This window comes from Nocardioides kribbensis (genome assembly GCF_015070375.1).
Classification (GTDB): Bacteria; Actinomycetota; Actinomycetes; order Propionibacteriales; family Nocardioidaceae; genus Nocardioides; species Nocardioides kribbensis.
The window spans coordinates 1-57,671 of record NZ_JADCLL010000005.1 but is presented as its reverse complement, the minus strand read 5'-3'; the positions used below and the strand labels follow the sequence as shown (position 1 = coordinate 57,671).

Annotated in this window: 50 protein-coding genes (1 of these 50 running past the window's edge); 49 read left to right on the top strand and 1 reads right to left on the bottom strand. The window is 74.2% G+C overall.

The genetic code is table 11. The features are described 5' to 3' along the window. The 3 genes from secF to IR170_RS11510 form a co-directional block, all read left to right on the top strand. Positions 1 to 324: the 3' portion of a protein translocase subunit SecF gene (gene secF / locus IR170_RS11520; RefSeq protein WP_056862763.1), read on the top strand. The gene continues 939 nt to the left of window position 1, outside the view; only the last 324 of its 1,263 coding nucleotides appear in the window; its start codon lies beyond the left edge, outside the window; its stop codon occupies positions 322 to 324. Next, positions 321 to 881, top strand: coding sequence for an adenine phosphoribosyltransferase (locus IR170_RS11515; protein ID WP_056862764.1), 561 nt, complete (start codon positions 321 to 323; stop codon positions 879 to 881). The genes secF and IR170_RS11515 overlap by 4 nt, the downstream gene beginning before the upstream one ends. 270 nt (positions 882 to 1,151) lie before the next feature. Then, positions 1,152 to 3,401 (top strand): RelA/SpoT family protein, encoded by a 2,250-nt coding sequence (locus IR170_RS11510; protein WP_056862989.1) that lies wholly within the window; start codon positions 1,152 to 1,154, stop codon positions 3,399 to 3,401. Positions 3,402 to 3,532: 131 nt separating this feature from the next. Here the strand turns inward: IR170_RS11510 and IR170_RS11505 are convergent, their stop codons facing one another. Beyond that, complete coding sequence (locus IR170_RS11505; protein ID WP_193664212.1) at positions 3,533 to 4,762, bottom strand: DUF349 domain-containing protein; 1,230 nt, start codon at positions 4,760 to 4,762, stop codon at positions 3,533 to 3,535. Positions 4,763 to 4,903: 141 nt separating this feature from the next. Here IR170_RS11505 and IR170_RS11500 point away from each other — a divergent pair, with 141 nt between their 5' ends. From IR170_RS11500 to fmt, 46 genes are all read left to right on the top strand, one after another. Then, a complete protein-coding gene (locus tag IR170_RS11500; RefSeq protein ID WP_056862766.1) occupies positions 4,904 to 5,632 on the top strand; it encodes an MBL fold metallo-hydrolase in 729 nt (242 codons plus the stop codon). Between the two features lie 5 nt (positions 5,633 to 5,637). Beyond that, positions 5,638 to 6,999, top strand: a complete 1,362-nt coding sequence (hisS, locus tag IR170_RS11495) for a histidine--tRNA ligase (RefSeq protein ID WP_193664210.1) — start codon at positions 5,638 to 5,640, stop codon at positions 6,997 to 6,999. After that, complete coding sequence (gene aspS / locus IR170_RS11490) at positions 6,996 to 8,786, top strand: aspartate--tRNA ligase (protein ID WP_193664208.1); 1,791 nt, start codon at positions 6,996 to 6,998, stop codon at positions 8,784 to 8,786. The genes hisS and aspS overlap by 4 nt, the downstream gene beginning before the upstream one ends. A gap of 158 nt (positions 8,787 to 8,944) precedes the next feature. Then, positions 8,945 to 9,967 (top strand): ABC transporter permease, encoded by a 1,023-nt coding sequence (locus IR170_RS11485; protein ID WP_319805033.1) that lies wholly within the window; start codon positions 8,945 to 8,947, stop codon positions 9,965 to 9,967. Between the two features lie 86 nt (positions 9,968 to 10,053). Next, positions 10,054 to 11,820 (top strand): ABC transporter substrate-binding protein, encoded by a 1,767-nt coding sequence (locus IR170_RS11480; RefSeq protein WP_193664206.1) that lies wholly within the window; start codon positions 10,054 to 10,056, stop codon positions 11,818 to 11,820. A 239-nt stretch (positions 11,821 to 12,059) separates the two neighbouring features. Beyond that, positions 12,060 to 13,082 carry an ABC transporter permease gene (locus IR170_RS11475; protein WP_319805032.1) on the top strand — a complete coding sequence of 341 codons (1,023 nt, stop codon included), beginning with the start codon at positions 12,060 to 12,062 and terminating at the stop codon, positions 13,080 to 13,082. Positions 13,083 to 13,093: 11 nt separating this feature from the next. Further along, positions 13,094 to 14,191, top strand: a complete 1,098-nt coding sequence (locus IR170_RS11470; RefSeq protein ID WP_193664203.1) for an ABC transporter ATP-binding protein — start codon at positions 13,094 to 13,096, stop codon at positions 14,189 to 14,191. After that, positions 14,191 to 15,414, top strand: coding sequence for an ABC transporter ATP-binding protein (locus tag IR170_RS11465; RefSeq protein WP_193664201.1), 1,224 nt, complete (start codon positions 14,191 to 14,193; stop codon positions 15,412 to 15,414). Before IR170_RS11470 ends, IR170_RS11465 begins: the two co-directional genes overlap by 1 nt. Next, positions 15,401 to 16,777 carry a replication-associated recombination protein A gene (locus IR170_RS11460; RefSeq protein WP_406603383.1) on the top strand — a complete coding sequence of 459 codons (1,377 nt, stop codon included), beginning with the start codon at positions 15,401 to 15,403 and terminating at the stop codon, positions 16,775 to 16,777. The genes IR170_RS11465 and IR170_RS11460 overlap by 14 nt, the downstream gene beginning before the upstream one ends. 22 nt (positions 16,778 to 16,799) lie before the next feature. Further along, entirely contained in the window at positions 16,800 to 17,360 is a 561-nt protein-coding gene (locus IR170_RS11455; RefSeq protein WP_193664199.1) for a hypothetical protein, read from the top strand. A gap of 10 nt (positions 17,361 to 17,370) precedes the next feature. Continuing rightward, positions 17,371 to 17,751: a DUF6167 family protein gene (locus IR170_RS11450; RefSeq protein WP_193664197.1), complete on the top strand. Its 381-nt coding sequence runs from the start codon at positions 17,371 to 17,373 to the stop codon at positions 17,749 to 17,751. Then, positions 17,751 to 20,423, top strand: coding sequence for an alanine--tRNA ligase (gene alaS / locus IR170_RS11445; RefSeq protein WP_193664195.1), 2,673 nt, complete (start codon positions 17,751 to 17,753; stop codon positions 20,421 to 20,423). Before IR170_RS11450 ends, alaS begins: the two co-directional genes overlap by 1 nt. A gap of 3 nt (positions 20,424 to 20,426) precedes the next feature. Next, entirely contained in the window at positions 20,427 to 20,921 is a 495-nt protein-coding gene (gene ruvX / locus IR170_RS11440) for a Holliday junction resolvase RuvX (RefSeq protein ID WP_193664193.1), read from the top strand. After that, positions 20,914 to 22,179 (top strand): endolytic transglycosylase MltG, encoded by a 1,266-nt coding sequence (mltG, locus tag IR170_RS11435; protein WP_193664191.1) that lies wholly within the window; start codon positions 20,914 to 20,916, stop codon positions 22,177 to 22,179. The genes ruvX and mltG overlap by 8 nt, the downstream gene beginning before the upstream one ends. A gap of 10 nt (positions 22,180 to 22,189) precedes the next feature. Next, positions 22,190 to 23,029 (top strand): shikimate dehydrogenase, encoded by an 840-nt coding sequence (locus IR170_RS11430; RefSeq protein WP_193664189.1) that lies wholly within the window; start codon positions 22,190 to 22,192, stop codon positions 23,027 to 23,029. Next, a complete protein-coding gene (locus IR170_RS20330; RefSeq protein ID WP_193664187.1) occupies positions 23,026 to 23,895 on the top strand; it encodes a prepilin peptidase in 870 nt (289 codons plus the stop codon). Before IR170_RS11430 ends, IR170_RS20330 begins: the two co-directional genes overlap by 4 nt. Positions 23,896 to 23,973: 78 nt before the next feature. Next, positions 23,974 to 25,152 (top strand): chorismate synthase, encoded by a 1,179-nt coding sequence (gene aroC, locus IR170_RS11420; protein ID WP_200920109.1) that lies wholly within the window; start codon positions 23,974 to 23,976, stop codon positions 25,150 to 25,152. After that, positions 25,149 to 25,670, top strand: coding sequence for a shikimate kinase (locus tag IR170_RS11415; protein WP_308196067.1), 522 nt, complete (start codon positions 25,149 to 25,151; stop codon positions 25,668 to 25,670). The genes aroC and IR170_RS11415 overlap by 4 nt, the downstream gene beginning before the upstream one ends. Continuing rightward, positions 25,667 to 26,839, top strand: a complete 1,173-nt coding sequence (aroB, locus tag IR170_RS11410; RefSeq protein WP_193664185.1) for a 3-dehydroquinate synthase — start codon at positions 25,667 to 25,669, stop codon at positions 26,837 to 26,839. Before IR170_RS11415 ends, aroB begins: the two co-directional genes overlap by 4 nt. Further along, positions 26,836 to 27,273, top strand: coding sequence for a type II 3-dehydroquinate dehydratase (locus IR170_RS11405; RefSeq protein ID WP_193664183.1), 438 nt, complete (start codon positions 26,836 to 26,838; stop codon positions 27,271 to 27,273). Before aroB ends, IR170_RS11405 begins: the two co-directional genes overlap by 4 nt. Positions 27,274 to 27,388: 115 nt before the next feature. Next, a complete protein-coding gene (gene efp, locus IR170_RS11400; protein WP_056862780.1) occupies positions 27,389 to 27,952 on the top strand; it encodes an elongation factor P in 564 nt (187 codons plus the stop codon). Next, positions 27,952 to 28,359, top strand: a complete 408-nt coding sequence (gene nusB / locus IR170_RS11395; protein WP_056862781.1) for a transcription antitermination factor NusB — start codon at positions 27,952 to 27,954, stop codon at positions 28,357 to 28,359. Before efp ends, nusB begins: the two co-directional genes overlap by 1 nt. A gap of 87 nt (positions 28,360 to 28,446) precedes the next feature. Continuing rightward, positions 28,447 to 29,832, top strand: coding sequence for a dihydrolipoyl dehydrogenase family protein (locus tag IR170_RS11390; protein ID WP_193664181.1), 1,386 nt, complete (start codon positions 28,447 to 28,449; stop codon positions 29,830 to 29,832). A gap of 103 nt (positions 29,833 to 29,935) precedes the next feature. After that, positions 29,936 to 30,754: a DUF1206 domain-containing protein gene (locus IR170_RS11385; RefSeq protein WP_193664178.1), complete on the top strand. Its 819-nt coding sequence runs from the start codon at positions 29,936 to 29,938 to the stop codon at positions 30,752 to 30,754. A 58-nt stretch (positions 30,755 to 30,812) separates the two neighbouring features. Continuing rightward, a complete protein-coding gene (locus tag IR170_RS11380; protein WP_193664176.1) occupies positions 30,813 to 31,022 on the top strand; it encodes an I78 family peptidase inhibitor in 210 nt (69 codons plus the stop codon). Between the two features lie 694 nt (positions 31,023 to 31,716). Continuing rightward, positions 31,717 to 32,649 carry a MinD/ParA family ATP-binding protein gene (locus tag IR170_RS11375; RefSeq protein WP_193664174.1) on the top strand — a complete coding sequence of 311 codons (933 nt, stop codon included), beginning with the start codon at positions 31,717 to 31,719 and terminating at the stop codon, positions 32,647 to 32,649. Positions 32,650 to 32,742: 93 nt separating this feature from the next. Beyond that, the gene (locus IR170_RS11370; RefSeq protein ID WP_193664172.1) at positions 32,743 to 33,759 is read left to right on the top strand and encodes an NADPH:quinone reductase; all 1,017 of its coding nucleotides are present in this window, start codon (positions 32,743 to 32,745) and stop codon (positions 33,757 to 33,759) included. A gap of 147 nt (positions 33,760 to 33,906) precedes the next feature. Continuing rightward, positions 33,907 to 34,521: a bifunctional pyr operon transcriptional regulator/uracil phosphoribosyltransferase PyrR gene (gene pyrR / locus IR170_RS11365; RefSeq protein ID WP_193664170.1), complete on the top strand. Its 615-nt coding sequence runs from the start codon at positions 33,907 to 33,909 to the stop codon at positions 34,519 to 34,521. Then, positions 34,518 to 35,498, top strand: coding sequence for an aspartate carbamoyltransferase catalytic subunit (locus tag IR170_RS11360; protein ID WP_193664168.1), 981 nt, complete (start codon positions 34,518 to 34,520; stop codon positions 35,496 to 35,498). The genes pyrR and IR170_RS11360 overlap by 4 nt, the downstream gene beginning before the upstream one ends. Continuing rightward, a complete protein-coding gene (locus tag IR170_RS11355; RefSeq protein WP_193664166.1) occupies positions 35,495 to 36,808 on the top strand; it encodes a dihydroorotase in 1,314 nt (437 codons plus the stop codon). Before IR170_RS11360 ends, IR170_RS11355 begins: the two co-directional genes overlap by 4 nt. 730 nt (positions 36,809 to 37,538) lie before the next feature. Continuing rightward, positions 37,539 to 40,283, top strand: coding sequence for an ATP-dependent helicase HrpB (hrpB, locus tag IR170_RS11350; protein WP_406603382.1), 2,745 nt, complete (start codon positions 37,539 to 37,541; stop codon positions 40,281 to 40,283). A 130-nt stretch (positions 40,284 to 40,413) separates the two neighbouring features. Further along, the gene (gene carA / locus IR170_RS11345) at positions 40,414 to 41,598 is read left to right on the top strand and encodes a glutamine-hydrolyzing carbamoyl-phosphate synthase small subunit (RefSeq protein WP_193664164.1); all 1,185 of its coding nucleotides are present in this window, start codon (positions 40,414 to 40,416) and stop codon (positions 41,596 to 41,598) included. Between the two features lies 1 nt (position 41,599). Continuing rightward, positions 41,600 to 44,941 carry a carbamoyl-phosphate synthase large subunit gene (gene carB, locus IR170_RS11340; protein ID WP_193664153.1) on the top strand — a complete coding sequence of 1,114 codons (3,342 nt, stop codon included), beginning with the start codon at positions 41,600 to 41,602 and terminating at the stop codon, positions 44,939 to 44,941. A gap of 7 nt (positions 44,942 to 44,948) precedes the next feature. Beyond that, the gene (locus tag IR170_RS11335; RefSeq protein ID WP_193664130.1) at positions 44,949 to 46,022 is read left to right on the top strand and encodes a quinone-dependent dihydroorotate dehydrogenase; all 1,074 of its coding nucleotides are present in this window, start codon (positions 44,949 to 44,951) and stop codon (positions 46,020 to 46,022) included. Next, on the top strand, positions 46,019 to 46,951 hold the full coding sequence (locus IR170_RS20325) for an iron-sulfur cluster-binding protein (protein WP_193664129.1): 933 nt from the start codon (positions 46,019 to 46,021) through the stop codon (positions 46,949 to 46,951). Before IR170_RS11335 ends, IR170_RS20325 begins: the two co-directional genes overlap by 4 nt. Next, positions 46,948 to 47,910, top strand: coding sequence for a tRNA-dihydrouridine synthase (locus tag IR170_RS11325; RefSeq protein WP_193664122.1), 963 nt, complete (start codon positions 46,948 to 46,950; stop codon positions 47,908 to 47,910). Before IR170_RS20325 ends, IR170_RS11325 begins: the two co-directional genes overlap by 4 nt. Beyond that, positions 47,907 to 48,779 carry an orotidine-5'-phosphate decarboxylase gene (gene pyrF / locus IR170_RS11320; protein WP_193664119.1) on the top strand — a complete coding sequence of 291 codons (873 nt, stop codon included), beginning with the start codon at positions 47,907 to 47,909 and terminating at the stop codon, positions 48,777 to 48,779. Before IR170_RS11325 ends, pyrF begins: the two co-directional genes overlap by 4 nt. A gap of 46 nt (positions 48,780 to 48,825) precedes the next feature. Next, positions 48,826 to 49,311: a hypothetical protein gene (locus tag IR170_RS11315; protein WP_193664117.1), complete on the top strand. Its 486-nt coding sequence runs from the start codon at positions 48,826 to 48,828 to the stop codon at positions 49,309 to 49,311. A gap of 132 nt (positions 49,312 to 49,443) precedes the next feature. After that, positions 49,444 to 49,770, top strand: a complete 327-nt coding sequence (gene mihF, locus IR170_RS11310) for an integration host factor, actinobacterial type (protein WP_056862998.1) — start codon at positions 49,444 to 49,446, stop codon at positions 49,768 to 49,770. A 65-nt stretch (positions 49,771 to 49,835) separates the two neighbouring features. Next, the gene (gene gmk, locus IR170_RS11305) at positions 49,836 to 50,405 is read left to right on the top strand and encodes a guanylate kinase (protein ID WP_227489157.1); all 570 of its coding nucleotides are present in this window, start codon (positions 49,836 to 49,838) and stop codon (positions 50,403 to 50,405) included. A gap of 28 nt (positions 50,406 to 50,433) precedes the next feature. Further along, entirely contained in the window at positions 50,434 to 50,769 is a 336-nt protein-coding gene (gene rpoZ / locus IR170_RS11300; protein WP_056862795.1) for a DNA-directed RNA polymerase subunit omega, read from the top strand. Positions 50,770 to 50,776: 7 nt separating this feature from the next. Next, positions 50,777 to 52,090, top strand: coding sequence for a bifunctional phosphopantothenoylcysteine decarboxylase/phosphopantothenate--cysteine ligase CoaBC (gene coaBC, locus IR170_RS11295; protein WP_193664687.1), 1,314 nt, complete (start codon positions 50,777 to 50,779; stop codon positions 52,088 to 52,090). Between the two features lie 123 nt (positions 52,091 to 52,213). Next, positions 52,214 to 53,410, top strand: a complete 1,197-nt coding sequence (metK, locus tag IR170_RS11290; RefSeq protein WP_193664112.1) for a methionine adenosyltransferase — start codon at positions 52,214 to 52,216, stop codon at positions 53,408 to 53,410. Between the two features lie 178 nt (positions 53,411 to 53,588). Next, on the top strand, positions 53,589 to 55,688 hold the full coding sequence (locus IR170_RS11285) for a primosomal protein N' (protein ID WP_193664062.1): 2,100 nt from the start codon (positions 53,589 to 53,591) through the stop codon (positions 55,686 to 55,688). Positions 55,689 to 55,817: 129 nt separating this feature from the next. Then, complete coding sequence (gene def / locus IR170_RS11280) at positions 55,818 to 56,363, top strand: peptide deformylase (RefSeq protein WP_193664060.1); 546 nt, start codon at positions 55,818 to 55,820, stop codon at positions 56,361 to 56,363. A 218-nt stretch (positions 56,364 to 56,581) separates the two neighbouring features. Then, positions 56,582 to 57,568 (top strand): methionyl-tRNA formyltransferase, encoded by a 987-nt coding sequence (gene fmt / locus IR170_RS11275; RefSeq protein WP_193664058.1) that lies wholly within the window; start codon positions 56,582 to 56,584, stop codon positions 57,566 to 57,568. The last annotated feature ends 103 nt before the right edge of the window (positions 57,569 to 57,671 follow it).

Below are 57,671 nucleotides of genomic sequence, written 5' to 3'. Positions count from 1 at the left end.
TCGGAGACCGAGGTCAAGCTGGAGGAGAAGCGCGCCAAGGCCCGGGCCCGGGCCATGGCCGACCCCTACGCCACCGTGCCGAGCTTCGCCGAGGACATGCCGGTCGAGGACGAGCCGGGCGCCGACCCGGCCGACCGCCCGGTCGTCGACCGCGACCGGCCGCAGATCGCCGGCAACGCCCCGCGCACCGCACCCCCGCGGGCCTCGGAGGCGGTGGGACGCGGTCGGGTGGTGCCCCCGTCGCGGGGTCCGGTCGCCGACTCCCGCGCCGCCGGTCGGCAGCAGCCCTCGCGCCAGACCCGCTCCAAGCGCGGCAAGAAGTGACCTCGCCCGGCGAGGACCCGCTCGCCCCCGCCCGTGACGCCCTGGCCCGGTTGATCCTCGACGTGGCCGACTACCCCGAGCCGGGCGTGGTGTTCAAGGACATCACCCCGTTGCTCGCCGACCACGACGGCCTCAGCGCCGTGGTGGCCGCGCTGGCCTCGGCCGGGCGCTCGGGCGCCGACAGCGTGGTGGACAAGGTCGTCGGCATGGAGGCGCGGGGCTTCATCCTGGCCGCGCCGGTGGCGCTGTCCCTCGGTGCCGGCTTCGTCCCGGTGCGCAAGGAGGGCAAGCTGCCCCGTGAGACCCACGGCGTCTCCTACTCGCTGGAGTACGGCGAGGCCACGCTGGAGATCCACCGCGACGCCATCGCCCCCGGCGACCGCGTCCTGCTCGTCGACGACGTGCTCGCCACCGGCGGCACGGCGCGCGCGACCCAGCAGCTGGTCGAGCAGTGCGGCGGCAGCGTCGTCGGTGTGGCGGTGCTGATGGACCTGTCCTTCCTGCCGTGGCGCGAGGCGCTCGGCGAGCTGCCGGTGACCACGCTGATGACGGTCTGACCCGGCCCGGCCACGGACTAGACTGACCAGGTGACCGAGGAGCGCACGGCCCCGCAGGCCGGGTCCGGTGCGCCCGGCCCCGCCGACTCCTCCGCGGGCGCCGCGGCGGACGCCGCCTCGTCCCCGTCCTCGTCCGGCCCTGCGCCGCGTGTCGAGCCCGGCACTCCGGTCGACCGCCCGGGCGCGCCGCGCCAGCCGACCCGCACGCCCCCGCGGCGCCCCGACCGCGTCGCCGACCACCGCCAGGTCGAGGCGCCGTCGTCACGCAGCATGCGCTCCCGGCTGGCCCGGATGGGCACGCGCAGCGGCCAGAGCGGCACCAACCCCGTGCTCGACCCGCTGTTCCGCGCCGTACGCGCCAACCACCCGAAGGCCGACCTCGCGCTGCTCGAGCGGGCCTACGCCACCGCCGAGCACCACCACGGCTCGCAGATGCGCAAGAGCGGCGACCCCTACATCACCCACCCGCTCGCGGTGACGACCATCCTGGCGGGCATCGGCATGACCGAGCCGACGCTGGCCGCGGCCCTGCTGCACGACACCGTCGAGGACACCGACTACACCCTCGAGCAGCTGACCAAGGACTTCGGCGAGGAGGTCGCGCTTCTCGTCGACGGGGTGACCAAGCTCGACAAGGTCCGCTACGGCGAGACCGCCGAGGCCGAGACCATCCGCAAGATGATCGTCTCGATGTCGCGCGACATCCGGGTGCTGGTCATCAAGCTCGCCGACCGGCTGCACAACATGCGCACCCTGCGCTTCGTGCGCCAGGAGACCCAGGAGCGCAAGGCCCGCGAGACCCTCGACATCTACGCCCCGCTGGCCCACCGGCTGGGCATGAACACCATCAAGTGGGAGCTGGAGGACCTCGCGTTCGCCACCCTGCACCCCAAGATCTACGACGAGATCGTGCGGATGGTCGCGGAGCGGGCGCCCTCGCGCGACCAGTTCATGGCCGAGGTCATCAACCAGGTCGAGGCCGACCTGCGCGAGGCGAAGGTCAAGGCGAAGGTCACCGGTCGCCCGAAGCACTACTACTCGATCTACCAGAAGATGATCCTGGGCGGTCGGGAGTTCTCCGACATCTACGACCTGGTCGGCATCCGCGTGCTGGTCGAGGAGGACCGCGACTGCTACGCCGTCCTCGGCGTGCTGCACTCCCGGTGGAACCCCGTGCTGGGGCGCTTCAAGGACTACGTCGCGATGCCGAAGTTCAACATGTACCAGTCGCTGCACACCACGGTGATCGGTCCGCAGGGCAAGCCCGTCGAGATGCAGATCCGCACCTTCTCCCAGCACCGCCGCGCCGAGTACGGCGTGGCCGCGCACTGGAAGTACAAGGAGGACGGCCGCGCCGGCCTCGACACCGACCGTCGCGCCGAGCCCGGCCAGACCGGCGGCGACATGACCTGGGTGCGCCAGCTGCTCGACTGGCAGAGCGAGGTCGAGGACCCGGGCGAGTTCCTGGAGTCGCTGCGCTTCGAGATCAATCGCGCCGAGACCTACGTGTTCACCCCGCGCGGTGACGTGATCGCCCTGCCCTCGGGGGCCACCCCCGTCGACTTCGCCTACGCCGTGCACACCGAGGTCGGCCACCACACCATCGGCGCGCGGGTCAACGGCCGGCTGGTGCCGCTGGAGTCGACGCTGGAGAACGGCGACGTCGTGGAGGTCTTCACCTCCAAGTCGGTCAACGCCGGGCCCTCGCGCGACTGGCTGACCTTCGTGAAGTCGCCGCGCGCCCGCTCCAAGATCCGCCAGTGGTTCACCAAGGAGCGGCGCGAGGAGGCGATCGAGCAGGGCAAGGAGCAGATCGCCAAGCTGATGCGCAAGGAGGGGCTGCCCCTCAAGCGGCTGCTGTCCCACGAGTCGCTCACCCTGGCCGCCGAGCACTTCAAGATCAGCGACGTCTCCGCGCTCTACGCCGCGGTCGGCGAGGGCAACCTCTCGGCCCAGGCCGTCGTACGCCGCGTCATCGACCTGCACGGCGGCAGCGAGGGCGCGCAGGAGGACCTCGCCGAGGCCGTGACGATCACGGGCCGGCGCGGTCGCAGCAAGGTCGCCGGGGCTGGCGACGCCGGCGTGGTGGTCAAGGGCGCGCCCGACGTCTGGGTCAAGCTCGCCAAGTGCTGCACGCCGGTGCCGCCCGACGCGATCCTCGGCTTCGTCACCAAGGGCGGGGGAGTCTCGGTCCACCGCCAGGACTGCACCAACGCCAGCTCGCTGCAGTCGCAGCCCGAGCGGCTGCTCGAGGTCGAGTGGGCGCCGGACTCCAAGTCGACCTTCCTGGTCAACATCCAGGTCGAGGCCCTCGACCGGGCCCGGCTGCTCTCCGACATCACGATGGCGCTCTCCGACGCCCACGTGAACATCCTCTCGGCCAACCTCTCCACCACGCGCGACCGCGTGGCCAAGAGCCGGTTCACCTTCGAGATGGCCGAGACCAAGCACCTCGACACGGTGCTGCGCGCCGTGCGCGGCGTCCCCGGCGTCTTCGACGCCTACCGCGTCACCCAGTAGTCCGCGCCGCGGCGCCGGTCGACCTCTTACTGACCGTTGAGACCTCTACCTGACAGTCATGACGGTCAGGTAGAGGTCCCAACGGTCAGTAGGACGCGAGGGCCGCGGCGCTCAGCCGGGGCCGACCGAGGTCAGCCGGAGAAGTCGGCGCTGGCCCGGCGGGCCATGTCGAGGAACTGCCGGCGCGAGGCCAGGTTGTCCTCGAGGTCGGCGACCTTCTTCTGGTCGCCCTTCTCGCGGGCCTTCTCCAGGTCGGCCTCGACCTGGGCGATGGCCGACTCGAGCTTGGCGACCATGTCGGAGGCGCGGGCCGACTTCTCGGGGTCGGAGCGCTTCCACTGGTCGTCCTCGACCCCGCGGATGGCCTGCTCGACCGCGCGCATGCGGCCCTCGAGCTCCTTCATCCGGTCGCGCGGCACCTTGCCGGCGGCGTCCCACCGGTCGGCGAGGTCGCGGAAGGTGCGCTTGGCGGCGTCGAGGTCGGTGACCGGCACGAGCGCCTCGGCCTCGACGAGGATCTGCTCCTTGACGACGGCGTTGCCGGCGAACTCCTGGTCGAGCGCGGCGTTGGCGGCGTCTCGCGCGCCGAAGAAGGTGTCCTGGGCGCCGCGGAAGCGCTTCCACAGCGCGTCGTCGGCATCCTTGGGCGCGGGGCCGGCGGCCTTCCAGTCGCGCATCAGGTCGCGGTAGCGGCCCGACGTCGGGCCCCAGTCGGTGGAGCCGGCGAGCGCCTCGGCCTCGGTGGCCAGCCGCTCCTTGACCACGCGCGCCGACTCGCGCTTCTCGTTCTGCTCGGCGAAGTGGCTCTTGCGGCGGCGGGTGTAGGCCGTGCGGGCGGTGGAGAAGCGGCGCCACAGGGCGTCGTCGGAGGCGCGGTCGATGCGGGGGAGCGCCTTCCACTGCTCGAGCAGGTCGCGCAGGCGGTTGGCGCCGTTGCGCCAGTCGGTGCCCTCGGCGAGCTTCTCGGCCTCCGCGACCAGCTTCTCCTTGGCCGCCTTCGACTCCGCGGAGCGCTGCGCCTTCTCGGCGCGCCGGGCCTCGCGCTGCTGCTCGAGCACCGGGGCGAGCGCGTCGAGCCTGGCCTCGAGGGAGGCGAGGTCGCCGACGGCGTTGGCGTCGGTGACCTGCGCACGCACCTTGCCGAGGGACTCCGTCGCCTCCTCGGGCGACATCACCCCCGACTTGATGCGCTGCTCGAGCAGCTCCACCTCGAAGGCCAGCGCGGCGAAGCGCTCGGTGAAGAAGGTCAGCGCCTCCTCGGGCGTGCCCTCGGGGTACTGCCCCACGGAGCGCTCCCCGTCGGCGGTCTTCACGTAGACGGTGCCGTCGTCGTCGACGCGGCCCCACTGCTCGCTCGTCACTGCGGTTCCCTCGGTCTCGGTGTCACTCGGTGGTCACTCGGTGGACGCGAGGCCCCATGCTAGTCAGACCGTGGCCGCGGGGGCCGAGGCGCCCGCCAAACCGGTGCGACGAGGGCCCGGGAGCCTCGCTAGGGTGAGGGCGTGCTGATCGCCGGATTCCCCGCAGGCCCCTGGGGCACGAACTGCTACGTCGTGGCCACCGGGCCCGGGGCGGAGTGCGTCGTGGTCGACCCCGGCAAGGACGCCGCCGACGGCGTCGCCGAGGTCGTGCGCGAGCACCGCCTCAAGCCGGTCTCGGTCCTCGTCACCCACGGCCACCTCGACCACATGTGGTGCGTGGCCCCGGTGGCCGGGGGCTACGACGCCACGGCCTGGATCCACCCGGCCGACCGCCACCTGCTGAGCGACCCGATGGCCGGCATGTCGCCCGAGACCAGCCGGATGCTGCTCGGGCAGTCCTACGAGTGGGCCGAGCCCGACGACGTGCGCGAGCTCGCCGACGACCAGCACCTCGAGCTCGCGGGCCTGCGCTTCGTCGTCGACCACACCCCGGGCCACACCGCCGGGTCGGTCACCTTCCGCACGCCGTACGCCGCCGCGGCGGGGCAGCCCGACGTCTCCGAGGTGATGTTCTCCGGCGACCTGCTCTTCGCGGGCTCCATCGGTCGCACCGACCTGCCCGGCGGCGACCACCCGACCATGCTGCGCAGCCTCGCCAGCAAGGTGCTGCCCCTGGCCGACGACGTGGTCGTGCTCCCCGGTCACGGCGAGCAGACCTCCATCGGGCGCGAGCGCGCCACCAACCCCTACCTGCTGGACCTGGCCGACGGCGACACCGACGGCCCGGCCCGCGTCACCCGAGGTCTCTAGAGCCGATGAACACCAAGATCCGCCCGCTCAGCGGGTTCCCCGAGCTGCTGCCTGCCCAGCGCGTCGTCGAGCAGCAGGTGGTCGACACCCTGCGCCACGTCTTCGAGCTGCACGGCTTCGCCGGCATCGAGACCCGCGCGGTGGAGCCCCTCGACCAGCTGCTGACCAAGGGCGAGACCTCCAAGGAGGTCTACGTGCTGCGCCGCCTGCAGGAGCAGGAGGGCGGCAAGGACGCCGGCCTGGGCCTCCACTTCGACCTCACCGTGCCGTTCGCGCGCTACGTCGTCGAGAACGCCGGGAGGCTGGAGTTCCCCTTCCGCCGCTACCAGGTGCAGAAGGTGTGGCGCGGCGAGCGCCCCCAGGACGGCCGCTACCGCGAGTTCACGCAGGCCGACATCGACGTGGTCGGGCGCGACACGCTGTCGTTCCACCACGACGTCGAGGTGGCCCGGGTGATGCTCGACGCGCTGCGCCGCATCGACTTCCTGCCCGGCTTCCGGCTCCAGGTCAACAACCGCAAGCTCCTCGAGGGCTACTTCCTCGGCCTGGGCCTCGACGACCCCGCCCCGGCGATGACGGCGGTCGACAAGCTCGACAAGCAGTCGCCCGAGGCCGTGGCCGCCCTGCTCGTCGAGGGCGGGCTCGACGCAGACCTCGCCCGTCGCTGCCTGGCCATCGCCGAGATCTCCAGCACCGACACCTCCTTCGTGCAGCAGGTGCGCGACCTCGGTGTCGAGCACCCGCTGCTGGAGGAGGGTCTCACCGAGCTGGCGGCCGTCGTCGAGGGCTGCGCGGGCCTGGTCGGCCCCCGCGTCGAGGTGGTCGCCGACCTGAGGATCGCGCGCGGCCTCGACTACTACACCGGCACGGTCTTCGAGACCCGCATGCGCGGGCACGAGGCGCTCGGCTCGATCTGCTCCGGCGGTCGCTACGACGCCCTGGCCACCGACGGCCGCACCACCTACCCCGGTGTGGGCATCTCGCTGGGCGTCAGTCGGGTGCTGGTGCCGTTGATCTCGCGCACCGGGCTGGTGGCCGACCGCTCGGTGCCCAGCGCCGTGCTGGTGGCGCTGGTCGACGACGCGCCGGAGGCGCGTGCCGCGAGCGAGGCCGTCGCCGACGCCCTGCGTGCACGCGACGTCGCCTGCGAGGTCTCGCCCAGTCCGCAGAAGTTCGGAAAGCAGATCCGCTACGCCGAGCGCCGTGGCATCCCCTTCGTGTGGTTCACCACCGCCGAGGGCGGCCACGAGGTCAAGGACATCCGATCCGGGGAGCAGGTGACGGCCGACCCCGCCGCCTGGACCCCGCCCCACGAGGACCTGCGACCGCAGGTGACCTCGCACGACCCACAGGAGATGACGAAGTGATCCGCACCCATGACGCCGGCGCCCTGCGCGCCGAGCACGTCGGCCAGACCGTCACCCTCGCCGGGTGGGTGGCCCGTCGACGCGATCACGGCGGCGTGGCCTTCCTCGACCTGCGCGAGGCCAGCGGCGTGGTCCAGGTCGTCGTGCGCGACGAGGACGTCGCCCACAGCCTGCGCAGCGAGTTCTGCCTCAAGGTGACCGGCGAGGTCGCCACCCGCCCCGAGGGCAACGCCAACCCCGGTCTGCCGACCGGCGAGATCGAGGTCATCGTCTCCGACCTCGAGGTGCTCAACGCCGCGGCCCCGCTGCCGTTCCCCATCGACGACACCGGCCACGGCTCGGGTGACGTGGGGGAGGAGGCGCGACTGCGCCACCGCTACCTCGACCTGCGCCGCGCCGGCCCCGCCGCCGCCCTGCGCCTGCGCAGCAAGGTCAACAAGGCCGCCCGCGACGTGCTCGACGCGCAGGGCTTCGTCGAGGTCGAGACCCCGACCCTGACCCGCAGCACCCCCGAGGGCGCCCGCGACTTCCTGGTGCCCGCCCGCCTGCAGCCCGGCAGCTGGTACGCCCTGCCGCAGAGCCCGCAGCTGTTCAAGCAGCTGCTCATGGTCGCCGGCATGGAGCGCTACTTCCAGATCGCGCGCTGCTACCGCGACGAGGACTTCCGCGCCGACCGCCAGCCGGAGTTCACCCAGCTCGACATCGAGATGAGCTTCGTCGACCAGGAGGACGTCATCGCCCTCATGGAGGACGTGCTGGCCGCCATGTGGAAGCTCATCGACGTCGACATCCCGCGACCGATCCCGCGCATGACCTACGCCGACGCGATGCGACGCTACGGCTCCGACAAGCCCGACCTGCGCATGGGCCTGGAGCTGGTGGAGTGCACCGACTACTTCGCCGACACGCCGTTCCGCGTGTTCCAGGCGCCCTACGTCGGTGCCGTGGTCATGCCGGGCGGGGCGAGCCAGCCCCGCAAGAAGCTCGACGCCTGGCAGGACTGGGCCAAGCAGCGCGGCGCCAAGGGCCTGGCCTACGTGCTGGTGCAGGACGACGGCTCGCTGACCGGCCCGGTCTCGAAGAACATCACCGACGAGGAGAAGGCCGGCCTGGCCGCCCACGTCGGCGCCGCGCCCGGCGACTGCATCTTCTTCGCCGCCGGCGCACCCAAGCCCAGCCGGGCGCTCCTCGGCGCCGCCCGCCTCGAGATCGGCCGCCGCGGGGGCCTCATCGACGAGAGCGCCTTCGCCTTCACCTGGGTCGTCGACGCCCCGATGTTCGAGCCGGCCTCCGACGCGGTGGCCAGCGGCGACGTCGCCGTGGGCGCGGGTGCCTGGACGGCGGTGCACCACGCGTTCACCGGCCCGAAGCCGGAGTTCGCCGACACCTTCGACACCGACCCCGGCAGCGCGCTGGCCTACGCCTACGACATCGTCTGCAACGGCAACGAGCTCGGCGGCGGGTCGATCCGTATCCACCGCGAGGACGTCCAGAAGCGGGTCTTCGCCGTCATGGGCCTCAGCGAGGAGGAGGCCCAGGAGAAGTTCGGCTTCCTGCTCGACGCGTTCAAGTACGGCGCCCCGCCGCACGGCGGCATCGCCGTGGGCATGGACCGCATCTGCGCGATGCTCGCGGGGTCGGACTCCATCCGCGACGTGATCGCCTTCCCGAAGTCCGGCGGCGGCTTCGACCCGCTCACCGCGGCGCCTGCGCCCATCACCGCCGAGCAGCGCAAGGAGGCCGGTGTCGACGGCCCGCCCGCGAAGGACGTCCCGGCCCAGGCCTGATCCACCGGACGTGCCCCACCGGCGAGTCGTCTCGACTGCCGAGACCAGATCGTTACTCGCGGTTGACCGCCGGTGGGGCACCGAGCACATAGAGTCGCTCGCGGCGCAGGGCCCCGGCCCTGCTCCGTGTCCAGTGTTCGTAGTGGAGAGGTGACTCGGTGAGCCTGACGGCATCGAGCGTGGAGCAGCCCGGCGACTCGGAGTTCCACGAGCCCGAGGGGGACGACAAGGCGGCCGGCAAGGTCGGCGTCGAGGGACGTTCGCCGGCCAAGCTGGCCTGGGCCCGCTTCCGCAAGGACCGGCTGTCGATGGTGTCCTTCTCCGTCGTCGTGCTCTTCTTCGCGATCGCGGTCCTGACCCCGATCCTGGTGGCCGCCGGCGTGCTCAAGCCGCAGGACTCCAACCAAGACCTGCTCAACCTGATGACGGGCGGCCTGCCCACCGAGGGCATGAGCCTGGCCCACCCGTTCGGCATCGAGCCCGGCACCGGGCGCGACCTGCTCTCGCGGATCCTGCTCGGCACGACGCTGTCGATGACCATCGCCCTGTCGGGCGCGATCATCACCGTCATCATCGGCACCGTGCTCGGCATCATCGCCGGCTTCACCGGCGGCGTGGTCGACGGCGTGATCGGTCGCATCATCGACCTGACGCTGTCCTTCCCCAGCACCCTGATGCTGCTGGCGCTCTCCCAGGTCGTGGTCGACCGGATGCTCGACCTCGGCATCCCCTCGGGCCCCAACGGCGCCTTCGTCAACGGCTTCTACATCGTCATCGTGCTGGCCGCCTTCGGCTGGCCACCGGTGGCCCGGCTGATCCGCGGCCAGGTGCTCTCGATCCGCGAGCGCGAGTTCGTCGACGCCGCCCGCCTCATGGGCGCCTCCCGGCCCCGGATCTACTTCAAGGAGATCCTGCCCAACCTCTGGGCCCCGATCCTCGTCTACTTCACGCTGCTGATGCCGGCCTACGTCTCGGCCGAGGCAGCACTCAGCTACCTCGGCGTCGGGATCAAGAACCCCACCCCGACCCTCGGCAACGTGCTCAGCGGGGCGCTGCTCTACGCAGACTCCTACCCGCTGTTCTTCTTCACCCCCGCGATCTTCATCGCGGTGATCGTCATCTCGTTCAACCTCCTCGGCGACGGTGCGCGCGACGCGCTCGACCCGAAGGCCGGTCGCTGAGACGACCCCCGTGGGCCTCGGCCCGCCCCCAGGACTTTCCGCAGGAAAGACGCGCCGACCCCGGCGAGAACACAAGGAGAAATCACATGGGTAGGACACGGAAGCGCTTCGTCGCCCTCGCGACGTCCGCGGTTGTCGCCGCCAGCCTCGCCGCTTGTGGCGGCGACGGCGGCAGCAGCAGCAACGACGGCGTCGGCAACCAGGAGGGCCAGGAGGTGACCGAGGCCACCAAGGGCGGCTCCATCACCTACCTGCAGTCCTCGGTCACCGAGCACCTCGACCCCCAGCGCGTCTACGTCGGTCGCGACATCTCGAACCTGGGCCGCCTGGTCTACCGCAGCTGGGTGCAGTTCCCCAGCGGCACGACCGACGCCACCGAGGGCACGACCCCGATCGCCGACCTCGCCACCGACACCGGCACCGCCAACGAGGACGCCACCGAGTGGCAGTTCACGCTGAAGGACGGCCCGGTCTGGCAGGACGGCGAGCCCATCACGTGTGAGGACTTCGCCTACGGCGTCTCGCGCACCTTCGCCACCGATGTCATCACCGGCGGCCCGAACTACATCATCGGCTACCTCGACGTCCCCACCGCCGACGACGGCTCCTCGCAGTACAAGGGCCCCTACACCGGCGAGGGCCAGGAGCTCTTCGACCAGGCGGTCTCCTGCGACGGCAACACGATCACCTACAAGTTCAAGAAGCCGTGGCCGGACTTCCCGCTGGCCATCGCCTCGCTGCGCGCCTTCGACCCGGTCCGCGAGGACCAGGACAAGGGCGACCGCTCCGACCTGGTGCCCTTCTCCAGCGGCCCCTACATGCTCGACGGCGAGTGGGACGAGGACTCCGGCGGCACCTTCGTGCGCAACCCCGAGTGGGACGGCGAGGAGGACACCAACCGCCAGGCGAACTTCGACGACATCACCTTCGAGGTCGGCGTCGAGCCCGAGACCATCATCGAGCGCCTGATCGCCGACCAGGGCGAGGACACCACCGCCATCGCCGCGCAGAACATCACCTCGGCGCAGTACAACCAGATCACCGGCGACGTCGCCGAGCGTGCGGTCAACATCCAGTCGCCGTTCACCAACTACCTGGTGCCGAACTTCAACCGGATCGAGGACGTCAAGGTCCGCCAGGCCCTCGCGCTGGCGACCAACCGCGCGGCCTACATCGGCGCCCTCGGTGGCGAGCTGGCCTCGACCCCGGCGCAGACGATCGTCAGCCCCGACGTCCCGGGCCACCAGCCCCTCGACACCTTCGGCTCGCCCGAGGGCGGCGACGTCGAGGGCGCCAAGGCGCTGCTCGAGGAGGCCGGCGTCGAGACGCCGTACCCGATCACGCTGACCTACCCGATCGGGTCCGCCTCCTCGGAGAACGCTTTCGCGCTGCTGAAGGAGACCTACGACGAGGCCGGCTTCGATGTCACCCTCGACGGTCTGGACCCCTCGGGCCCGTACTACGAGACCATCCAGAAGCCCGACTCCGACTCCGACCTGATCTGGGGCGGCTGGGGTGCTGACTGGCCCTCGATCTCGACCGTGCTCCCGCCGCTGTTCGACAGCCGCCTCAACCTGACCGCCAACTCCAACGGCCAGGACTACGGCAACTACGACAGCGACGAGGCCAACGCCCTCATCGACGAGGCGCTCGCCGAGACCGACCTCGACGCCGCCAACGAGCTGTGGGGCCAGCTGGACCAGCTCCTCGCCGACGACGTCGCCTACATCCCGCTCGACACCACCAACTTCTACTACCTGCGTGGTTCGGGCATCGAGAACTACGTGAACTCGGTGTCCACGAGCGGCTACCCCGACCTCGGCGTCATCGCCGTGGCCGAGGACGCGCAGTGACCCCTGCTCCCTGAGCAGGCACCGCCGCAGCACCGCAGCACCGCCGTCGCTCCCGGGTGACGGCACCACCCGCAGCACCGCGTGTCGACGACACGCACCGACCGTGCGGTCCCACCCCCCATCAGGGGGCGGGGCCGCACGGTCCCGCGAGGCGGCACTCCTGCCGCGCGCCGGGCCACCGCCCGGCCCCTCGCACGGCGCGGCCACCGCCGCGTCGCGTACCGACGAGAACTCCTGAGGTGAACGTGTTCGCATACGCCCTTCGACGCCTGTTCAGCGGTGCGCTGCTGCTCGTCGTGATGAGCATGGTCACCTTCCTGCTGTTCTACGCCAGCTCCAGCACGCCCGAGCGCTACGCCTGCGGCCAGAAGTGCACCGCCCAGCAGCTCGAGCAGACCAAGGCCGCCCTCGGCTACGACGAGCCCATCACCACGCAGTGGGCGAAGTTCGCCAAGGGCGTCGTCGCTGGCCGCGAGTTCCCCGACGACGAGGCGCTGCGCGAGGCCGCCCCCGAGCTGGTCACCCAGTGCGAGGCCCCCTGCCTGGGCTACTCCACCGGCTACGGCGAGACCGTGCGCGACCTGATCTCCGACAGGCTGCCGGTCTCGGTCTCGCTCGCCCTGGTCGCCTTCGCCCTGTGGATCATCATCGGCGTCCTCCTGGGCGTGATGGCCGCGTTGTTCAAGGGACGCGTGCTCGACCGCGGCATCGTCGCCCTGTCCCTGATCGCCTTCGCCTTCCCGACCTTCTTCGTCGGTCAGATCTTCCTGACCTACGTCTCGATCCGCTGGGGCCTGGTCGACACCCCGCGCTACAGCCCGATCGCAGAGGCCGGCCCGTGGGCCTGGCTCACGGGGCTGATGCTGCCGGCGATCACGCTGGCCCTGGTCTACATGGCCGGCTACATCCGGATCACCCGGGCCTTCGTGCTCGAGACCCAGACCGAGGACTACATCCGCACCGCGCGGGCCAAGGGCCTGCCGCAGCGCACCGTGATCGGCAAGCACACCCTGCGGGCGGTGCTCACGCCGCTGGTGACGCTGTCGGGGCTCGACCTCGCCGGCCTGCTCGGTGGTGCGATCATCACGGAGTCCATCTTCAACTTCAACGGTGTCGGCAAGCTGTCGGTGACCGCGATCGCCCGCTTCGACCTCCCGCTCATCGTGGGGATCGTGCTGCTGGTCGCCGCCATCGTGATCGCCGCCAACATCATCGTCGACATGCTGTACGCGGTCATCGACCCCCGCGTCCGGCTCGGATAAGGAGCACCTCGATGTCTGCCACGACCCAGTCCGGTCCGGCACCCCGCCAGGCGGGGACGAGCGAGCCGCTGCTGGTGGTCGAGGACCTCAAGGTCCACTTCCCGACCAGCGACGGCGTCGTCAAGGCCGTCGACGGCCTCAGCTACTCCGTCGAGCGCGGCAAGACCCTCGGCATCGTGGGGGAGTCGGGCTCCGGCAAGTCGGTGTCGAGCTCGGCCATCATGGGCCTCTTCCACGGCTCCAACGCCCAGCTCGGCGGTCAGATCCGCGTCGACGGCACCGACGTGCTGCAGCTCAGCGAGAAGGAGATGCGCGGCCTGCGCGGCCGGGAGGTCTCCATGATCTTCCAGGACCCGCTGTCCGCCCTGCACCCGTACTACACGGTCGGCGCCCAGATCGTCGAGGCCTACCGCGTGCACCACGACGTCAGCAAGAAGGTCGCGCGCAAGCGCGCCATCGAGATGCTCGACCGCGTCGGCATCCCGCAGCCCGACCAGCGCGTCGACTCCTACCCCCACCAGTTCTCCGGCGGCATGCGCCAGCGCGCGATGATCGCCATGGGCCTGGTCAACGACCCGTCGCTGCTGATCGCCGACGAGCCGACCACGGCCCTCGACGTGACCGTGCAGGCGCAGATCCTCGACCTGCTCCAGGACCTCCAGCGCGAGTTCAACTCCGCGGTCATCATCATCACCCACGACCTCGGCGTGGTGGCCGAGATGACCGACGACACCCTGGTGATGTACGCCGGTCGCGGTGTGGAGTACGGCCCGACCAAGGAGATCCTCACCCACCCCGAGATGCCCTACACCTGGGGCCTGCTCTCCAGCGTGCCCGACGTCGTGGGCGACACCTCCGCCAAGCTGATCCCGATCCCGGGCAACCCGCCGAGCCTGCTCAACGCGCCCAGCGGCTGCGCCTTCCACCCGCGGTGCACCCACCGCGACAAGGTGCCCGGCGACCTGTGCACGACGACCCTGCCGGAGCTGGTGCCCGGCAACCGGTCGATGGGCCACCTCAAGCGGTGCCACCTCGCCGACCCCGAGGCCATCTACCAGACCGAGATCCTGCCTGAGATCGCGCCTGATCTCGTCGACGAGGAGCGTTGATGTCCACCACGGAGAACGGCGACCAGGTCGCCACCCGTCCCGAGCCCGTCGCGGCGCACGCGGCGTCGGAGAACCCCGAGGACGCCCGCACGCTGCTGTCGGTGGAGAACCTCAAGATGTACTTCCCGGTGAAGTCCTCCGGGCTCATCCACCGCAAGGTCGGCGACGTCCAAGCCGTCGACGGGGTCTCCTTCGAGGTCAAGGCCGGCGGCTCGCTGGGTCTGGTGGGGGAGTCGGGCTGCGGCAAGTCGACCACCGGCCGGCTCATCACCCGGCTCTACGAGCCCACGGCCGGACACATCCGCTTCGAGGGCGAGGACATCGCCTCGGTGCCCGAGCGCAAGCTCAAGCCGCTGCGCCGCGAGATCCAGATGATCTTCCAGGACCCCTACACCTCGCTGAACCCCCGCCACACCGTCGGGTCGATCATCGGCACCCCGCTGCGCATCCACAACGTGGTGCCCGAGAAGCAGGTCCTGCCGCGGGTCAAGGAGCTGCTCGAGATCGTGGGGCTCAACCCCGAGCACTACAACCGCTTCCCCAACGAGTTCTCCGGCGGCCAGCGCCAGCGCATCGGCATCGCCCGCGCGCTGACCCTGAACCCCAAGCTGCTGGTGGCCGACGAGCCGGTCTCGGCCCTCGACGTGTCGATCCAGGCCCAGGTCATCAACCTGCTCCAGGACATCCAGCGCGAGTTCGGGGTGGCGTTCCTCTTTATCGCCCACGACCTGGCCATCGTGCGCCACTTCTGCCCCGAGGTCGCGGTGATGTACCTGGGCAAGATCGTGGAGATCGGCGACCGCGACAGCATCTACAACCAGCCGCGCCACCCCTACACCCAGGCGCTGCTCTCCGCGGTGCCCGACGTCAAGCAGGCCGCGGTCGGCGGTCGCCGCGAGCGGATCCAGCTCGAGGGCGACGTGCCGAGCCCGATCAACCCGCCCTCGGGCTGCCGCTTCCGGACGCGGTGCCCCATCGCGCAGGACATCTGCGCGCGCCTCGAGCCGCCGCTGCTGCAGATCGGCAAGAAGCACAAGGTCGCCTGCCACTTCCCGGGCGCGCTGGGCCAGCACCCCAACGAGCCGCTCACCGCGGGCATGCTGGGCGTCGACCACCAGGGCAACCCCGACCCCGGGGCCAGCCCCAGCCCCGACCTGACCGACAAGCCGGGCTACGACGACACCTGGTTCGACCTGGACACCAGGACTTTTGGCCGAGCCTGAGGGCCTCTTCGACACCGGTCCGCCGTCCCCTCCCCGAGGGGGCGGCGGCTCGCTGTCGGCCCAGCAGGGCATGGCCGCGCCGCTGGCGGTGCGGATGCGCCCGCGCACGCTCGACGAGCTGGTCGGCCAGCAGCAGCTGCGCGAGCCCGGGTCGCCGCTGCGCCAGCTGATCGACGACCAGCGCTCCCTGTCGCTGCTGCTGTGGGGGCCGCCCGGCACGGGCAAGACGACGATCGCCTCCATCGTCAGCCAGTCCACCGACCGCCGCTTCGTCGAGGTCTCGGCGGTCTCGGCCGGGGTCAAGGAGGTGCGCGCGGCCATCGACGCCGCGCGCGCCGAGCTGGCCCGAGGCGGCGCGGAGACGGTGCTCTTCGTCGACGAGGTGCACCGCTTCAGCAAGGCCCAGCAGGACGCCCTGCTGCCCGGGGTGGAGAACCGCTGGGTCTCGCTGGTCGCCGCGACCACGGAGAACCCCTTCTTCAGCGTCATCTCGCCGCTGCTCTCGCGCAGCCTGCTGCTGCGCCTGGAGTCGCTGAGCGACGACGACGTGCGCGGGGTCATGGGCAGCGCGCTCACCGACGAGCGGGGGCTGGGCGGGCGCTTCACCGTCGACGACGACGCCCTCGACCACCTCGTGCGGCTCGCCGGCGGCGACGCCCGGCGCTCGCTGACCTACCTCGAGGCGGCCACCGGCGCCGCCGCCGCCCGGGGCACGAGCGTCGTCGACCTCGCGACGGCCGAGACCGCCGTCGACCGGGCCGCGGTGCGCTACGACCGCCAGGGCGACCAGCACTACGACGTCACCAGCGCCTTCATCAAGTCGGTGCGCGGGTCGGACGCCGACGCCGCGCTGCACTACCTGGCGCGGATGATGGAGGCGGGGGAGGACCCGCGCTTCATCGCCCGGCGCCTGGTCATCCTGGCCAGCGAGGACATCGGCCTGGCCGACCCGACCGCGCTGACCACCGCGGTGGCCGCCGCCCAGGCCGTGCAGCTCATCGGCATGCCCGAGGCGGGTCTCAACCTCGCCCACGCCACGATCGCGCTGGCGGTGGCCCCGAAGTCCAACGCCGTCACCACCGCGATCGCCGCGGCGAGCGCGGACGTGAAGGCGGGCAGGATCGGGCCCGTGCCCTCGCACCTGCGCGACGCGCACTACGGCGGCGCCAAGAAGCTGGGCCACGGCACGTCCTACGTCTACGCCCACGACGCCCCGTTCGGCATCGCCGAGCAGCAGTACGCCCCCGACGTGGTGGCCGACGCCAGCTACTACCAGCCCACCGACCACGGCGCCGAGGCCGCCGTGAAGGAGCGCTGGGAGCGCATCAAGCGGCTGGTGCGGGGCCGCGCTCGTGGCCGCTGACCCCGCGATAGGGTCGGTCACCATGACGCAGCAGTGGAGCACGCCGGGGTGGGCGCTGCCGGTGGTCCTCGCTCTGGGCGTGCTGCTGCTCGCCGCCCTGGTCGCGACCGGCCTGGCGCTGCGCGGCGTACGACGCTCCGCGGCGCGGGCCGAGGCGGAGGCGAGGACGGCGACCGCGCAGCTGCGCGAGCGCCTCGAGCTGCTGGAGCGCCGTCTCGTCGCCCTCGACGCCCCGGCGCGGACGCGGGCGGCGGAGGAGGAGTTCGTCATCACCCACCTCGGCGCCGACGACGCGGTCGACGAGACCACGGCACGGGCGGACGGCGCGTCGCCGGCCGCCCGCCCCGACGCGCCCCTCTTCGCCGACCTCGTGCTGCGCGAGTCGGTCGTGCAGGCCGCCTCGCTGGCCGCCGGCGTGCGTCGCGCCCTCGGCCCCGAGGTGCGCCACCGCGTGCGGCTGGAGATGCGCCGCGAGGTCAAGCGCGCCCGCAAGCAGCGCCGCACCGACCAGCGGGAGGCGCGCCGCGCCGCGCAGGCCCGGCAGCGCGCCGGCCTCGACCTCTCGCGGGAGCCCGCGGCGTGAGGCGGGCCGCATGAGCCGGGGGCTGTGGTTCGCCGCAGGGGCCGGCGCCGGGGTGTGGGCCATGGTGCGGGGGCGCCGCGTGGCCGAGGCCCTCACGGTCGACGGGATGCGCGACCGGGTCGGCGCCGCCGTGGTCGGGGCCCGGATCCTGCGCGAGGAGGTCGCCCAGGGCCGCGCCGACGCCGAGCCCGCCGTGCGGGCCCGGGTGGGCGGGGCCCTCCAGGGGGCCGTCCGCCCGGAGCTCAGCGCTCCGCCGCCCGTCGCGGACCCGGCGGCCGACACCCCCACCGGCACAGGCACCGGCACGAGCACCGCCACAGACCCGAGCACCGACACCGCCGCCCGCGCGACCAGCGCGGACCGGCACCACCCAGGACAGGAAGGCAGCTGATGGAGACCGCGGAGATTCGCCGGAGGTTCCTCGCGCACTTCGAGCGCGCGGGCCACACCCCCGTCCCGTCGGCGTCGCTGCTGCTCGACGACCCCAACCTGCTCTTCGTCAACGCTGGCATGGTGCCCTTCAAGCCGTACTTCCTCGGCCAGGAGACCCCGCCCTACGACAAGGCGACCAGCGTGCAGAAGTGCGTGCGCACCCCCGACATCGAGGACGTCGGCAAGACCACCCGCCACGGCACGTTCTTCGAGATGTGCGGCAACTTCTCCTTCGGCGACTACTTCAAGGAGCGGGCCATCGAGCTGGCCTGGGACCTGGTCACCAAGCCGCAGTCCGACGGCGGCTGGGGCTTCGACGAGGCCAGGCTCTACCCCAGCGTCTACGTCGACGACCCCGAGGCCGTCGCGCTGTGGCGCAAGATCACCGGACTGCCCGACGACCGGATCGCGCGGCTGGGCAAGTCGGAGAACTACTGGTCGATGGGCGTGCCCGGCCCCGGTGGCCCGTGCTCGGAGATCCTCATCGACCGCGGCCCCGCCTACGGCGCCGACGGCGACTTCTCCGCCGAGGACCGCTACCTGGAGTTCTGGAACCTCGTCTTCATGCAGGACGAGCTCTCCGCGGTGCGCTCGAAGGAGGACTTCGACATCGCCGGCTTGCTGCCGAAGAAGAACATCGACACCGGCATGGGCCTCGAGCGCGTCGCGTTCATGACCCAGGGCGTCGAGAACATGTACGAGATCGACGTCATGTTCCCCGTGATCCGGATGGCCGAGCAGCTCACCGGGCGCCGCTACGGTGCCGACCCGGTCGACGACGTGCGCTTCCGGGTGGTGGCCGACCACGTGCGCAGCGGCATGATGCTCATCGGCGACGGCGTGACCCCGGGCAACGAGGCCCGCGGCTACGTGCTGCGCCGGCTGCTGCGGCGGGCCGTGCGCTCGATGCGGCTGCTGGGCTACGAGGACCCGGCGCTGCCCGAGCTGATGCCGGTCAGCCGCGACAAGATGGGCGAGACCTACACCGACCTCCACACCGACTGGGACCGCATCTCCCGGGTGGCCTTCGCCGAGGAGGAGGCCTTCCGCAAGACCCTCCAGGCCGGCACCCACATCTTCGACCTGGCCGCGGGCCAGGTGAAGCAGGCCGGCGGCACCCGCCTGGCCGGCGACCAGGCCTTCGCGCTGCACGACACCTACGGCTTCCCGATCGACCTGACGCTGGAGATGGCCTCCGAGGCCGGGCTGAGCGTCGACGAGGAGGGCTTCCGCGCCCTCATGGGCGAGCAGCGCCAGCGTGCCAAGGACGACGCGCGCTCCAAGAAGGGCCAGCACGCCGACACCGGGGTCTACCGCGGCATCCTCGACGGCCACGGCCCCACGGAGTGGCTGGCCTACGAGACCCTCGAGACCGAGTCGCGCGTCCTGGCGGTGCTCGCCGGCGGCGTCGGCGTGCCGGTGCTGCGCGAGGGCGAGGTCGGCGAGGTCGTGCTCGACCGCACGCCCTTCTACGCCGAGTCGGGAGGGCAGGTCGCCGACGCCGGCCGGCTCGTCGCCGACGGTGCGCTGCTCGAGGTGCTCGACGTCCAGCGCCCGGTGCGCGGCCTCGTCGTCCACCAGGTGCGGGTGCTCGAGGGCGAGCTGGTGCAGGACGCCACCCTCCACGCCCGCGTCGACCCCGCCTGGCGCACCGGCGCGCGGCAGGCGCACTCCGGCACGCACGTGGTCCACGCCGCGCTGCGCGAGGTGCTCGGCCCCTCGGCGCTGCAGTCGGGCTCCTACAACCGCCCGGGCTACCTGCGCCTCGACTTCGGCTGGACCACCGCGCTCGACCCCGACCAGGTCCGACAGATCGAGCAGGTCTCCAACGCCGCGCTGCGCGCCGACCTGCCTGTGGGCTGGCAGTACATGACCCTGCCCGAGGCCAAGGACTGGGGCGCCATCGCGCTCTTCGGCGAGACCTACGACAACACCAAGGTCCGTGTCGTCGAGATCGGCGGCCCCTGGTCGCGCGAGCTGTGCGGCGGCACCCACGTCGACCACTCCTCCCAGATCGGCACGATCGTGGTGACCGGTGAGGCGTCGGTGGGCTCGGGCAACCGCCGCATCGAGGCCCACACCGGCATCGAGGGCTTCGACTACCTCGCGCGCGAGCGCCACGTCGTCGGCCAGCTGACCACCCTGCTCAAGACCCGGCCCGACGACCTGGTCGGACGCGTCGGCGACCTCGTCGAGCGGCTGCGCGCCGCCGAGAAGGAGGTCGAGAAGGCCCGGCTCGCCCAGCTCCTCGCCGGCGGCGAGACCATCGCCGCACAGGCCAGGCAGGTCGGGCCGGTGCACGTCGTGGCCCACCGGGTCGACGGTGCCGGGGGCGGCGACGCGCGCACCCTGGCCATGGACGTGCGCGGCCGGCTGCCCCAGGGCGAGCCCGGCGTGGTGGTCGTGATCGGTGTCGTCGACGACAAGGTCGCCGTCGTCGCCGCCACCAACGACGCCGCGCGCGAGCGCGGCCTCTCCGCCAACGACCTGGTCCGCGCCGTCGGCCCGCTGGTCGGGGGCAAGGGCGGGGGCAAGGCCGACGTCGCGCAGGGCGGCGGCACCGACGCCTCCCGCGTCGACGAGGCCCTCGACCTGGTCGTCGCCGAGGTCGGCCGCACGGCAGGGGCCTGAGCGGTGCGCCACGGAGTCAGGCTCGGCATCGATCCGGGCGACGCCCGGATCGGCGTCGCCCGCAGCGACCCGACCGGCTTCCTGGCCACGCCGGTGGAGACGGTCAAGCGGGGCCGGGGCGACCTGTCCCGCCTGGCTGCCATCATCGCCGAGATCGGCGAGGACTCCGAGGTGCTCGAGGTGGTCGCCGGCCTGCCGCGGTCGCTGTCGGGCGGGGAGGGTCCGGCCGCGGCCAAGACCCGGGCGTGGGCGGCGACGCTGGCCCGCCGTGTGGCCCCGGTGCGGGTGAGGCTGGTCGACGAGCGGCTCACCACCGTGTCGGCGGAGGCTATGCTGCGCGGCAGCCCAGGGGGCGTCCGCAAGGGCCCCAAGCAGCGGTCCGTGGTCGACCAGGCCGCGGCGGTGCTGATCTTGCAGCACGCACTGGACACCGAGCGCGCCACCGGGAACCCTCCCGGCGAGCTCCTCGGTGACGACGTCGAGGAGCAGCATGAGTGAGCACGACCGCGACCCCGCGGACGGCGCCCCCAGGGACGCGGCCCCGGACGACGGTGCGGCCCACGCAGCGGCGTACCCCGAGCAGCCCGAGCAGCCCGAGCACGACGACTCCCCGCTGCCGCTGAGCAGCGCCCCCGACCTCGGCGGGCGCCGTCGCAAGAAGCGCAGCCGCCTGCCCGGCTGCCTCGCGGTGCTGGTGGCGCTGGCCGTGCTCGTGGGCGGCGGCTACCTGGTCTACGACCGGGCGAGCAGCTTCATCGCCGACCAGTTCAGCGACCCCGAGGACTTCGAGGGCCCCGGCTCGGGGCGCGTGCAGTTCGAGGTCGCCTCCGGCGACAGCTCCACCCAGATCTGCCGCAACCTCAAGGACGAGGGCGTCGTGGCCTCGGTCGACGCCTGCGTCGGTGCGGCCACCGACAACCCCGACTCCGCGGCCATCCAAGCCGGCTTCTACCGGCTCAAAGAGGAGATGTCCTCGGCCGACGCCATCGACGTGCTCGTCGACCCGGCCAACGTCATCACCGACTCCGTCACCATCCCCGAGGGCCTGCGCGTCGTCGACATCGTCGCGATCCTGGCCGAGCAGACCAAGGTCACCACCGCCGAGCTCGAGGCCGTGCTCGACGACCGGCGCCTGCTCGCCGACCTCGGGCTGCCCGACTACGCCGAGGGCAACCCCGAGGGCTACCTCTTCCCCTCGACCTACGCCTTCGCGCCGCGCGAGGACGCCGAGGGCATGGTGCAGGCGATGCTCACCCGGTGGCGCCAGGCCGCCGACGACGCCGACCTCGAGGCCTCGGCCGAGCGGCTCGGCATCAGCCCCCAGGAGCTGATGACCATCGCCAGCCTCGTCGAGGCCGAGGGCCGCGGCGACGACATGCCCAAGGTGGCACGGGTCATCTACAACCGGCTCAGCCCCGACAACGACGAGACCGCCGGTCTGCTGCAGATCGACGCCACGGTCAACTACGCCCTCGGGGAGTCGGGCATCGCCCGCCTCACCACCGACGAGATCGCCTCGGTGGCCGACTCGCCCTACAACACCTACGAGCAGCCCGGCCTGCCGCCGACCCCGATCGAGGCGCCCGGCGACGCCGCCATCGCGGCGGCCGCCGCGCCGGCCGAGGGCGACTGGCTCTACTACGTCACGGTCGACCTGCGCACCGGGGAGACCAAGTTCGCCGATACCTACGACGAGTTCCTGGTCTACGAGGCGGAGTTCGACGAGTACTGCGCCACCCAGTCCGACCGCTGCTGAGGCGTCCCGGATGCGCTGCGCCGTCGTCGGCGACCCCGTCGGTCACTCGCTCTCACCCGTCCTGCACCGCGCGGCCTACGCCGCGCTCGGCCTGGACTGGACCTACGAGGCCGTGCGCGTCGCCTCCGGCACGCTGCCGGAGGTGCTCGCGGGCCTCGACGACTCGTGGCGCGGGCTGTCGCTCACGATGCCGCTCAAGCGCGAGGTGATGGCCCTGGCCGTCGGCGCCCGCGGCGAGGTCACCGAGCGGGCCCGGCTGGTCGGCGCCGCCAACACCCTGCTGGTCGACGAGCCCCGGCTGCGCGCCGACAACACCGACCTCCCCGGCGCCGTCGCGGCGGTGCGTGAGCGGTGGGACGGCGAGGTGGCCCGGGCCGTCGTGCTCGGCGGGGGCGCCACGGCCGCGTCCACCGGGCTCGCCGCCTGCGAGCTGGGCGCCCGCGAGGTCGTGGTGCTCGCGCGCACCCCGGAGCGCGCCGCCGAGACGGTCGACGCGATCCGCCGCCACCCCGGCGGGGCCCACGTGAGGGTGCTGCCCCTCACCACGCCGGCCGAGGAGGTCGGCCCCGCCGAGCTGGTGGTCTCCACGGTGCCCGCGGCCGCCCAGACCCCCGACCTGGTGCTGCGCTGGGCCGCCACGCCGGTCGTCTTCGAGGTCGTCTACGACCCGTGGCCGACGCCGCTCGCCGCGGCCGCGGCCACCGCCGACGGCACGGTGCTGGTGACCGGCCTCGACCTGCTGGTGCACCAGGCCGCCCTCCAGGTGGAGTTCATGACCGGACGTCCCGGCCCCGTCGACGTCATGCGCGCCGCGGGCGCGGCCGCGCTCGCCGCGCGGGCACCGGCGTGAGCGACGCCGCGGCCGAGCTCCTCGTCGTGGCCCTCGCCGCCCTGGGCTGCGGTCTCGCCGGGCTGGGCGTGCCCGCGCTGATCCGGGCGCTGCCCGAGCCCCCCGCGCCCGCGTCAGCCGCGGATCCCCCTGCGGATCCCCCTGCCGATCCCGCCGCCGGTGCAGCGACCGGGACCCTCGTGGGCGCGGAGGCCCCGCACGGGCCGACCGCCGGGTCCGGACCCGCGAGCGTCGCCCGGCCCGCCGAGCCGCCCAAGCCGCTCTACGTCGACCTCGCGGCACGTCCCCACCTGGGCCCGTGGGTGGCCCTCGTCTCCGCCATGGCCGGCGGGCTGGTCGCCCGTGCCGTGCTCGGTGACGGGCTGACCGAGGACACCGCGTGGGCCCTGGCCTACGCGCTGCCGGTCGTGCCGCTGTGCGTCGCCCTGGCCTACGTCGACGGCCACACCCGCCTGCTGCCCTCGCGCCTCGTGCTCCCGGCGACCGGCGCGCTGGTGCTGCTCGCGCTGGGGGAGTGGGCGGTCACCGGCGAGCACGACGCGGTCCTGCGCGCGGGCGTCGGCCTGCTCGTCGCGCGCTCGCTCTACTGGCTGCTGTGGGCCGTGCACTCCGCCGGCATGGGCTTCGGCGACGTGCGCCTGGCCGCGCTGCTCGGGCTCGTGCTCGGCCGCCTCGGCGTCGCCGAGCTCGTCGTCGGCGTCTACGCCGGCTTCCTCGTCTTCGGCCTGCCGGGTCTCCTGCTCGCCCTCGTGCGCCGCGACCGCGCCCTCCTCAGGGCCGCCTACCCCTTCGGGCCGTTCATGGTGGTGGGCGCGCTGATCGGCGTGCTGACCGGACCCGCCGTGATCGACGCCCTGCTGCGCTGACGCGGGAGCGCTGCGGGGCCGGTCTCGGGACGCGACGGGGGTCGTCGGCCCCGCGTGGCGCCGTGGGAGACTGCCGTCATGCTGCGTTGGCTCACCGCGGGCGAGTCCCACGGCCCCTCCCTGGTCGCCGTCCTGGAGGGGCTCCCCGCCCACGTCCAGGTCACGAGCGACGACATCGCCGACTCCCTGGCCCGCCGCCGTCTCGGCTACGGCCGCGGCGCGCGGATGAAGTTCGAGCAGGACCAGGTGACGATCACCGGTGGCGTGCGCCACGGGGAGACCCAGGGCGGACCGGTCGCGATCATCGTCGGCAACACCGAGTGGCCCAAGTGGGAGAAGGTCATGTCGGCCGACCCGGTCGACGCCGAGGAGCTGGCCTCGCTGGCCCGCAACGCGCCGCTCACCCGGCCCCGTCCCGGTCACGCCGACCTGGCGGGCATGCAGAAGTACGACTTCCCCGACGCCCGCCCGATCCTGGAGCGGGCCTCGGCCCGCGAGACCGCCGCCCGGGTCGCGCTCGGCCGCGTGGCCAGCAACTTCCTGGCCCAGGCCTGCGGTGCCACCATCCTCTCCCACGTCATCGAGCTCGGCGGCGTGCGCGCCCCCGACGGGCTGTGGCCGGGTGAGGGCGACCTCGAGCGCCTCGACGCCGACCCCGTGCGCTGCCTCGACCCTGCGACGAGCGAGGCGATGGTGGCGCGGATCGACCAGGCCCACAAGGACGGCGACACCCTCGGCGGCGTCGTCGAGGTGGTCGTGCACGGACTCCCGCCGGGCCTGGGCTCCCACGTCCACTGGGACCGGCGCCTCGACTCGCGCCTGGCCGGAGCGCTCATGGGCATCCAGGCCATCAAGGGCGTCGAGGTCGGCGACGGCTTCGCCCTGGCCGCCACCCCCGGGTCGCTGGCCCACGACGAGATCGTGCCCACCCCCGAGGGCATCCGCCGCACGAGCGGCCGCTCCGGGGGCACCGAGGGCGGCATGACCACCGGCGAGGTGCTGCGCGTGCGCGCGGCCATGAAGCCGATCGCCACCGTGCCCCGCGCGCTGCGCACCGTCGACGTCGCCACCGGCGAGGAGGCGGTGGCCCACCACCAGCGCTCCGACGTCTGCGCCGTGCCGGCCGCCGGCATCGTCGCGGAGGCCATGGTCGCCCTCGTCGTGGCCGAGGCGCTGCTGGAGAAGTTCGGCGGCGACGCGCTGTCGGAGACCCGGCGCAACGTCGAGACCTACCTCGACGCACTGACCTACCGGTGAGCGCAGGCAGCCCCGCCGTCCGTCCCCGCGTCGTGCTCGTGGGGCCCATGGGCGCGGGCAAGACCACCGTCGCCGACCTGCTGGGCGCCCGCTGGGGCGTCGGGGTCCGCGACACCGACCGTGACGTCGAGGCCGCCGAGCAGCGCGCGATCTCCGACATCTTCGTCGACGACGGGGAGCAGCACTTCCGCGACCTCGAGGCCGCGGCCGTCGCCGCCGCGCTCGCCGAGCACCCCGGCGTGCTGGCCCTCGGCGGGGGAGCGGTGCTGCGCGAGGACACCCGCGCCCTGCTCGCCGGCCACGTGGTCGTCTTCCTGCGCGTGGGGCTCGCCGACGCGGCCTCCCGGGTCGGCCTCGGGGTCGCCCGACCGATGCTCATGGGCAACGTGCGCGGACGGATGAAACAGCTGCTCGAGGAGCGCACGCCCGTGTACGAGGCCGTCGCCACCCACGTCGTCGACACCGACGCCCGCACCCCCGACCAGGTCGCCGACGCGATCGAGGAGCTCCTGCCGTGACCGACCCGACCGACGGCCCGACACCCGACCCGACCCGATCGTCCGACCTGACGGTGCTGCACGTCGGCGGCGCGTCGCCCTACGACGTGGTGGTGGGCCACCGGGTCACCGACCGCCTCCACGACCTGCTCGGCCCCGGCGTGCAGCGCGTGGCGTTCCTCTACGCCGGGGCCCTCGGCGAGCTCGCCCAGCCCGTCGTCGACGCGCTGCGGCCCCACCACGACGTCCTGGCGCTGGGCCTGCCCGAGGGCGAGGCCGCCAAGACCGCCGGCGTGCTGGTCGACGTCTGGGAGGCGCTCGGCGCGGCGGGCTTCACCCGCTCCGACGCCGTCGTCACCTTCGGCGGCGGCGCCACCACCGACCTGGGCGGCTTCGTCGCGGCCAGCTGGCTGCGCGGCGTGCGGGTCGTGCACGTGCCGACCACGCTGCTGGCGATGGTCGACGCCGCCGTGGGCGGCAAGACCGGCATCAACACCGCGGCGGGCAAGAACCTCGTCGGCGCCTTCCACGAGCCCGCCGGCGTGCTGTGCGACCTGGCCCTGCTCGAGGGGCTGCCCCGCGAGGAGCTCGTCGCAGGGCTCGGCGAGGTCGTCAAGTGCGGCTTCGTGGCCGACCCGGTCATCCTGGACCTGGTGGAGGCCACCGACCCCGCCGACCTGGTCGCAGGCTCGCCGGTGCTGCGCGAGCTCGTCGAGCGCGCCATCCGCGTCAAGGTCGACGTCGTCGTGGCCGACCTGCGCGAGACCGGCGGGGCCGACGGCCACCCCGGTCGCGAGGTGCTCAACTACGGCCACACCCTCGGCCACGCCATCGAGCGCGCCGAGGGCTACGCCATCCGTCACGGCGAGGCCGTCGCGATCGGCTGCGTGTTCGTCGCCGAGCTGGCGCACCGCGCGGGCAGCCTGCCTGCAGCCGTCGTCGAGCGGCACCGCAGCGTGCTCGCCCGGGTGGGCCTGCCCACCGGCTACGCCGGGGCGGCGTACGACGACCTGCTGGCCACGATGCGGGTCGACAAGAAGACGCGCGGCGACCAGCTGCGCTTCGTGGTGCTCGACGACGTCGCGCGACCGCGCGTGCTCGCCGGGCCCTCCGACGCCGACCTGCGGGCGGCCTTCGCCGCCATCACGACCGACGCGGGGAGCACGGCCACCACGGGAGAGGGCGCATGAGCGTCCTCGTGCTCAACGGGCCCAACCTCGGCCGGCTCGGCAAGCGTCAGCCGGAGATCTACGGCTCCACCACCCACGCCGAGCTCGCCACGCTGTGCGTCGAGTGGGGCCGCGACCTCGGGCTCGAGGTCGAGGTGCGCCAGACCAACCACGAGGGCGTGATGGTCGACTGGCTCAACGCCGCGGCCGACGACGGCCACCCGGTGGTGCTCAACGCCGCGGCGTGGACGCACTACTCCTACGCCGTCTACGACGCCTGCGCCCAGCTGACCGCACCCCTGGTGGAGGTGCACATCTCCGACCCCCACGCCCGGCCCGAGGAGTTCCGCCACCACTCGGTGGTCACCCCGCACGCCGTCGAGGTGGTCAAGGGCCTCGGTGTCGACGGCTACCGCGTGGCGCTCGAGGTCGTCGCGCGCAGCAGCGCCGGCTGACCGGCCCCACCGCCGAGTGCGGGGCTGCGGTCCGCGCCCGGTAGACTCAGGCGTTCGTCCGAGACGCCTCGGGCGACACTCCGACTCCCCGACGCAGTGAGGCTGAACCGCGCAGATGGCATCGACCAACGACCTCAAGAACGGCATGGTTCTCAACATCGACGGTCAGCTCTGGGCTGTCGTCGAGTTCCAGCACGTGAAGCCCGGCAAGGGCCCCGCCTTCGTGCGCACCAAGCTGCGCAACGTCGAGTCGGGCAAGAACGTCGACAAGACCTTCAACGCCGGCACCAAGGTCGAGACCGCGACCGTCGACCGCCGCACCATGCAGTACCTCTACAACGACGGCACCTCGTTCGTCTTCATGGACGTCGCCACCTACGACCAGCTCGAGGTCGCCCCGGAGATCCTCGGCGACGGCGCGAACTTCCTCCTGGAGAACCAGGAGGCCATCGTGGCCACCAACGAGGGCCGCGTGCTCTTCGTCGAGCTCCCCGCCTCGGTCGAGCTCGTCATCACCTTCACCGAGCCCGGCCTGGCCGGTGACAGCGCCACCGGCCGCACCAAGCCGGCCACGCTCGAGACCGGCCACGAGATCCAGGTGCCGCTCTTCATCAACCAGGGCGAGAAGGTCAAGGTCGACACCCGCGACTCCTCCTACCTCGGTCGCGTCAAGTCCTGATGGCGGCCCGCTCCAAGGCCCGCAAGCGGGCGCTGGACGTGCTCTTCGCCGCCGAGATGCGCAGCGAGGCTCCCCTGGAGCACCTCGAGCGCGCCGTCGCCGACGGCGAGGGCCCGCAGCACGCCTACACCGGTGAGCTCGTGCGGGGCGTGGTCGAGCACCAGGCCCGCATCGACGAGTTGCTCGCGACCTACTCCGAGGGCTGGACCCTCGACCGGATGCCGGCCGTCGACCGCAACGTGCTGCGCCTGGGCGTCTTCGAGCTGCTGTGGGCCGACGACGTGCCCGACCCGGTGGCCGTCTCCGAGGCCATGGCCCTGGTGCGCGACCTGTCGACCGACGAGTCGCCGTCCTTCGTCAACGGCGTCCTGGGCGCGGTCATGCGCGACAAGGCCTCCCTGGTCTGAGCGCCACGACCGCCCTCGGCGGCCGCCCCCGCCCGGGTCCCACGATCGGGTGATCCGTGGGCCCGCCAAGGCGGGCAGGCTGGCGCCATGAGCGAAGAAGTGAGCGTCGACCTCGTCGTCATCGGCCTCGGCCCCGGGGGCGAGGCCCTCGCCACGGGTGCGGCGCAGGCGGGGCTGCGGGTCGTGGCCGTCGACAAGCACCTCGTCGGCGGCGAGTGCCCCTACTACGGCTGCATCCCCACCAAGATGATGGTGCGCGCCTCCGACGCGCTCGCCGAGGCCCACCGCGTCGGCGAGCTGGCCGGCGATGCGACCGTCGTGCCGTCGTGGTCGCCGGTGGCCCGCCGCATCGACACCGAGGCCACCACCGGCTGGGACGACCAGGTCGCGGTGGACCGGCTCGTCGACGCCGGCGCCACGGTGGTCCACGGCGTCGGCCGCCTCGACGGCACCGGTCGGGTGGTCGTCGAGGCTCCCGACGGCGGCCGCACCACCTACGTCGCCCAGCGCGGCGTCGTGCTCAACACCGGCACCCGCCCCGCGGAGCTGCCCATCGACGGGCTCGCGGGCACGCCGTACTGGACCAACCGCGACGTCGTGCGCCTCACCGAGCTCCCGGGCTCGGCCGTCGTGCTCGGCGGCGGGCCGATCGGCTGCGAGATGGCCCAGGTGCTCGCCCGCTTCGGGGTGCGCGTGACGATCGTGCAGCACGGCGAGCGTCTGGTGCCCGGCGACGAGCCCGAGGCCGGGCGGCTGCTGGAGGAGGTCTTCGCCGCCGAGGGGATCCGGGTGATGACCGGCGTCGAGACCACCTCGGTCTCCTACGCCGAGGGCGCCTTCACCCTCGTCCTCGACGGGGAGGAGGGCGAGCGTCTCGTGGCCGACAAGCTGCTCGTGGCGGCCGGGCGCACCCCCAACCTCGACGACCTGGGGCTGGAGACGGTCGGCCTCGACCCCACCGCCCGCACGATCGAGGTCGACGAGCGCCTGCGGGCGGGCGACCGGCTGTGGGCCATCGGCGACATCACCGGCCACGGGGCCTTCACCCACGTGTCGATGTACCAGTCGGCGATCGCGACCCGCGACATCACCGGCGAGGAGGGCCCGGCGGCCCGCTACCACGCCGTGCCCCACACCACCTTCACCGATCCCGAGGTCGGCGGCGTGGGCCTCACCGAGCAGCAGGCCCGCGACGCCGGCCTGCGCGTGCGCACGGGCAGCGCCCCGCTCGAGCAGTCCTCGCGCGGCTTCACCCACGGCCCCGGCGGCCGCGGACTGGTCAAGGTGGTCGAGGACGCCGACCGCGGTGTGCTGGTGGGGGCCACCGCCATGGGTCCCGCCGGTGGGGAGATCCTCGGCCTGCTCGCGCTGGCGGTGCACGCCGAGGTGCCGGTCGAGGTGATGCGCACGATGATCTACGCCTACCCGACCTTCCACCGCGCCGTCGAGACCGCCCTGGGCGACCTGTCCTGAGCCGGCGCGGGCGCCCCCGGGTCGGACGGCGCGAGGGCCTCACCCTCACAGGTGGCCCAGGACCCGGGCGCGGAGGGTCCCGGAGGGTCTAGGTTCAGCCTCCATGGGAGAGATGACGCGCAAGGCTGGCGACGCCACCGACCGGGCCGAGTCGAGCGACTGGCTCGACCACGCCGTGCGCGCGGGTCTCGTCGCCTACGGCGTGGTGCACCTGATGATCGCCTGGATCGCGCTCCAGCTCGCGCTGGGCGACCAGAGCGGCTCGGCGTCGAGCACGGGCGCGCTGCAGCAGCTGACCGACGAGCCCTTCGGCAAGCTGGCGATCTGGCTGATCGCGATCGGCATGCTGCTGCTCGTCGTGTGGCGCGTCCTCGAGGCCGTCGGGGGGCACCGCGGCGAGGAGGGCAAGGACCTCTGGCTCAAGCGGGCCTCGTCGGTGCTCAAGGGCGTCATCTACGCGGTGATCGGGTGGAGCGCCGTCCAGGTCGCCACCGGATCGGGCTCCAAGGGCGGCTCCGACGACACCACCGCCACGGTGATGAACATGTCGGGTGGGCAGTTCATGGTCGGCCTCGCCGGCGTGCTCGTCATCGCCTACGGCGTGGGTCAGATCGTGCGTGCCTGGACCGAGAAGTTCCGCGAGCACCTCACCGCGGAGGGCAAGAGCGGTGAGGCCGGGACGGCCTACATCTGGTTCGGCAAGGCGGGCTACGCCGCCAAGGGCGTCGCCATCGGCATCGTCGGCGGACTCTTCCTCTACGCCGCCTACACCCACCAGGCCAAGAAGTCCGGCGGGCTCGACCAGGCCCTCCACAAGGTGCTGCAGCAGCCCTACGGCCCCGTGATGCTCGGCGTCATCGCCGTCGGCATCGGCTGCTACGGGCTCTTCTGCTTCGCCCGCGCGCGTCACCTCTCACGCTGACGTCGCCGGGACCGCGGGGTCGGGCCGACCCGGTCGCCGCACCGGGCATGCTGGGGCGATGACCTCCACGCCCCCGCCGGTCGACCCGACCCCGCCGACCGGGCTCGTCGGCCTCACCGCCACCGACGCCGTCGGCGAGCTCGACGCCGCCGGCCGCCCCCACCGCCTGCTGCGCCCGGGCACGATGCGCACCCTCGACTTCCGCCCCGACCGGGTCAACCTGCTCCTCGACGAGGACGACGTGGTCGTCGAGGTCACCCTGGGCTAGGCACCACGGCCAGGGCGCCGGCAGCTGCGGCACGAGCGGGTGTGACACGGGCGGGTCGAGGGAAGGAAACCGGCACGCCGCCCCGTCTCTCGGAGGACCCATGACGCAGCAGCAGCCGCACGACCCCCGGCCCGCGACCCAGCCCGGACCGCAGCCCGGGCCCCAGCCCGGGACCCCGCCCGGGTCGCGCCACGAGTCCGCCGACACCAGCGACCGGCTCCACCGGCCGGAGGACCTCGCGGCCCACGCCGCCGACCGTGCGCCGACCCCCGACCGCAGCGGCCCGCCCCCGGGCGACGGCTCCCCGGTCACCGACCACCTGGCCGACCCCCTGGCCGACCCCCTGGGTGACCCCCTGACCGACCCCTTGGCCGATCACCTGGCCACTCCGCCCGACGTGTCTCCGTCCGACCCGTCGGCCGACCCCGTGAGGGACGCAGACCGAGTCCCTGCCGGCCCCCCGCCGGCCGTGGGTCCGCCGCAGTGGACGCCGACCTCGCCACCACCGGCCTCCCCGGCCACCTCGCCGGCCCCGCCACCGTCCTCCCGGCCCGCTGGCCCGCCTGCTGGCCCGCCCGTGGGCCCGCCGGCCGGCCCGGCGCCGACCGTCGCGCCGACCGTCGCGCCGACCGCTCCGCCGGCCACCGCGGGCGAGGCGGGCGCCGGCGGCGTACCGGCGCAGCCGCGACGCTTCATGTCGGCCACCGACTTCCTCGACCGCCGCGCCGACGTCGCCGACCACGGGCCGGCCACGTGGGGCTGGCGCGGACGGGTGCGCCGGTGGAGCGGTGGACTCCTCAGCCCGGCGATGGGCCGCGCGGAGGCCGCCCACGAGCGCGACCGCGCCGCGGTGCAGCGCGAGCTCTCGGGCCCGCGCACCATCGCCTTCGTCAACCCCAAGGGCGGGGCCGCCAAGACCACCGGCGTGCTGGCGGCGGGCTACACCTTCGGCACCGTGCGGGGCGGCGGAGTCGTGGCCTGGGACAACAACGAGACCCGGGGCACGCTGGGCATCCGGGGCACCCGCGGCCACCACCGCAACACCACCCGGGAGCTGCTCGGCGACCTCGGCCGCTTCGACGACGTCGCGCAGTCGCGCATCGGCGACCTGGGGTCCTACGTCCGCACCCAGGGCGACGCCCACTTCGACGTGCTGGCCTCCGACGAGCGGGCCGACGTCACCGGCACGATCCGCGCCGACGACTTCGCCGCCGTCCACGGGCTGCTCGAGCGCTTCTACCGGATCCTGCTCGTCGACACCGGCAACAACATGCGCGCCGAGAACTGGCTGGCCGCAGCCGCGGCCGCCGACCTGCTGGTGGTCACCAGCACCGTGCGGGAGGACACCGGCTACAGCGGGCTGTGGATGCTCGACGCCCTCCAGGACGCCGGTCACCCCGACCTCAAGCACAAGACGGTGACCGTGCTCTCCGACCCCTCCCCGAAGGTCGACGCGGCGCTGGCGCGCGACCTCGTCGACGTCTACGAGCAGCGCACCCGCGCGGTCTACCGCGTGCCCTACGACCCCGCGCTCGTCTCCGGCTCCGTCGTGCCCTACGCCCGGTTGTCCCAGGAGACGCGCCGCGCCTGGCTCACCGCCTGCGCCGGCATGGCCGCGACCCTGTGAGCCCGGCGGACACCGCCACCGGCCACGGGGGCGCGGCAGGGGCCTGAGGCCCTCCACGGGAACAAGTCCCGCGCCCGGGGCGCTACGCCCTCCATGCGAGCAGTCGTCTACAGCAAGCCCGGTCCCTCCTCCGTCCTCGAGGTCGTCGAGCGCGACCTGCCCGAGCCCGGGCCCGGCGAGGTCCGGGTCCGCCTGGTGCGGGCGGGGGTCAACCCCACGGACTGGAAGTTCCGCGCCAACGGCATGAACGGCGACTTCACCGAGGTCGCCCCTGGTCAGGACGGTGCCGGCGTCGTCGACGCCGTCGGCGAGGGTGTCACCACCCACGCCGTGGGCGACCGGGTCTGGCTGGTGCTGGCCCAGTCGGGTCGCGGCCTCGGTACGTCGACCCAGCACACCGTGCAGCTCGCCGAGCGCGTCGTGCCGCTGCCCGAGGGCGCGTCCTTCGACCTCGGTGCCTCCCTCGGCGTCCCGGCGGTCACCGCCCACCGGGCGCTCACCGCGGGGGAGACCACCGCGCGTCTGGCACCGGGCTCGATGGCCGGACAGACCGTGCTGGTCGCCGGCGGGGCCGGTGCGGTGGGCAACGCCGCGATCCAGCTGGCCGTCTGGGCCGGCGCCACCGTGGTCACCACGGTCAGCGGTGAGGAGAAGGCCGACCTGGCCCGCGCGGCCGGCGCCCACCACATCGTCAACTACCGCACCTCCGACGCCGCCGCCGAGATCCGCGCGGTCGTGCCCGAGGGCGTCGACCTGGTCGTGGAGGTGGCCCTGGCGCAGAACGTCGGCCTCGACGTCGAGGTGCTCCGCAACCGCGGCACCCTGGCCTACTACGCCGACAACGGCGGGGCCGAGGCGACCGTGCCGGTGCGGGCCACCTTCGCCAAGAACCTGCGCCTCCAGGGCCTGCTCCTCTACACCCTGGGCGCCGACCTCGTGCAGGCCGCCGCCGAGGACGTCACCGCGGCCGTGTCCGCCGGTGCCCTGCGCGTGGGTGCGGAGGCCGGCGTGCCGCTGCACCACTACCCGCTGGAGGAGACGGGCGCCGCGCACGACGCCGTCGAGGGTGGCGCCGTCGGCAAGGTCCTGCTCGACATCGCCGAGGCCTGATCCGGCCCGGGGCCCGGAGCCCTGGAGCACCTGCGGGCCGCGGGGTCCGACGTCGTGGCGTCGGACCCCGCGGCTGCTAGGGTCGGCGCCGATCGACATCCTTTAACGAGCCGTCCCGTGAGGCGGAGAAGGAGGTCCGGCGGCACCGTGTGCGCCCAGCCTGCAGCACCCGACGACCCGACGGCCGGAGGCCGCGTCGTCCTCGACGCCCGTGACATCGCCCGGGCCCTGACCCGGATCTCCCACGAGATCCTCGAGCGCAACAAGGGCGGCGCCGACCTCGTCCTGCTGGGCATCCCGAGCCGTGGCGTGCCGCTGGCGCAGCGCATCGCCGAGCGTCTCGCCGCGGTCGAGGGCATCGAGGTGCCGGTGGGCTCGCTCGACGTCACGATGTACCGCGACGACCTGCGCCTCAAGCCGGCCCGTGCGCTGCTCCCCACCCAGATCCCGCCCGGCGGCATCGACGGGCGCACCGTGGTGCTGGTCGACGACGTGCTCTTCTCCGGGCGCACCATCCGCGCGGCGCTCGACGCCCTCGGCGACATCGGCCGCCCGCGCGCGGTGCGGCTGGCCGTGCTGGTCGACCGCGGTCACCGCGAGCTGCCCATCCGGGCCGACTTCGTGGGCAAGAACCTGCCCACCTCGCTGGTCGAGCGCGTCAGCGTGAGACTCGAGGGCGTCGACGACCTCGACGCGGTCACGATCACCGGGCCGCCCCCCGGCCGGAGCGACCAGACCGGCGGCACGGAGGTGCGGGCGTGAAGCGGCACCTGCTCAGCGCGGCCGACCTGACCCGCGACGACGCGGAGCTGGTGCTCCGCACAGCGGCCGAGCTCCGCTCGCTGGCCGACCGGCCGATCAAGAAGCTCCCCGCTCTTCGCGGGCGCACCGTGGTCAACCTCTTCTTCGAGGACTCCACCCGCACCCGCATCTCCTTCGAGGCCGCGGCCAAGCGCCTCAGCGCCGACGTCATCAACTTCGCCGCCAAGGGCTCCAGCGTGTCCAAGGGCGAGAGCCTCAAGGACACCGCGCTGACCCTGGAGGCGATGGGGGCCGACGCCGTGGTGGTGCGCCACGGCGCCAGCGGCGCACCCCACCGCCTCGCCCACTCCGGCTGGGTCCGCTCCAGCGTGGTCAACGCCGGCGACGGCACCCACGAGCACCCCACCCAGGCGCTCCTCGACGCCTTCACCCTCACCCGCCACCTCGGCGCGGCCGACGGCGGCGGTCTCGACGGGCGGCGGGTGGCGATCGTGGGCGACGTCCTGCACAGCCGGGTCGCACGCTCCAACGCGCTGCTGCTGCAGACCCTCGGCGCCGAGGTCACGCTCGTGGCGCCCCCGACGCTGATGCCGGTGGGCGTCGGCTCGTGGCCGGTCGAGACGTCCTACGACCTCGACGCGGTGCTGCCGAAGGCCGACGCCGTGATGATGCTGCGCGTGCAGCGCGAGCGGATGAGCGGGGGCTTCTTCCCGACCCCGCGCGAGTACTCGCGGCGCTACGGCCTCGACGGTCGCCGGATGGCCACGCTGCAGGACCACGCCATCGTGATGCACCCCGGCCCCATGGTGCGCGGCATGGAGATCACCGCCGACGTCGCCGACTCCCCGCGCTCGGTCATCGTCGAGCAGGTCACCAACGGCGTGGCCGTGCGGATGGCGGTGCTCTACCTCCTCCTCAGTGGCGCCGACCTCTCCGCCGACGCTCCGCTCCTCCCGACAGAAAGCGCACCCGCGTGACGACGTACCTGCTCCGCAACGCCTCGATCCTCGGCGGCGAGACCACCGACCTGCTGCTCGCCGACGGCGTGGTGGCCGCGGTCGGTCCCGACCTGGCCGCCGGCCCCGGGGCCGACGGCGCGACGGTGGTCGACGCCACCGGCCTCCTCGCGCTGCCCGGACTGGTCGACCTGCACACCCACCTGCGCGAGCCGGGCCGGGAGGACGCCGAGACCGTCGACACCGGCACCCGTGCCGCGGCGATGGGCGGCTTCACCGCCGTGCACGCCATGGCCAACACCGAGCCGGTCGCCGACACCGCCGGCGTCGTCGAGCAGGTGTGGCGCCTGGGCCGCGAGGCCGGTCACTGCGACGTCTTCCCGGTCGGCGCGGTCACCGTCGGGCTGGCCGGCGAGCGGCTGGCCGAGCTCGGCGCGATGGCCGACTCCGCCGCCCGGGTGCGGGTCTTCTCCGACGACGGCCGGTGCGTGAGCGACGCGGTGCTGATGCGGCGCGCGCTGGAGTACGTCAAGGCCTTCGACGGCGTCGTCGCCCAGCACGCCCAGGAGCCGCGCCTGACCGAGGGTGCGCAGATGAACGAGGGCGAGCTCTCGGGCCGCCTCGGCCTCACCGGTTGGCCGGCGGTGGCCGAGGAGGCGATCATCGCCCGCGACTGCCTGCTGGCCGCCCACGTCGGCTCGCGGCTGCACGTGTGCCACGTCTCGACCGCCGGGTCGGTGCAGATCGTGCGCGAGGCCAAGGCCCGCGCCGCGCGCGAGGGCGGCTGGGAGGTCACCGCCGAGGTGTGCCCCCACCACCTGCTCCTCACCGACGAGCTCGCCGCGACCTACGACCCGATCTACAAGGTCAACCCGCCGCTGCGCACCGCGGCCGACGTCGAGGCGCTGCGCGCCGGACTGGCCGACGGCACGATCGACGTCGTGGCCACCGACCACGCCCCGCACCCCCACGAGGACAAGGACTGCGAGTGGGCCGCGGCGGCCTTCGGCATGCTGGGCCTCGAGACCGCGCTGTCGATCGTGCAGGAGACGATGGTCGACACCGGGCTGCTCGACTGGGCCGGCGTCGCCGAGCGCATGTCGGCCGCGCCCGCGCGGATCGGCCGCCTCGCCGAGCACGGTCAGCCCCTCACGGTCGGCGCCCCGGCCAACGTCGTGCTCTACGACCCCGCCGTACGCCGCGTCGTCGACCCCGCGACGTCGGCGTCGCTGTCGCGCAACACCCCCTACCGCGGCATGGAGCTGCCCGGCCGGGTCGTGGCGACGTTCCTGCGCGGCACCCCGACCGTGCTCGACGGCGCCCTGGTCTGAGCCGGCCGGACCCCACACCGGGCGCCCCGACCGGTCGAGCGTGCCGGGACCCCGGTGAGCCCGGGCCGGCGGCGGTGCGCCCCGACCCCTGCCGCAGTGCGGTGGTCGAACGTGCGTACCACCGGAGCGTGGATGCCTCTGGGGCCTTCCGCGCCTCTGGGCGTGTGGTGGAGCCGGCGCTGGTCGGAACGCGGGTTGATCGAACGTTCGTCCAACCAGATCGTGGTCCTCGGCTGCGGGCTGCGGGCTGCGGGCTGCCGTCTCGGCGACCGCTGCGGCCCCTCGTGCGGCGGATCCGGTGTCGCTGCCGTGGCGGAACGGCCGAGCGTGCGGCCGAGGGTGCGCCAGTCGGCGCACGGGTTGATCGAACGTTCGTTCAACCAAATCGTGGTTCTCGGCTGAGGGCTGCTGGCCGCCGGCTCCGCGACCGCTGCGGCCCCTCGTGCGGCGGAGCCGGCGCCGCTGCCGTCGCAGTGCGGCCGAGCGTGCGGCGGAGCGGGCGCCGGTCCGAGCGGGTTGATCGAACGTTCGTTCAACCAGAACGTGGTCTCGTGCCGCGGGCTGCGGGCCGCCACCTCTCGCGACGGCTGCGGCCCCTCGTGCGGCGGAGCCGGCGCCGCTGACGCGGCGGATCGGCCGAGCGTGCGGTCGACCCGAGCACGGCTCCGCGGGGAGGGCCTCACCGACGGGAGGCCCGTCCCGGTCGCGCGGCGCGCGAGACACTGTGCCGGTGAGCGACCCGATCCGGCGACTGCTGGCCCACCCGCCGGACCTCCCGGTGGTCGCGGGACTGCCCGCGCTGCGTGTCGCACTGGAGGACCACGGCGCCGCGGTGGTGCAGGCGCCGCCCGGCACCGGCAAGACCACCCTGGTGCCGCTGCTGGTCGCCGACCTCCTGGGCGGCGGGGGCGGTCGCGTCGTGGTGACCCAGCCGCGCCGCATCGCCGCACGCGCCGCGGCCCGGCGTCTGGCCCACCTGCTCGGTGAGCCCGTGGGGGAGACGGTCGGCTACACGGTGCGGGGCGAGCGACGCGCCGGACCCGCCACGCGGGTCGAGGTGGTCACCACCGGGGTGCTGCTGCGGCGGCTCCAGCGCGACCCCGACCTGCCCGGGGTCGGGGCGGTGGTGCTCGACGAGGTGCACGAGCGCCACCTCGACGGTGACCTGACGCTCGCCCTGCTCGTCGACGTCCGGCAGAACCTGCGCGAGGACCTGCTGCTCGTGGCGATGTCCGCGACCGTCGAGGCGACCCGCACGGCCGCGCTCCTCGGCCCCGAGGCCCACCACCCCACGGACGCGTCCGACGGCACGGGCGCGGTGCCGTCGCACCAGGATCCTGGCGACGACAGCGACGACAGCGACGACAGCGACGACAGCGACGACAGCGACGGCAGCGACGACAGCGACAGCAGCGCCAACAACGGCGGCGCCACCAGCGACGAGGGCGCCCCGCGCGGCGCAGGTGCGGGGTCGCCCGGCGCCGTCAGCACCGCCGTGCCGGTGGTGGACGTGCCCGGCGCGCTCCACCCGGTGCAGCGTCGCTGGTGCCCGCCACCGCCCGCCGTGCGCCGCGCCGACGACCGCGGGGTGACCCCGGCCTTCCTCGACCACGTGGCCGCGACGACCCGCGTCGCGCTCGCCGAGCACCCGGGCGACGTGCTGGTCTTCGTGCCGGGCGTCGCGGAGGTCGACGGCGTCGTGCGCCGGCTCGCGCCAGCAGCTGCCGCCGCCGGGGTCGACGTCCGTCCGCTGCACGGTCGCCTTCCGGCCGTCGACCAGGATCGCGCGCTGAGCCCGGGGGAGCGCCGCCGCGTCGTGGTGTCGACCGCGGTCGCGGAGTCGTCGCTCACGGTGCCGGGGGTGCGCGTGGTGGTCGACGCCGGGCTGTCGCGGGAGCCGCGCACCGACCACGCGCGCGGTCTGGCCGGCCTCGTCACGGTGCGGGTGAGCCGCGCCGCCGCCGAGCAGCGGGCCGGACGCGCCGGCCGCGAGGCCGCCGGGGCGGTGCTGCGCTGCTGGTCGGAGGCCGAGCACGCCCACCTCGAGGCCCACCCGCAGCCGGAGATCCTCACCGCCGACCTCACGGCCCTCGCCCTGGAGCTCGCCGTGTGGGGCGTCCCCGACGGCGCCGGCCTCGCCCTCCTCGACCCGCCCCCGCCCGGTCCGCTCGCGCTGGCCCGTGCCACCCTCGCCGGCCTCGGCGCCGTCGACGACGCCGGAGCCGTCACCGCTCGTGGCCGCGCGATCGCCGGGGTGCCCGCCGACCCGCGGCTGGCGCGGGCGCTGCTCGACGGCGCCGCGGCGGTGGGGGCCCGCCGGGCCGCCGAGGTGGTGGCCCTCCTGGCCGACGACGTCCGGGTCCCCGGCGGCGACCTGGTCGCGGCGCTGCGTGCCGTACGCCGGGGCGGCCCGGCCTCGGCCGCGTGGCGCACCACCGCCGAGCGGCTGCGGGCCTCCCTGCCCGCCGACCACGGTGGCGGCGCCGCGGCCCCGGCGATGACCGACGACCTCGCCGTGGGCGCGGTCGTCGCCCTGGCCCACCCCGACCGGATCGCCCGCAAGCGGGCCGGCTCGGAGGCCTACGTGATGGTCGGCGGCACCGGGGCGGTGCTGGGCCGGGGCGAGTCGGCCCTGCGCGGGCTGGAGTGGCTCGCGGTGGCGGGCGTCGACCGCCGCTCGGGCCAGCGCGACGCCACCGTGCGCTCCGCGGCCCCGCTCGACGAGGACCTGGCGCTCGAGGCGGCCGCGCCGGTGTGGCGCGAGGAGGACGACGTGCGCTGGGAGCAGGGTCGGGTGCGGGCCCGCCGGGTGACCCGGCTCGGTGCCGTCGAGCTGGCCAGCAGCACCCTGGCCCGGCCGCCCGCCGAGCTCGTCGCGGCCGCGGTGCGCGACGGGCTGCGCCGCGACGGTCTCGCGGCCCTGCCCTGGTCGGAGGCCGCGCACGCCCTGCGCCGACGACTGGCCTTCCTGCGCACCGCGGTGGGGGAGCCGTGGCCCGACGTCTCCGACGCCGCGCTGCTGGAGTCCGCGGAGTCGTGGCTGGGCCCGGAGCTGGCCCGCGTGCGCACGGCCCGCGACCTGGCCCGTGTCGACGTCCTCGGCGCGCTGCGCCGGCTGCTGCCCTGGCCGCAGGCCGGGCGTCTCGACGAGCTGGCGCCCGAGCGGCTCACGGTGCCCAGCGGGTCGGCGGTGCGCCTGGACTACGAGGGGGACCAGCCGGTGCTCGCCGTGCGCGTGCAGGAGGCCTTCGGGTGGGCCGAGACCCCGCGGGTGGCCGACGGGCGGGTGCCCGTGCTGGTGCACCTGCTCTCCCCGGCCCGCCGCCCGGTGGCGGTCACCGCCGACCTCGCGTCCTTCTGGGCCACCGGCTACCCCGCGGTGCGCGCCGAGCTGCGCGGTCGCTACCCGAAGCACGCCTGGCCCGACGACCCCTGGACCGCGCCCGCCACCCGGGGCACGGGCCGGCGCCGCTGACCCGGCCCGGGCCCGGGGACGCGCCACGGCCCGGACACCGCACCGGGCCACGGCCCGTCCGCTGCTAGGCTCGGCGCCGCTCGAACATCCTTTAACGATCCGTCCCGTGAGGCGGAGAAGGAGGTACGGCGTGCCCACGCATGCCCCCGCGGTGCTCGTCCTCGAGGACGGCCGCACGTTCCACGGCGAGGCCTTCGGAGCCGAGGGCGAGACCTTCGGCGAGGCCGTCTTCAACACCGGCATGACCGGCTACCAGGAGACGCTCACCGACCCGTCCTACCACCGCCAGGTCGTCGTGATGACCGCCCCTCACGTGGGCAACACCGGCGTCAACGACGAGGACCCCGAGTCCCGCCGCATCTGGGTGGCGGGCTACGTCGTGCGCGACCCCGCCCGCGTGCCGAGCAGCTGGCGCAGCCGCCGCACCCTCGACGAGGAGCTGGCCGCCCAGGGCGTCGTCGGCATCTCCGGCGTCGACACCCGCGCCCTGACCCGCCACCTGCGCGAGCGGGGGGCGATGCGCGTGGGCATCTCCACCACCGAGAGCGACCCCGCCGCCCTGCTCGAGCGCGTGCGCGCCTCGGGCGAGATGGCCGGCAGCGAGCTGGCCGGCGAGGTCTCGACGACCGAGGCCTACGTCGTGCCCGCGGTCGGCGAGCGCCGGCTGAGGGTCGCCGCCCTCGACCTCGGCATCAAGACGATGACCCCCCACCGCATGGCCGAGCGCGGCATCGAGGTGCACGTGCTGCCGGCGACGTCGACCCTCGAGGACGTGCTCGCGGTGAGCCCCGACGGGCTCTTCTACTCCAACGGCCCCGGCGACCCGGCGGCCACCACCCGCCAGGTCGAGCTGCTCCAGGCCGCGCTCGACGCGGGTGTGCCGTACTTCGGGATCTGCTTCGGCAACCAGCTCTTCGGCCGGGCCCTGGGCCTGGGCACCTTCAAGCTGGTCTACGGCCACCGCGGCATCAACCAGCCCGTGATGGACCGCACCACCGGCAAGGTCGAGGTCACCGCCCACAACCACGGCTTCGCCGTGGCCTGGCCCGAGGGCGTGGGCCACGACGAGGCGTTCGCGACCCGCTGGGGCCCGGCCTCGGTGAGCCACGTCTGCCTCAACGACGACGTCGTCGAGGGCCTCGAGCTGCGCTCGCCCGACGGCGACCTGCTCGGCTTCTCGGTGCAGTACCACCCCGAGGCCGCGGCCGGCCCGCACGACGCGGCGTACCTCTTCGACCGCTTCGTCGACCTCATGCAGTCCCGGGGCCGGTCCGCCGCCGGGCCCGCCACCGCCGCGAGCACGGGAGGCAACTGACATGCCCAAGCGCGAGGACATCAAGAGCGTCCTGGTCATCGGCTCCGGGCCGATCATCATCGGCCAGGCCTGCGAGTTCGACTACTCCGGCACCCAGGCCTGCCGGGTGCTCAAGGACGAGGGCATCCGCGTCGTCCTGGTCAACTCCAACCCGGCCACGATCATGACCGACCCGGAGTTCGCCGACGCCACCTACGTCGAGCCGATCACCCCGGAGTTCGTGGAGAAGGTCATCGCCAAGGAGCGTCCCGACGCCCTGCTGGCGACCCTCGGGGGCCAGACCGCGCTCAACGCCGCGATGGCGCTCGACGCCGCCGGGGTGCTGGAGAAGTACGACGTCGAGCTCATCGGCGCCTCCATCGAGGCCATCGACCGCGGCGAGAACCGGCAGGTGTTCAAGGGGATCGTCGAGGACCTCGGCGGCGAGGTGGCGGGCTCGATGATCTGCCACACGATGGACGACTGCCTCGCCGCCGTCGAGCGCTTCGGCTACCCCATCGTCGTGCGGCCCTCCTTCACCATGGGCGGCACCGGCTCGGGCATCGCCTTCGACGAGTCCGACCTGCGCCGCATCGCCGGCTCCGGCCTGGCCGCCAGCCCGACCACCGAGGTGCTCCTCGAGGAGTCGATCCTCGGCTGGAAGGAGTACGAGCTCGAGGTCATGCGCGACACCGCCGACAACGTGGTCATCATCTGCTCCATCGAGAACCTCGACCCGATGGGCGTGCACACCGGTGACTCCATCACGGTCGCGCCGGCGATGACGCTCACCGACCGCGAGTACCAGCACATGCGCGACATGGCCATCGGCATCATCCGCGAGGTCGGCGTCGACACCGGCGGCTGCAACATCCAGTACGCCGTCAACCCGCGCGACGGACGGCTCGTCGTCATCGAGATGAACCCCCGCGTCTCGCGCTCCAGCGCCCTGGCCTCCAAGGCCACCGGCTACCCCATCGCCAAGATCGCCGCGAAGGTGGCCATCGGCTACACCCTCGACGAGATCCCCAACGACATCACCACCCGCCCCGACGGCACCAGCACCCCGGCCTCCTTCGAGCCCACCCTCGACTACGTCGTCACCAAGGTGCCGCGCTTCGCCTTCGAGAAGTTCCCCGGCGCCGACCCGGCCCTGACCACCCACATGAAGTCGGTGGGCGAGGCGATGGCGATCGGACGCAGCTTCACCGAGTCGCTGCAGAAGGCGCTGCGCTCCCTGGAGTCCCCCGACGCCGTCTTCGACTGGCACCAGGAGCACGTCGAGCTCGACAAGGCCGCGCTGCTCGAGGTCATCGCGACCCCCCACGACGGTCGTCTGCGCAAGGTCATGGACGCCATCCGCGCCGGCGCGACGCCCGAGGAGATCTTCGAGGCCACCGGCATCGACCCGTGGTTCGTCGACCAGCTCGCCCTCATCAACGAGGTCGCCGTCGAGGTCACCGCGGCCGAGGAGCTCACCCCGGCCCTGCTGCGCCGGGCCAAGCGGCACGGCTTCTCCGACGCCCAGATCGGCAAGATCCGCGGCATGAGCGCCGACGTCGTGCGCGGCGTGCGCCACGCGCTGGGCATCCGCCCGGTCTACAAGACCGTCGACACCTGCGCCGCGGAGTTCGCGGCGGCCACGCCGTACCACTACTCCTCCTACGACGAGGAGACCGAGGTGCTGCCGCGCGAGCGCGAGGCCGTGGTCATCCTCGGCTCCGGGCCCAACCGCATCGGCCAGGGCATCGAGTTCGACTACTCCTGCGTGCACGCCTCGCTGGCGCTCTCCGAGGCCGGCTACGACACCGTCATGGTCAACTGCAACCCCGAGACGGTCTCCACCGACTACGACACCTCCGACCGGCTCTACTTCGAGCCGCTCACGCTCGAGGACGTGCTCGAGGTCGTCCACGCCGAGATGGCCGCGGGTCCCGTCGCCGGCGTCATCTGCCAGCTCGGCGGCCAGACCCCGCTCGGCCTGGCCCAGGGCCTGGCCGCCGCGGGCGTGCCGATCGTCGGCACCTCGCCCGACGCCATCGACCTGGCCGAGGAGCGCGGCGCCTTCGGGCGGGTGCTCGCCGAGGCCGGTCTGGTCGCCCCCAAGCACGGCACCGCCACCTCCTTCCCCGAGGCCCAGCGCATCGCCGCCGAGATCGGCTACCCCGTGCTCGTGCGGCCCTCCTACGTGCTCGGCGGGCGCGGCATGGAGATCGTCTACGGCGACGAGTCGCTCCGGGCCTACCTGGAGAAGTACGTCGCCGCCGGCCTCATCAGCCGCGCCGCGCCCGTGCTGGTCGACCGCTTCCTCGACGACGCCGTCGAGATCGACGTCGACGCGCTCTACGACGGCACCGAGCTCTACCTCGGCGGCGTCATGGAGCACATCGAGGAGGCCGGCATCCACTCCGGCGACTCCTCCTGCGCGCTGCCCCCGATCACCCTCGGCGAGCACGAGGTGGCCCGCATCCGCGAGGCCACCGAGGCCATCGCCGCGGGCGTGGGCGTGCGCGGCCTGCTCAACATCCAGTTCGCGCTGGGCTCCGACATCCTCTACGTCCTCGAGGCCAACCCGCGCGCCTCGCGCACCGTGCCCTTCGTGTCGAAGGCGACCTCGACCCCGCTGGCCAAGGCCGCCGCGCGGATCATGCTCGGCGAGAGCGTGGCCTCGCTGCGCGCCGCCGGGGTGCTGCGCTCCGAGGGCGACGGCGGCAGCCTCCCGCCCGACCAGCCCATCGCGGTCAAGGAGGCGGTCATGCCCTTCAACCGCTTCCGCACCGCCGACGGCTCCCAGGTCGACACCGTGCTCGGCCCGGAGATGAAGTCCACCGGCGAGGTGATGGGCCTCGACCGCGACTTCGGCACGGCCTTCTCCAAGTCGCAGGCCGCGGCCTTCGGCCCGCTGCCCACCGAGGGCAAGGTCTTCGTCTCGATGGCCAACCGCGACAAGCGCTCCATGATCTTCCCGGTCAAGGTGCTCGCCGACCTCGGCTTCGAGATCCTCGCCACCCAGGGCACCGCCGAGGTGCTGCGCCGCAACGGCGTGGCCTGCACCGTCGTGCGCAAGCACTTCGAGGGCCCAGGCCCGCAGGGGGAGAAGACCACCGTCCAGCTCATCCACGACGGTGAGATCCAGCTCATCGTCAACACCCCCTACGGCGCCGGTGGCGGCGGTCAGGCCCGCCTCGACGGCTACGAGATCCGCACCGCCGCGGTCATGGCCAACGTCCCGTGCATTACCACGGTCCAGGGCCTCGGCGCGGCCGTGCAGGGCATCGAGGCGATGCGCCGTGGCGACATCGGGGTGCGCAGCCTGCAGGAGTGGGCCCAGGTCACCCAGCACGAGTCGCAGCGGGGCCGGTGAGACCCCCGTGGTGAAGCCCTACGCGCTGCTCTTCGACCACGTCGCGACGCGCATCGACCCCGAGCGGGCCCACCACCTCGGCTTCGCCGGCATCCGTGCCGGGGCGCCGCTGCTCTCCCGGCTCCCGTCGCCCGGCGCCCCGGTGCGGGCGATGGGCCTGGAGTTCCCCAACGCCCTCGGCCTGGCGGCCGGCTTCGACAAGAACGCCGTGGGCGTCGACGCGCTCGCGGGCCTCGGCTTCGGCCACGTCGAGGTCGGCACCGTCACCGGGCTGGCCCAGCCCGGCAACCCGGCACCGCGGCTGTTCCGGCTCACCGCCGACCGCGCCGTGCTCAACCGCATGGGCTTCAACAACGAGGGCGCGCGGGCCGTGGCGGAGCGCCTGGCCCGGCGCGCCGTACGCCGGCCGCGGGGGAGCGGACCGGTCCTCGGCGTCAACATCGGCAAGTCCAAGGTCGTGCCCGACGACGACCAGCGCGCGGTGGAGGCCGACTACGAGCGCAGCGCCTCGCTGCTGGCGCCCCACGCCGACTACCTCGTGGTCAACGTGAGCTCGCCCAACACCCCCGGGCTGCGCTCGCTGCAGGCCGTGGAGCGGCTCGAGCCGCTGCTGGCCCACGTACGCCGCGTCGCCGACCGCGCGACGCCCGGGCGCCGGGTGCCGCTGCTGGTCAAGATCGCCCCCGACCTCGCCGACGACGACGTGCTGGCCGTGGCCGACCTGGCGGTGGCCGGTCGGCGCGACGAGGTGCTCGACGGGGTGATCGCCACCAACACCACGATCTCCCGCGAGGGCCTGCGCACCCCCGCCGCGGAGGTCGCCGCGCTCGGCGCCGGCGGCGTCTCCGGCGCTCCGCTCGCCGCGCGCGCCGAGGCCGTGCTGCGGCTGCTGCGCGGTCGGGTCGGCGACGACCTGACGCTGGTCGGGGTCGGCGGCATCGACGGCCCGGAGGCCGCCGCGGCCCGCCTGGCCGCCGGGGCCGACCTCGTGCAGGCCTACACCGCGTTCGTCTACGAGGGTCCGGCGTGGCCCCGGCGGGTGGCCGGCGCTCTCGCCGGCTCCGGGGACGCCCCCGCGTGAGCCCCACCGCCCCCGTCCCGCCGGCCACGCAGCCCGGTCGCCAGAGCCCGCCGCAGGGACCGGTGCACACCACGGCCGAGGTGCTGGCGACCAAGCGGGTCGGCGCCTACCAGCACCTCACGCTGCTCGCGCCCGGCGTCGCCGAGCGCTTCCGCCCCGGCACCTTCCTCGCCGCCTCCGTCGGCACCCTCGGCGACCACCTGCTGGGCCGCCGCGCGCTGTGGATCCACCAGGTGCGTCCGGTGGGCGGGCACGGGCTGGCGCTCCAGGTCGTCGTGGAGCCGGTGGGGCGCGGCACCGGCTGGCTGGCGGGGCTGCGGCCCGGCGCGCGCCTCCCGGTGACCGGCCCGCTGGGCCGCCCCTTCGCCCTGCCCAAGGAGCCGGTGGCCACCGTGCTGGTCGGCGAGGGCTACGCCGCGGCGCCGCTCTTCCCGCTCGCCGAGCGCCTGCGCGAGCGGGGCTGCGCGGTCAGCCTCGTGGTCGGCGCGGCCGACGAGCCGCGGCTGCTCTCCGCGCTGGAGGCGCGACGCTCGGCGCGCTCGGTGGTCGTGGTCACGGGCGACGGCTCGGTGGGCGTGCGCGGGCGCGTCGGCGACGTCGTGCCCGAGACGCTGCGCCGGGCGGGCGCCGAGGTCGTCTACGCCGCGGGCCCCGCGGCCACGCTGCACGCCGTGGCGCTGGCCGCGGAGGAGCACGGGGCCTGGAGCCAGGTCGCTCTCGAGCAGCCGCTGACCTGCGCCACCGGCCTGTGCCACGGCTGCCCCGTGCCGGTGGTCGGCGAGGACGGCGTCGCCCGCACCGCCCGCGCCTGCGTCGACGGCCCGGTGCTGCGCGGCGACCGCGTGCGCTGGGACGACCTCGACCTCGATCTCGACCGGCGCCCCGGTCCCGACCGCGACCTGCCCGGACCCGTCGGTGGTGCGTGGTGAGCACCTCGCTGGGCGGCATCACCCTCGCCGGCCCCGTCATGGTCGCCGCGGGCTGCGGCGGCACCGGGCGCGAGCTGGCCGGCTACTCCGGGCCGGCCGGGCTCTCGGCCTACGGCGCCTTCGTCACCCGGACCCTGACCCGCGACCCGCGCCCCGGCGGGCCCGCGCCGCGGCTGCTGGAGTCGCCGGCCGGGCTGCTGCACGCCACCGGCCTGCCCAACCCCGGCCTCGACCTGTTCCTGGCCACCGAGCTGCCCTGGCTGGTGCAGCAGGGGGCGCGCGTCGTGGTGTCGGTGGCCGGCCGCTCCCTGGGGGAGTACGCCGAGATCGCGCGCCGCCTGGCCAGCGCACCCGGCGTCGCCGCCATCGAGGTCAACCTCTCGGCGCCCGACGCCGTCGTGGCCGGGGTGCTCGACGCGCGCGAGCCGTTCCACGCCGGCGGGGCGATCGCCGCGGTGCTGCGCGAGCTGCCCCGTGGGCTGCCGGTGCTGGCCAAGCTGCGCCCCGACCTGCAGCGCGTGGTCGAGACCGCCCGCGTGGCCCGCGACTCCGGCGCCGCGGCGGTCGTGGTCGGCAACGCGCTGCCCGCGGCCATGCCCGACGGTCGGCCCGCGGGCCTCAGCGGACCCGCGATCGGCCCCCTCGCCCTGCGCTGCGTCACCGAGGTCCGCGCGGCCCTGCCCGGTCTCCAGGTCGTCGGCGCCGGAGACATCGCCACCGCGGCCGACGCCCGCGCCCACCTGCGCGCCGGCGCCACGGCGGTGCAGGTCGGCTCGGCCCTGCTGCACGACCCCACCGCGGCCGCGCGCATCGTCCGGGAGCTGGCCGACGACCCGGCCGTCGCTGCGACCTCCGACCCGTCCTCCGACCCGACCCCCGACCCGACCTCCGACCCGACCTACGACCCGACCTCCGACCCGACCTCCGACCCGACCCCCGCACCGGGAGACCGCCCGTGACCGACCGCACGACCGATTCCGAGGCCGCCCGCACGACCCCCGCGGCGTTCGGCGCTCGCCTGCAGGCCGCGACGGCGGCCCGCGGCCGGCTCTGCGTGGGCATCGACCCCCACGCGGCGCTGCTGCGCGCGTGGGGGCTCGACGACGACGTGGCCGGCCTGGAGCGCTTCGCGCTGTCGGCGACCGAGGCGCTGGCGCCGTACTGCTCGGTGCTCAAGCCGCAGTCGGCGTTCTTCGAGCGCTTCGGGTCGCGCGGCGTCGCGGTGCTCGAGCGCGTGGTCGCCACCGCCCGCGAGGCGGGCAGCCTGGTGCTGATGGACGCCAAGCGGGGCGACATCGGCTCCACCTCGCAGGCCTACGCCGAGGCCTACCTCGACCCGTCCTCGCCGCTGGCCAGCGACGCGGTGACGGTGAGCCCCTACCTCGGCTTCGGCTCGCTGACCCCCTTCGTGGAGACCGCCCGTGCCCACGGCGCCGGGCTCCTGGTGCTCGCGCTGACCTCCAACCCCGAGGGCCCCGAGGTGCAGCACGCCACGGCGCCCGACGGCCGCAGCGTGGCCGGCGTCGTGCTCGACCACCTCCGTGCGCTCAACGCCGGCGTCGACGACGACGCGCTGGGCTCCTTCGGCGCCGTCGTCGGCGCCACCGTCGACCCGACCGCCGAGGACCTCGACGTGCGCGGCCCCCTGCTCGCCCCCGGCTTCGGCGCCCAGGGCGGCACGGTCGCCGACCTGCGCAGGGTCTTCGGCCCCGCGGCGCGCCTGGTGCTGCCCAGCTCCTCGCGCGAGGTCCTCGCCGCCGGCCCGGACCCCGTGGCGCTGCGCGACGCCGTCGCACGCACCCACGACGCGCTCGCCGCGCTCGGCTGAGCGCGTGCCCGCGCCGTCGGTGGGCCGCCGGGCTAGGTTCGGCGCCGTGAGCCCCTCCACCGTCGTACGCCGCCGTCGCCGGTCCCAGCTCCTGCGGCGCGCCTCGCGCGCCCCGCTCGTGCTGGCGCTGGCCGGGGCGCTCCTGGCGGCGGGGTGCGCCGAGCCGGACTACTGCGAGACGGTGGGGGAGAGCCAGGAGGCGATCACCGAGGCCGTCGCCGACGGCGGGCCCGGCGCCCTCATCGGCGTCCTGCCCGAGCTCGAGGCGCTCCAGGCCAGCGCCCCCGACGACGTGGCCGACGAGTGGCAGCAGGTGGTGGGCAGGCTGGAGGCGCTGCGCGACGCGCTGGAGACCGCCGACGTCGCCCCCGAGGACTACGACCCCGACGAGCCCCCCGACGACCTCTCCGACGACGACCGCGCCCGGATCACCGCGGCCGCCGACGACCTGGCCTCGCCGGCCACCGTGCAGGCCCTGGCCAGCGTGGAGCAGCAGGTGCGCGACGTGTGCCAGACCCCGCTCTACCTGTGAGCGGGTCGACGGGAGCCCGCGGGTGCAGCGCGCGTCCCGGGGTCAGCCGCCCCTCGTTGCCGCCGTCTGAGAGTTCTGACTAGATTGACCCTGGCCCCCTCCACCGTCGCGTCGATCAAGGACCTCTCACCCGTGGCTCTCCCTCCCCTCACGCCCGAGCAACGTCAGGCCGCTCTCGACAAGGCCGCCGCGTCGCGCCGTGAGCGGGCGGAGGTGAAGAACCGGCTGAAGAACTCCGGGGCCTCCATCGTCGACGTGCTGCGCGAGGGCAGCACCAACGAGGTGATCGGCAAGATGCGGGTCGTCGACCTGCTCCAGTCGCTGCCGGGGCTGGGCAAGGTGCGCGCCCGCCAGGTCATGGAGCGGCTCGGCATCGCCGAGAGCCGCCGGGTGCGCGGGCTGGGCATCAAGCAGGTCGCCGCGCTCGAGCGCGAGTTCGGCCCCCGAGACGCCACGTGAGCGCCGCCACGCCCCCCGAGACCTCCACCGCCACCCCCGTCACCCCCGACGGCCCGCCGACGCGGCTGCTCGTGCTCGCCGGCCCCACCGCCGTCGGCAAGGGCACCGTGGCCGCCGCGGTGCGCGAGATGCACCCCGACGTGTGGATCTCCGTCTCGGCCACCACCCGGGCGCCCCGCCCGGGCGAGGTCGACGGGGTCCACTACCGCTTCGTCTCCGACGAGGCCTTCGACCGCATGGTCGCCGAGGACGAGCTGCTGGAGTGGGCCGTGGTCCACAAGCGGGCCCGCTACGGCACCCCGCGCGGACCGGTCGAGGAGGCCCTGGCCGCCGGCCGGCCGGCCATGCTCGAGATCGACCTCCAGGGCGCGCGCCAGGTGCGTCGCACCATGCCGCAGGCCCTCTTTGTCTTCCTCAAGCCCCCCTCCTGGGACGAGCTGGTGCGCCGGCTCGTCGGACGGGGCACCGAGACCGCCGAGGAGCGGGAGCGACGCCTGGAGACCGCGCAGGAGGAGCTGGCCGCCGAGCCCGAGTTCGACGTCACCGTCGTCAACCACGAAGTTCACGCTGCGGCCGACGACTTGGTAACCTTGATGATGCTCCAGCAGGAGCCGTCACGGCCCGACCGGCCCTGACCCGTTCCAACCCCAGCGAGGCTTCCGCGTGTCTGCTCCCAACATCGCCGCCGAGGGCGTCACCAACCCCTCGATCGACGACCTGCTCACCAAGACCGACAGCAAGTACAAGCTGGTCCTCTACAGCGCCAAGCGCGCCCGCCAGATCAACGCCTACTACTCCCAGCTCGGCGAGGGCCTGCTGGAGTACGTCGGCCCCCTCGTGGAGACCCACGTGCAGGAGAAGCCGCTGTCGATCGCGCTGCGCGAGATCAACGACGACCTGCTGACCTGCGAGGACGTCGACCCGGCCGAGCTCGCCGCCGAGGAGGCCGCTGCCAAGGCCGCCGCCCTCGACGCGTCCTTCGCGCCCGGCGACGAGTGATCCTCCCCTGAGCACCAGCACCACCGACGAGGCCGCCCCCCACGACGGGGAGCGGCCTCGCGTCGTCCTCGGCGTCGCCGGCGGCATCGCGGCCTACAAGGCCTGCGAGCTGCTGCGCCGGCTCACCGAGTCGGGCCACGACGTCACCGTGGTCCCCACCGCCGCGGCGCTGGAGTTCGTCGGCGCCCCCACCTGGTCGGCGCTGTCAGGCAAGCCGGTGGCCAGCGACGTGTGGACCTCGGTCCACGAGGTGCCCCACGTGCGCATCGGCAAGTCCGCCGACCTCGTCGTGGTCGCCCCCGCCACCGCCGACCTGCTGGCGCGCGCCGCCCACGGCCTGGCCGACGACCTGCTCACCAACACGCTGCTCACCGCGCGCTGCCCGGTGGTGCTCGCCCCCGCGATGCACACCGAGATGTGGGAGCACCCCGCCACCGTCGCCAACGTCGCGACGCTGCGCTCGCGCGGCGTGCTGGTGCTGGAGCCGGCGGAGGGCCGCCTCACCGGCGCCGACACCGGCAAGGGCCGGCTGCCCGACCCCGGCGAGATCTTCGAGACGTGCGTGCAGGTGCTCGCCCGCTCCGGCGACGCCGCGCCGGCCCAGGACCTCGCGGGTCGCCGCGTGGTCGTCTCCGCCGGCGGCACCCGCGAGCCGCTCGACCCCGTGCGCTTCCTCGGCAACCGCTCCTCGGGCCTCCAGGGCTGGGCCCTGGCCCGCGCCGCCGTGGCGCGGGGGGCCTCGGTGACGCTGGTGGCCGCCAACGCCACGCTGCCCGACCCCGCGGGAGCCCGCGTCGTGCGCGTGGAGACGACGGCCCAGCTCCGCGAGGCGGTCCTGGCCGCCGCGGAGGGCGCCGACGCGCTCGTCATGGCCGCCGCCCCGGCCGACTTCCGGCCCACCGAGGTCAGCACGGCGAAGATCAAGAAGGCCGACGACGGCGCTGCCCCGCCGATCGCGCTGGTGCAGAACCCCGACATCCTGCGCGAGGTGGCCGCCCGACCCGTCGGTCCGACCCGGCCCGGCGTCGTGGTCGGCTTCGCCGCCGAGACCGGCGACGCCCACGCCGGCGTGCTCGACCTGGCGCGGGCCAAGCTGACCCGCAAGGGCTGCGACCTGCTCGTCGTCAACGACGTCAGCGGGGGAGCGGTCTTCGGCAGCCCCGACAACGACGCCGTGGTCCTGGCCGCCGACGGCGCCGCCGTGGAGGTGGGCCACGGCTCCAAGGCCCACCTGGCCCACGCCGTCTGGGACCAGGTGACGCTCCGGCTCGGCCCGGTCCCACCCGACCGGCCGCCGGGCCCCGGCCAGCCCCCCGGGTGAGCCGCACCCGACCGGTCCCGGCGTACAACTGAGACCGGCGTCCCGCACTGTGGGACGGTCGTTATCGTTGCGCGCACCACCAGCACTGCCCGCAGCACCCTTCCTACGAGAGCGAGAAGCACTGTGCCCGGACGTCTGTTCACCTCGGAGTCCGTGACCGAGGGTCACCCGGACAAGATCGCCGACCAGATCAGCGACTCGATCCTCGACGCGATGCTCGAGCAGGATCCCCACTCGCGGGTCGCGGTCGAGACGCTGCTGACGACCGGCCTGGTTGTCGTGGCCGGCGAGGTCAGCACCACCGGCTACGTCGACATCAAGAAGGTCGTGCGCGACCGGATCCTGAGCATCGGCTACGACCACTCCGACAAGGGCTTCGACGGCGAGACCTGCGGCGTGATGGTCGCCATCGGCGGACAGTCCGGCGACATCGCCCAGGGCGTCGACACCGGCTACGAGTCGCGCCTGGAGGAGTCCGTCGACGCGATGGACAAGCAGGGCGCGGGCGACCAGGGCCTGATGTTCGGCTACGCCTGCGACGACACCCCCGAGCTGATGCCCCTGCCGATCAAGATCGCGCAGACGCTCTCCGAGCGGCTCTCGGAGGTCCGCAAGGACGGCACCATGGACTACCTGCGCCCCGACGGCAAGACCCAGGTCACCATCGAGTACGACGCCGACAACCGACCCGTGCGCATCGACACCGTCGTGCTCTCCACCCAGCACGCCGACGACGTCGACCTCGCCACCGTGCTCCAGCCCGACGTCAAGAAGCACGTCATCGACCCGGTGCTCTCGGCCTTCGACATCTCCTCCGAGGGCTACCGCCTCCTGGTCAACCCCACCGGCCGCTTCGTCGTCGGTGGCCCCATGGGCGACGCCGGCCTGACCGGTCGCAAGATCATCGTCGACACCTACGGCGGCATGGCCCGCCACGGCGGTGGCGCCTTCTCGGGCAAGGACCCCTCGAAGGTCGACCGCTCCGCGGCCTACGCCATGCGCTGGGTGGCCAAGAACGTCGTGGCCGCGGGCCTGGCCCGCCGCTGCGAGGCCCAGGTCGCCTACGCGATCGGCAAGGCCCAGCCCGTCGGGGTCTTCATCGAGACCTTCGGCACCGGCACCGTGCCCGACGAGCAGATCCAGCAGGCCGTGCTGAGCGTCTTCGACCTGCGCCCGGCCGCGATCATCGCCGACCTCGACCTGCTGCGCCCGATCTACGCCAGGACCGCGGCCTACGGCCACTTCGGCCGCGAGCTCCCGGAGTTCACCTGGGAGCGCACCGACCGCGCCGAGGCCCTCAAGGCCGCCGTCGGCGCCTGAGCCCGCACCCCGCACGACTCCTGCACCACCCGCACCACCACCCGCACCCGCCGGCCCCTCGGGGCCGGCGGGTGCGCTGCGTCCGTGGCTGCGTCCGTGGCTGTGTCCGTGGCTGTGTCTGTGGACGGGCGGTCGAGGGCCGACGGGCCGGTCGGCGGACGCTGGTAGACATCTGCCCGTGCCCCCTGCCGACCCCCGCCGTGACGAGCAGCCCGAGCTGCTGCCGGGGCTGGTGCGCGCCACGCTGAAGGAGTCGCAGGTCAAGGCGCGCGCCACCCGCGAGCGCAAGCGCCGCGAGGTGGAGATCGCCGAGGTCGACCCCGTCGCCCGGGTGCTCGTCGACGTGCCGCTGGCCCACCTCGACCGTCCCTTCGACTACGCCGTGCCGGCCGCGATGGCCGACGACGCCCGCCCCGGGGTCCGGGTCAAGGTGCGCTTCGCCGGGCACGACGTCGACGGCTTCCTCGTCGAGCGCGCCGCCTCCTCCGACCACCCCGGCGTCCTCCAGCCGCTGCGCCGCGTCGTCAGCCCGGAGCCGGTGCTGCTGCCCGGCGTCGCGGCGCTGACCGCGGCCGTGGCCGAGCGCTACGCCGGAGCCCGTGCCGACGTGCTCCGCCTCGCCGTGCCCCCGCGCCACGCCGGTGCGGAGAAGGAGGCCCTCGGGGAGCAGCCCTCCGGTGACCTGGCCCCGCTGCCCCCGGCCGCGGTGTCCGCCCTCAGCGCGCAGGGCCGTGAGGCGTGGGCCCAGCACCCCCACGGCGCGGCCTTCCTCGCCCACCTCGCCGAGGGCGGAGCCCCCCGCGCGGTCTGGGGCCCGCCACCCGGCGCCGACTGGCCGCACCTGCTGGCCCTGGCGGCGCTCGGCGCGCCCGGGGGAGCGGTGCTCTGCCTGCCCGACGGCAAGGACGTCGCGCGGGTGGCCGAGGCCCTCGAGCGGGCCGCCGCCGCTGCCGGGCTCCCCCCGCAGCACGCCGTGCTCACCGCCGACACCGGTCCGGCGCAGCGCTACCGCGCCTTCCTCCAGCTTTCCCGGGGCTCACGCCGGATCGCCGTCGGCACCCGCGCCGCGGCGTTCGCGCCGGTGGCGCGCCCCGGCCTGGTGGCGATCTGGGACGACGGCGACGACAACCACGCCGAGCAGCGGGCGCCCTACCCCCACGCCCGCGAGGTGCTGCTGCTGCGCGCGGCCGAGCAGGGCTCGGCCGCGCTGGTCGGCGGCTTCACGCGCACCGTGGAGGGCGACCACCTGGTCCGCACCGGGTGGGCGCGCGAGCTCGTCGCCGACCGCGGCACGCTGCGCCGGGCGGTCACGGTGACCGTGGCCGGGGCCAGTGAGCACGACCTGCGCCGCGACCCCCACGCCCGCACCGCGCGGCTGCCGACCCAGGTGCGCGACCTGGTGCGTGACGCGCTCGGCTCGGGGCCGGTGCTCGTCTCGGTGCCGCGGGGTGGCTACGCCGCCTCGCTGGCCTGCGAGCGCTGCCGCACGCCGGCGCGGTGCGCGGTGTGCTCCGGCCCCCTCCACCTGCGTGGCGCGGCCGACCCCCCGGCCTGCCGGTGGTGCGCGACGCCCGCGCCGGGGTGGGCGTGCCCCGAGTGCGGCCACCGGGGGCTGCGTGCGCCGGTGGTCGGCGACGCCCGCACCGCCGAGGAGCTGGGGCGCTCCTTCCCCGGCACCCGCGTCCGCACCTCGTCGGCCGGCGGGGAGGTGCTCGCCCGGGTCGAGGCGCGCCCGGCGATCGTGGTGGCCACCCCCGGGGCCGAGCCCGTCGCCGAGGGCGGCTACGCCGCGGTGGTCCTGCTCGACACCTGGCTGGCCCTGGCCCGCACCGACCTGCGCACCACCGAGGAGGCGCTGCGCCGCTGGGCCAACGCCGTGGGCCTGGTGACGCCGGGGGGTCGAGCCCTGGCCGTCGGCGACCCGGCCCACCCCGCGCTGCAGGCCCTCGTCCGGTGGGACCCCGCCGGCTTCGCCGAGCGCGAGGCCGAGGAGCGTCGTAGCGCCCACCTGCCGCCCGCCTCGCGCCTGGCGACGATCTCGGGGCCGGCGGGGGCGGTCGACGACGCCCTGGTGCTCCTCGCCGCCCCCGAGGGCGCGGAGGTGCTGGGGCCGGTGCCGGAGGGCGAGGGTCCCGACCACCCCGAGCGGGTCGTGGTGAGGGTCCCGCGCCACCGCGGCCCGGAGCTCTCGCGCGCCCTCGGCGACCTCCAGCGCCTGCGGTCCTCGCGCAAGCTCGACCCGGTCCGCATCCAGGTCGACCCGCCCAGCCTCGGCTAGGGGGCCCGACCCGGCGGGCCTAGACTGGGACGTCGACGGTGGAGGTGGGCGACGGTCGTGATCGGCCACCGGTCCACCACCGATCCACCGCCGACCGACCGCACATCCGTCGCCCCGCCAAGGAGTCCCGTGGCCGTCCAGCCCATCCGCCTCTTCGGTGACCCCGTGCTGCGCAAGCCGGCGCTCGAGGTCGTCGACTTCGACCGCGAGCTGCACAAGCTCGTGGCCGACCTCACCGACACCATGGTGGAGGCGCCGGGGGCCGGGCTCGCGGCGCCCCAGATCGGCGTCGGGCTGCGCGTCTTCACCTGGCACGTCGACGGCGAGCTCGGTCACCTCGTCAACCCGCGCCTCGAGCTGTCGGAGGAGGAGCAGCACGGTCTCGAGGGCTGCCTGTCGATCCCCGACCTGTCCTTCGAGTGCACCCGCGCGCTCTCGGTGGTGGCGCGCGGCTTCGACATGCACGGCGAGCCGGTCACCGTCCACGGCAGCGACCTGCTGGCCCGCGCCATCCAGCACGAGACCGACCACCTCGACGGGGTGCTCTTCGTCGACCGTCTCGACCAGGCCGCCCGCAAGGCCGCGATGCGCGAGATCCGCGAGGCGGAGTGGTTCGGCCTGGAGCGCCCCACCGTCAAGGTCAGCCCCCACGCCACCCGGGGTTTCGGCCTCTAGCCGGGCCGACGGGCCCCGGCGCGACCCGTCCTCCGACCCCGCTGCGGTCCACTCCCACGAGCCAAAGCACGAGCCACAGCACGAGCCACAGCACGAGCCACAGCACGAGCCACAGCACGAGCCACAGCACGAGCCACAGCACAGCCACAGCACAGCCACAGCACGAGCCACACCGGCGGTGAGCACCCGTCGCGCACCGTCACCACCTGAGGAGAGCAGTGAGAGTCGTCTTCGCCGGTACCCCCGAGGTCGCCGTCCCGTCCCTGGAGGCCGTCGCGGCCTCCGGCCACGAGCTCGTCGGCGTCGTCACCCGGCCCGACGCGCCGTCCGGACGGGGCCGCAGGCTCACCGCCAGCCCCGTCGCCCAGCGCGCCGTCGAGCTCGGGGTGCCGGTGCTCAAGCCCGAGCACCCGCGCGACCCCGACTTCCAGGAGGCCCTGCGGGCGCTGCGCCCCGACTGCTGCCCGGTCGTGGCCTACGGCGCCCTGCTGCCCCAGTCGGCCCTCGACATCCCGCCCCACGGCTGGGTCAACCTGCACTTCTCCTGCCTCCCGGCCTGGCGAGGGGCGGCTCCCGTGCAGCACGCGGTGTGGGCCGGCGACGAGGTCACCGGCGCCACGACCTTCCGCATCGTCAAGGCCATGGACGCCGGCCCCACCTTCGGCGTGATGACCGAGCGGATCCGCCCCACCGACACCGCCGGCGACCTGCTCGGCCGCCTCGCCGAGGGCGGAGCTGGGCTGCTCGTGGCGACCCTCGACGGGATCGAGGACGGCTCGCTCGTCGCCCGCGAGCAGCCCGAGGACGGCGTCAGCCTGGCCCCGAAGATCCTCGTCGAGGACGCCGAGGTCGACTGGCGCGAGCCGGCCCCCGCCGTGGACCGCCGGATCCGGGCCTGCACCCCCGGGCCGGGTGCGTGGTCGACCTTCGAGGGCGAGCGGATCAAGATCGGGCCCGTCGAGATCACCGACGGAGCGCTGCCGCCGGGCGAGATCGTGGTCGGCAAGAACCACGTCGTCGTCGGCACCGGCACCCACGCGGTCAGCCTCGGCGAGGTCAAGGCCTTCGGCAAGAAGCAGATGCGCGCCGCCGACTGGGCCCGCGGGGTGCGTCTCGAGAGCGGCGCCCGGCTCGGCGCGCCCGCAGACGTCCCCGACGCCAGCGCCGCCCCCGGCGCCGAGCCCGGCACCGAGCCGACCGCGTGAGCGGGCCGGCCGACCGGCGCGCGGCGGGCGGCGCGGCCCCGGGGCGGCGTCCGCCCGCGCGGCGGCCGGCCGGGGGGCAGGTGCGGGCCGACCCGGCGCGCCT

What these genes read in the sequence shown, in the direction of transcription:
- hisS (WP_193664210.1), top strand. Translation starts at nt 5,638, where the DNA reads ATGAACACCAAGATCCGCCCGCTCAGCGGGTTCCCCGAGCTGCTGCCT.
- IR170_RS11480 (WP_193664206.1), top strand. Translation starts at nt 10,054, where the DNA reads ATGGGTAGGACACGGAAGCGCTTCGTCGCCCTCGCGACGTCCGCGGTT.
- aroC (WP_200920109.1), top strand. Translation starts at nt 23,974, where the DNA reads ATGCTGCGTTGGCTCACCGCGGGCGAGTCCCACGGCCCCTCCCTGGTC.
- nusB (WP_056862781.1), top strand. Translation starts at nt 27,952, where the DNA reads ATGGCGGCCCGCTCCAAGGCCCGCAAGCGGGCGCTGGACGTGCTCTTC.
- IR170_RS11470 (WP_193664203.1), top strand. Translation starts at nt 13,094, where the DNA reads ATGTCTGCCACGACCCAGTCCGGTCCGGCACCCCGCCAGGCGGGGACG.
- IR170_RS11455 (WP_193664199.1), top strand. Translation starts at nt 16,800, where the DNA reads ATGACGCAGCAGTGGAGCACGCCGGGGTGGGCGCTGCCGGTGGTCCTC.
- IR170_RS11465 (WP_193664201.1), top strand. Translation starts at nt 14,191, where the DNA reads ATGTCCACCACGGAGAACGGCGACCAGGTCGCCACCCGTCCCGAGCCC.
- IR170_RS11510 (WP_056862989.1), top strand. Translation starts at nt 1,152, where the DNA reads ATGCGCTCCCGGCTGGCCCGGATGGGCACGCGCAGCGGCCAGAGCGGC.
- IR170_RS11430 (WP_193664189.1), top strand. Translation starts at nt 22,190, where the DNA reads ATGCGCTGCGCCGTCGTCGGCGACCCCGTCGGTCACTCGCTCTCACCC.
- efp (WP_056862780.1), top strand. Translation starts at nt 27,389, where the DNA reads ATGGCATCGACCAACGACCTCAAGAACGGCATGGTTCTCAACATCGAC.
- carB (WP_193664153.1), top strand. Translation starts at nt 41,600, where the DNA reads ATGCCCAAGCGCGAGGACATCAAGAGCGTCCTGGTCATCGGCTCCGGG.
- IR170_RS11385 (WP_193664178.1), top strand. Translation starts at nt 29,936, where the DNA reads ATGGGAGAGATGACGCGCAAGGCTGGCGACGCCACCGACCGGGCCGAG.
- alaS (WP_193664195.1), top strand. Translation starts at nt 17,751, where the DNA reads ATGGAGACCGCGGAGATTCGCCGGAGGTTCCTCGCGCACTTCGAGCGC.
- IR170_RS11380 (WP_193664176.1), top strand. Translation starts at nt 30,813, where the DNA reads ATGACCTCCACGCCCCCGCCGGTCGACCCGACCCCGCCGACCGGGCTC.
- IR170_RS11370 (WP_193664172.1), top strand. Translation starts at nt 32,743, where the DNA reads ATGCGAGCAGTCGTCTACAGCAAGCCCGGTCCCTCCTCCGTCCTCGAG.
- IR170_RS11375 (WP_193664174.1), top strand. Translation starts at nt 31,717, where the DNA reads ATGTCGGCCACCGACTTCCTCGACCGCCGCGCCGACGTCGCCGACCAC.
- IR170_RS11390 (WP_193664181.1), top strand. Translation starts at nt 28,447, where the DNA reads ATGAGCGAAGAAGTGAGCGTCGACCTCGTCGTCATCGGCCTCGGCCCC.
- IR170_RS11450 (WP_193664197.1), top strand. Translation starts at nt 17,371, where the DNA reads ATGAGCCGGGGGCTGTGGTTCGCCGCAGGGGCCGGCGCCGGGGTGTGG.
- mltG (WP_193664191.1), top strand. Translation starts at nt 20,914, where the DNA reads ATGAGTGAGCACGACCGCGACCCCGCGGACGGCGCCCCCAGGGACGCG.
- IR170_RS11405 (WP_193664183.1), top strand. Translation starts at nt 26,836, where the DNA reads ATGAGCGTCCTCGTGCTCAACGGGCCCAACCTCGGCCGGCTCGGCAAG.